We start from the raw sequence: 57,671 nt of genomic DNA, 5'->3' as shown, positions 1-57,671 counted from the left end.
CATAGATAACCCTCAGTTCGGATGGGGAGATCTCCTCGTTTTGCCAATCAAGAAGGCCTTATTTAAAGCGTCCACTAATTATTTACTGCAAACCTTTGTGCCTTATGCGAATGTCATTTCAATTGCGCAGTTCGCAGGTGAACAGTTGTTAAAAATTCGCGTAGAGCCTTTGAAATTTCAGGCGAAACAAACCGACCTTTCGGCAGATCAAGAAACTTTTTTAAAACAATTAACAGATCTTATGAAAAACAAAGAAGACAGTGAGCTGAGAGCCTGTGGTGTAGCAAGCTATCAGGATTTAGGCCTAGAAAAGCCACCAGTCACCATAAGTGATGCAGCCCGTCAAACTGCCAATGCGATAGCAATAAAAAGAGCACAGAGCCTAAAAAATTACCTAGTGAACCAAAAGATTGACTCCTCTCGAATTTTTATCTGCGCGCCTGAAGTTGATCTTACCCGTGGTAGCACGCCACGCATCGATTTAAACTTTTAATCCAATTGCCGCCAGCTCATCGCGAACTGGCGGCAAGTTAAACGACAAAAGAATCAGTTACCTCGCCATAATCCTTATTAACCAATATGGGGGTATCTGCTCACACATGCGCCGTCAGCGATTAGTAAAAGCCTCTTCAAAATGCCTAAAAGCCAAGTAATAAATGCGCAATGCCTTGTGATGATGAATTCAATGCGCCATAACTTTACTAATGCGTTTTTTAAAAAACGTGATCGGTATCAAGACATCAAACTCGCAAATAACCTAGCCTAATGATTAGAGAGTGAAAAAAGGAAAATAATATGCCTATCGAAAATCATAATTTAGCCCTTGAGTTACCAGAATTTAAAGACGACATTCATAGTCTTAAAATGACGGATGACCACTTTAAAAAGCTATCGGATGAATACCACTACCTGACGAACGAAATCAAAAAAATGGAGCAGGAAATTCTTCTCGTTTCAACGGAAGAAGAAGAGACCTTTAAAAAGCGTCGCTTGCAACTTAAAGACACCTTGGTTGATTATCTAAAACAGTCTCAGACTGCTAACCAGACAAGCCAAGTGCAACTTTAATTCCATGAAGGCGTAATGAGGCAGAGGACTGAGCGGATCTGATCATTGCGCCTTTACTATTCCGACTTGCTCTTCTAGCAACCTTCCAAAAATATTCTTGATGAACAATGCTTTACGAGCTTTGTCTCTTTAATCCTCGCTTTTTCATCCAATAACAACCAATCCACAAAACCTTTTGGTATATTAAAACAACTCAATATTGCAAATGATTATCATAATCACTATCATATTCCTTCCATTTTTTTGACCCTTGGTTTTGTTATGAAGCTCAACCCCTTTCTGATCGCAATGCAAGCTTGTGGTGCGCTTGCTTTTTCTACCAATACCCTTGCCGACACAACAGACACAAACGTAAAACTAGACACAATGGATGTGAAAGGACGCGCTTTGTCCTACTATAAAGACGACGAAACAACCTTCGCCACACGTACTGAAACCCCTATAGACAAAACACCACAGTCCGTGCAAGTGGTGACTCACACCATGATAGAGGATCAAGCTGCACGGCAAATAACCGATTTGTATCGCTCAATATCAGGATTATCACAAAACAACGTTTCTACTGTTACCCTACGCGGCTTCAGCCAAGACGAGATCCTCTACGATGGATTGAAAGGCGATCCTTATGGGGATTTTTCAATTCCTCAACTTTTCACCATTGATCAGATTCAGGTCTTAAAAGGGCCATCTGGTGCCCTGTATGGCGCGGGAGAACCTGGCGGTGTGATTAACTATGTCACCAAGAAACCAACCTATGATCCGCGCAACACGATCCAAGCCACGGTGGGCAACAAAGACTTTCTAAGCGGTAGTGTAGAATCCTCTGGTCCACTTAACAAAGAGGCTTCAAAACGCTACCGAGTGGGAATTTATTCGGATGGACAACATTCATACCGCAATAATGTGAAAGAACAAAACCGTATTATCGATCTTGGCTATGCGTGGGATATTAACGATAACGACACACTGACCACTCAATATACAAATATTCACCAGAACATAAACGGCGCTCGCTTACGCGGGATTCCAACGGATAATAATGGCAACTTCCTAGCGCCAATTTCTTGGAACGATAACGAAAAAACAGACTATCAAGAGCTTAACGCACAAGTCTTTCAAACTAAGCTCGACCACACCATTAATTCATGGTTGGATAGTAATCTCGCCGTTCGCTACTTCGAAAATACCGAGACTCAGAAATATCACGAAATAAACAAACTGCTTGATACGAATGGTGATGGCATTCCCGATACCAGTAAACGTCAATACCGAGACCAAGTTCGTAAACGCAAAGGCATCACCTTAGCAGGTAATTTAATCGCGGAGCTTGGCAAGCATACTGTGCTAGTAGGAAGTGAGTATTACCACGAAAAGAACCGTTTTACCTACTCAAGGGCAACCGGTCCAGCCGATGGCGTCTCTAATTTAAGTCTTATCCACCCTGTTTATGGAAAAGACAATACCAACAATTACATCATGCACGAGCATACCAACGAAGACACCACGTCTGACCAACTTGGTCTGTATGCACAAGACCAATGGGCAATCACCAACAAACTGGAGCTCACATCGGGTGTGCGTATTGACCGGATTAAGCAAGCCTATCATGACCATCTAAAGGACTCTTCGACCGACTATTACGACACAGGCTACTCGACACGCATTGGCGCCACCTACAAGATCAATAAACATCTCAAACCCTATACGTCCTTCTCAACAGGCTTTGTTCCACAGGATGCAGAGAACCAACAAACCAGTGTAGGCGGACCTTTCGACCCAGAAGAAAGTCGACAAATAGAAGTGGGAATGCGCAGCTATTGGTTGAATAATCGACTGAATGTAAATCTGGCGACTTACCATATTATTCGCAAGAACATTCTCCAAGAAGACCCAAACGACACCGATAAAAAAGTTGCTTTTGGCAAAGTAAGAAGCCAAGGGGTGGAACTAGATATTATGGCCGATATCACCTCGCGCTGGGTCGCGAATATCAACTACGCCTATAACGACACCATTGTCGAAAAAGCGTTTAATGGTATCCAATATGCCAATGGCAAACGCTTTGCCAATACACCACATAACCAGCTTGGCGTTTGGACACGATATGACTTTCCACACATTCGTTCATCCATTGGATTGGGAGCTGATTATGTCAGCCAGCAAATCAATCGCCAAGGGCAAAAAGTCAAACCCTACACGGTATACGACGCCTCATGGCAGACCCATTGGGAAAAGTGGAAATTTCAGCTGAACATCAAAAATCTGTTCGATAAAAAATACGCCGTGAGTGGTTTTACCAAAACCATCGGCTCGTTCGTGGGTGAACGCCGTCGCGTTTATCTAAGCGCCACTTACGATTTCTGATTTGTCTTAACAAAATAATCAAGACCACAAAAAAAGGGTGATATCCAATAATAGATAATCACCCTTTTTATAAAGTCGACCTGTTGGTTAAATAAACGTCAAATAGCAGATAAAGGATGAATACTCCTTGAGCCATCGGAGCCGATAAAGACTTCACAATGCACACCGTAACTGTTCGCAATTTGTTCTGCCGTCAGCACTTCATGGGTATCACCAAATGCCGAAACTTTACCTGACTCAAGAATCATCGTTTGATCAGCAAAACGATGGGCCAAATTCAAATCATGCAACACCATAAGAGTGGTGATATTTTGCTCTTGAGTATAATCACGAACCGTTTGTAAAAGCTGTAACTGGTTCGCTAAATCCAACGCCGATGTAGGCTCATCCAGCAACAGCAATCTTGGTTTACGAATCAGCGCTAAGGCTAAGGCGACCATTTGTCTTTGACCACCTGACATCTCATTCAGCATACGCTCGCTTAAATGTGCTAGTCCAAGCATGTTGAGCATTTCTTGTGCTAAAACAAGACTTTCAGGTGACGCACGTAACTGCATGTTTTGACTATTCTGAGCCAATAACAATAACTCAAACACACTCAAACGCACATTGCTACTAGAGAAGTCTTGGGCCACATAACCAATAATCCGACTGCGCTCCTTTTGCGTCATATCATTAAGGCTCACACCTTCTAATTGAATGTCTCCTTTGGCTTTTACTAGCCCCGCTAACCCTTTTACCAACGTCGATTTTCCAGCCCCATTGCGCCCTAACAAGGCCAAAGATTGCCCTGTGGTTAATTCAAAACTCACTGGTTTTAGAATATCAACTCTACCAATCCGTACAGACAATTCATTAACATTAAGCATTATCGTCTCCCCATACTACGGCCGAATACCAACCAAACAAAAAATGGTACGCCCAACAAGGAAGTCACCATACCAATTGGTAAAATAACGCCTGGTATCAACATCTTACTGACGATGGAAGATAAGGTCATAATTAAAGCGCCAACAATCATTGTCATCAATTGCGCAAAACGTTGATCCTCACCAACCAGCATACGGGCCACATGTGGCGCCACCAGTCCAATAAAGCCAACGACCCCAATCGTCGCCGTAATAGCACTTGCTAACAACGCGGAAAAAGTCAATAACAACATACGAAGGCGTGCCACTGAAATCCCTAACACTTGGGCTTGCTCACCAAAGCCTCGTAGTGCCGAAATTTGCCAAGACAATAAAAGTAAGATGGGAACAACCAGCACAATAATCACTGCATTGATCCCCACTTGTGTCCAGGTACTTTTCTGCAAAGACCCCATCATCCAAAAGACCAAAGACTGGAGTTGATCCACATTCGCAACATATTGCGCCAAGCCCAGTAGCGCCGAAAAGATGAAATGCACGGCAATCCCCAGCATCACGATCATCTCAACTGACAATCCCTTGCGAGCCGCAAAAATGCCAATAAACAACACAGTCACTAGAGAGAAAATAAAGGCATTCGCCGTCAGTAAATAATCAACAGGAAGAAAGCTCACTAAAGACGTTTGGAAGACAATAACCAATGCTGCACCAAAACCTGCAGCAGAAGAAATGCCTAAAGTAAAGGGCTCTGCCAATGGATTATCCAGCACAGTTTGCATTAACGAACCCGCAATCGCTAAACCAATACCGGATAATACCGCCGTGATGGTTACAGGCATACGCAAATCCCACATCACCACATGCACCATGGGAGAGGCCTGATCTGGATGAAACACACCATTAAGCGCCACATGCCAAGGTAACGTCCCTGAACCACATAATAAATCGGTTATAACGGCAAGAACCGTTAAGATAAAGAAAACAACAATCAACAGTAATTTACGACGCACATCATTTTTGTAAACGTGCGCGCTGGGCGCTTGGCCCAGCGTTTGTGAAACAGTATTCATTAGGAAAAATTATTCCTTGGCATGAGCAAATAACGTTAAATTTTTATCACTCTTAATATCAGTAAAGCGTGTCAAAATCGTTTGATAGGTCTGTGTTGGATTGAGATTTTTAAACTCTTTTGGATAAAAGTCTTTTGCTAACCCTTCGACTCCAACAATATTATAAGGATGGTTGTAAAATTGGTGATAGGCACCATAAATTCGATGGCTCTTATAAGCCGATAGTTGTTTGAAACCTGGGCGAGATAATAAACGATCAAAGGCTTCCTGAACTTGCTTTGACGTCACATCATACCCCAAAGGAAGAGCAATGGATTTACTACGTCCTGGCCACTGAGATCCTGTCATCACATACACATCGGGCTTCATTTCTAGCACTTTTTCCATCGCCACTACGCCCGTTGGCCCTTTTAACACTTCAGAGCCTAAGTTATTACCCCCAGCGGCTTCCACTAAATCTGCCCAACCAAAGTTGTTATGCGTAAAACAACAATCATTTGGCCCTTTGACGCCCGCATGGGCTTCTATAAACACATTAGGACGTTTGCCTCCTTGCTTTGCTACAGCGGCTTTCACCCCATCGTCTACGATTTTAAGCTGCTGCTGGTAAAAGTTGAAGTACGCATCACCATTCTGTTCTTTATTCAACACTTTACCCAATAGTTTGACGCTGGCAGGAGCATCCTTAATCGGGTTCTCAGCGGTATCAACAAACAAAACTGGGATGTTTAATTTAGCCAAGGTTTTAATCACCCCGCCTTGCTCTAAAGCCGGTTTAGAACGCAACTCTGCGACTAACAAATCAGGTTGATGGGTTAAGACTTCTTCTAAGTTTAACTGGCCACTATCGCCAAAGTTCATATCCAAGATTTTTTTAGCGCTTGGCCACTGTGTGGCTAGTCGATGCCAAAGCCCCGAATCACTTTTCTTGATAATATTATTCCAAGCAACAACGCGTTTAAATGGATTCTTTTTATCCAATACCGCCAGCATCAACACATCTCTACCATCTTGTAACACAATATGTTTTGGCTCTGATTTAATCGTCACATGGCGCCCCGCCATATCAGTGACAGTCATCGGATACGTCGCCGCATAAACGCCCAACGAAAAGAACCCCATGAAAAGAAAAACAAAGCGCGACGCCAAATAACGCATAAACAACCCCTGTTAAAAAACCTAAGAACGGAATACAAGTAAATGAATATTGTATTGTTTAGTAAAGAGCAATGTAAACAAAAAACATTCTCATTCAACATCTGTTCTCAAATTATCCTCAGACAAAGGATGTATTCACTTCTTTCAAACAAAATATTGACGATTACCGTACATATATAGAGTCATTATGCTGCCACCGTCATTCTGATAGAGTTCTGAGGTAAAAATCTGTCGTATCATGTTTTGGATTTGGAGAGTCGTAGTGCCAGCCAAACTTTGCATAATGAAGCAACGCTCGTTGATTCGTGCGGCTAACAGACAACAAACAATACTGGCATCCTTTCTCCATCAAGCGACGAGCAATAAAACGCTCTAATTCGCCAGCCAAACCCAGTCCACGATACTCTTCAACCAAATAGATCAGATGAAGATAGCCGGTTTCTTTACGGGACGAGAAACAACGAAACTCAAGCTGACCAATGATTCTACCGCCATACCAAAGATGAAAATAAAACCAGTCAGGGTGATGGATTCGTTCTAGCAAGCGCTCTTTATAGCCGTCTATCAACGTCTCGAAGCCTTGATAAGTGGCAAAACTACAGAAATAAGCATCTTTACGAAACTCGCAACACGTCTCATAGTCTGTTTCCACATCGATAAAACGATATTCAATGTTCATTAGCGCCCTCCGTTAGAGTCTTTAGCCAATCATAGAAAGCCTGCGCTTGTTGTGTTAACTGTTGCGGTGCTAAGGCAAGATAACAATGTCCTGATGGGACAAAGCCAAATGGCGCAACCAGGTGGCCTCTTTTTAAATCATCCATAACCAATGGGTAAGAGCCAATCGCCGCCCCCAAACCATCTGCCGCAGCTTGCAAGCAAAAATAAAAATGCTCATAAGTGTGTTGCGGACTGCTTGAAAAATTAGCAAACATCGCCTTATCTGATGCTTGGCAGGCCAACCAATCCTGCCAAGCATCAGGGCGGGTTTTACTGTGTAAGTAAACAACTTGGCTCATCGTCTCTTGTACACTCGACCAATAGGCAGAAGAAAAAACGGGGCCAACACATTCCTCCAACAAAGGTAACTTGAGACTGGGAACCGACATCACAAAATCTTCTCGGCGAATGGCCAGATCAATTCCTTGAGTGACAAAATCAACAGGACCACCCGCCGTGGATAAACGCACCTCAATGTCTGGGTGTGACTCATGGAACTGGGCAAGACGAGGCATCAACCAACGCATCGTCAAAGTTGGCTCACACGATACCGTTAGCACATTGTCTATTTTGGGCATTAAGGCTGCCGTTCCCTGTTCCAACGCTTGAAACGCTTGTTGGGTAAAGCCTTTTAACACCCGCCCTTGCTCGGTCAAGCGAACATGACGCCCCTGCTTATAAAACAAAGCCTGCCCTAAATAGGTTTCAAGAACCTTAATCTGTTTGCTCACTGCTCCATGTGTAATACAAAGCTTGTTTGCCGCCTCAGTGTAACTCGACGACGAGGCAGCAACGTGAAAAATATGGAACGCTTTTAAGTGTCGCATTAGTGATTTTTTCTCACAAATTGAAGGAGGAAATATCGATTATAAAGAGTGACAGCATGACATACCATGTCAAGTATCACAGCAATTCATTAGGAGAAAATCATGTTTGAGGAAAACATCACTTGGTTGAGTTTAGGGCTGTTAGGCATAATCATTGTTATTAGTCCAGGGGCAGACTTTGTATTAGTTGTTAAAAATAGCCTATCCCATGGACGACGTGCCGGTGTTTGGACTGCCATTGGCATCGGCCTCGCCATCAGTATTCACATTACTTATTCATTAATGGGAATACGTTACTTGATCTCACACAATGCATGGCTATATCCTATTATCCAATACGCTGGTGCAGCCTACTTAATCTATCTTGGCATAAAAGAGATGTTCTTCTCCAAGAAAAGGCCTTCTGAGGTACAAGGGACCATTAGACCAGTTTCCATGTCTTTTTTTCATCATGCTCTTCAAGGCTTTCTTTGCAATGCTCTCAACCCAAAAACCATGCTATTTTTCCTGAGCATTTTTAGTCAGGTCGTGGCCCCAGAAGGTGACCCCAATTTAGCGGCTTACCTTTACGGTGCCTATATGATTCTATTGCATGCCCTTTGGTTTGCCTTAGTCGCTTGCATTATCACCTCACCTCGCCTGCAAAACTACCTAGCCTCAATGAAAACTCGCCTTAATCAAATCTGTGGTGTCAGCTTATTCCTCTTTGGTTTGGCGCTTATTTTTCGCAGCTGATCCAGACGAAGCCACAAAATAGCCTTTATTTGCGCATTCTTTTGTGATGAATACAGGTAGGCTTGGTATTGAATAAACAGGATGAAAACTTTCATCTTATAAAAATGCCAACGATTCGAGAGGAATAATATGAGTCACATATTAGATTTAACGGTTAAAAACATTCAAGGTGAAGATACGGATTTATCGGCTTACCGTGGTAAAACGCTATTGATCGTTAACACGGCATCGAAATGCGGTTTAACACCACAATACGAAGGTCTAGAAGCCCTCTACAAAAAATACCAAGACCAAGGCTTTGAAATACTTGGCTTTCCTGCAAACGATTTCGCAGGACAAGAACCCGGTACAGACGAAGAAATTCAACAGTTCTGCAGCCTTACTTATGATGTGTCTTTTCCGATGTTTAGCAAAATCGTTGTCACTGGTGACGAGAAGCACCCACTGTACAAAGGCTTAATCGAAGCAGCCCCTGAGACACCGAATCGTGACGCGATGGTGACTATGCTAGCAGGCCATAACATTGAAGCGACCAAAGCGCCTGAGGTGGTATGGAACTTTGAAAAATTCCTCATCACTAAAGAAGGCAAGGTGATACGTTTCTCTCCAGATGTCACACCAGACAACGAAGCCCTTGTGAAAGCTATCGAAGCCGATCTATAAACGTCACTACACCAATAGAAAGCTCAAAAAAACGGATCCATATGATCCGTTTTTTTATGTCACTCACCCATTAATATTCCTTTCTCGTGCTCTTATTCAGTGACATTACAGCACCACGCCTCTGCGATGCCTCATCAAAAAGATAAAACCGAGACCGCCCACTAACCCCGTTAAAATACCAATAGGCATGTCTTCAGGCGGCATGATAACCCGGGCAACAATGTCCGCACTTACCAGAAACACCGCCCCCAGTAACGCAGACAAAGGCAGTACTTTTCGATAATCTCCGCCAACCAGTAAACGCACAATGTGTGGAACCATCAAGCCAACAAAGCCAATGACTCCTGAGAACGCCACCGCTGCGCCAGTCAATAAGGCGCACACCACAATGACCGACAAACGAAAACGATGCACAGGTACCCCCAAAGTACTGGCGGTTTCGTCACCTAGCATCATGGCGTTTAGAAAGCGTGCTTTATAAATTAAATAAGCCGAACAAAAGATCAGGGTCAAAAAAGGAAACCACAGTTGCCCCCATTGAGCTAAGCCCAAGCCACCTAACATCCAGAAAATCACCGTATGGGAAGCCCGGTGGTCCCCCATAAAAATGAACAAATTACCAAACGCCGTCAATACAAACGCAACGGCAACCCCCGCAAGTATTAAACGCCCTGCACTATCGGCTGCCGAAAAATTCGCGACTAACAAAACTAGCCCCATTGCAAATAAAGCGCCTAAAAAAGCAAACACAGGTACCGTCACAGATCCGAGAATCATACCCGTATGCAATAAGGCAATGATAGCGCCTAACGCTGCCCCCGATGACACACCAAGCAAATGCGGATCCGCTAAGGGATTACGTGTTACCGACTGCAATGAAGCGCCCACCATCGCCAACGACGCCCCCACAATGGCGGCTAAAATGGTTCTGGGAAAACGTACCGCCCAGACAATATTTTCTCGCCCCATGGACCAGTGTGGTGTTAGCCAAGAGACCTCCCCCACAGCGACTGATATTTTATGAAAAATAATGCCCCACACAGTCGTTTGGCTAATTGGCACGGATCCTACGCCGATGGCTACCCCCATCATAAGTAAAAGCAGCAGGCATAATAGGAGCAACAATACGGGTAAAGGCATAGCAACTAACGCCGCCCTATCCATTTGTCTTTTTCTCGTTTTCATACAACTGGAACTCAAGTGTCGTTCTCGCTTATACACTATTCAACGAAAACGATCGATAATAAAGTACGCACTTTAATGTCATACAACGCTGGTCAACGCCCAATATTCAAGTTTTTTATGTCTAAGGCGAGCCATAAAGCCAACTTAAGATTCATCATCTCTAAAGGCTCTCGCTAGCTTCTTAATCGCTTCGATATTACGAGGTCCAGGCGTGGCTTCCACATATTGCAGCACCACAAAATGATTTTTTTTCACCGCTGTGATATCGCTAAAAGCCGGATTACTCTTTAAAAATTGGATTTTCTGCTGAGCGGTAACGTCCCCATAATTCACAATAACAATCACATCGGGATTTCTGGCAATCACCGGCTCCCAGCCAATCTGAGTCCAGCTCTTTTGCACATCATCAACAATGTTTTTACCGCCAGCCGCCTCGATTAAGGCCGTTGGCATGGCATAACGCCCTGCGGTAAAGGGTTGCTCCTCACCAGAGTCATAGACAAACACTTTCGGCGTTTTTTTCAAGGGCGTTAGTGTCGCCTGAAACGTCGCTAATTCTTTCTTATAACCATTCACCAATTTTTGAGCACGATCTTCGACATTAAAAATACGCCCAAGATTAAGAAGATCCACATACATATCATTCATCGATACCTTAGACTTGTGCATGATATGAATACAGCTTTCCGTTAGCTCATAAACCTTAATACCCAACGGCGCTAACGTCTCTGGCGTCACACCGCCACCCACGCGCATACCATAGTTCCACCCGGCAAAATAAAAATCCGCATTTGCCCCTAATAGCACTTCTTTCGTAGGGTATTTAGGCGAAAGTTCAGGCAACTGTCGAATCCCATTGCGCAAGCTTGGGTCCAAGGTTTTCCAACCTGATACGCCAGTAAAGCCAACCATATGATCCTGCAACCCAAGTGCTAGCATCATTTCTGTCAAATTCACATCATTTGAAACAGCCGCTTTGGGGGCATGATCAAACGTCACTTGACGATTACAACTTTGTACCGTAACGGGGTAGCCCGCAGCATGGACAAAGGTTGCTAGCAATGTATTTAGCACGGCTCCTGAAATGAATGCTGCTGTCCGAACACTTTTTGTTGAAAAAGTCATTTTCCTGTCCCTAAACTCAATCGTTGATGTAAAAAGAAAAACGCGTTTTTTGAGTAATAGGATGCGCATCGATAACGGTATCCACATCAAAAACTTGCTTGATTCGAGCAGGGGTAAACACCTCACTAGGTGATGCATAAGCGGCTAATTGGCCAGTGTGCATTACCATCACCCTATCCGCGTAGGCAGAGGCCAACGCCAGATCGTGTAAAGAAACAATCACAGTGCAAGGCAGTGTTGACAACAAAGCCAACACATCCAACTGATGGCGAATATCCAAATGATTGGTCGGTTCATCAAGAATCAAAATATCAGGCTGTTGGACTAGCGCCCTTGCAATCATCACACGTTGGCGTTCACCACCGGATAAAGAGCTAAAATCCCGATCCGCCAAATGCTCTACATCCAACATAGATAGCGCCCATTCAATAAGATCGGCGTCCTCATCTGACCGCCCCCATTTGTTGGCATTGGGGGTGAGACCCACTTCAACCATTTCAAACACGGTTAATCCAAAATTTGCGGGGGAATCCTGTAGGACAGTTGCAATACGCTTGGCACACTGCAATGGATTAAGCTGCCAGAGATTTTCCCCATCCAGTAAAACTTCACCACTCGTTGGCTTATTCACTCGGTACAAGCATCGCAATAAACTGGTTTTACCTGAACCATTGGGACCAACAATCGCGACAAATTCGCCAGCCTTGATTTTCACTGAAATCGACTCAAGCACCCGATTATGAGCGGAAGGAGACCATGAGACCGTCCTCAACTCCAAACCAGCAGGTTGTTTATCCCATACACGAGACGCTATCGCCCTTGAGCCAGACTGATCACTTTCAATCATTCTCTCATGCCTTTTAACTCGCCACCTTAAAACGTTATAATATAACAAAATATTTTGTGTGTAAGCCATTATTTAACAACTAGGCCCTTGTTCTGGGTTACAAACAAAAGACGTCGAAGGATGGGACTATACTGGCGTAAGAATCAACGGACAAGCGCTTCTTAGGGGGAAATATTCATCTTCACATGCAGCAACTAGGTAAAGAATAATAGCGATGAAAGTTAGGATTTTACCTATGGGTCATTTTTATGTTACCAAAAATGGCGGCTGATAAACGTATAGATGCATCAGTTCTTCACATGTCATTAAACCAAGCTGCTGCATTTCACTGCTTTGATAGGCAAAACCCACCTTCTTCAAGACATTACCCGAGGCAGGATTTCGATCAAGATGGCGGGCCGTTAAGCGCTTTAGGCCAAAATCGCTACAAGCGCCACAAACCAAGCGTTTAGCTGCTTCCGTTGCAAAACCTTGCCGCCAAAAATCCACACCATACCAATACCCCAATTCAGCCTGATCATCGTGAATATTCATTAATGAGATCGAACCAATCAATTGCCTCGTTTGTTTTAACTCAACGGCGAAACAAATAAAGCGACGTGCTTGCCACCCCTCTAAATGGCTTTCTATCCAGCGTGCCGACAAGCCCTCAGGATATGGATGAGGAATACTGGCTGTCATATCGGCCACCAAAGAAGTATTAACCAAATAAGTCACCACATCCGCATCACTTAATAAAAAAGGCCGTAATATTAATCGCTCAGAATACATAACAGGCTGCGAGACTTGCCGCACAGATCGGCGGGCGATCCTAGGAAGATGTCGAGAAAAGAAATGACTAAATAAACTCGCCATTAATGATCACCCTTCTACAAGGAAACAACTTTTTAAAAGCTTCTTTTTACACTGTAGACCTGAACTTGAAAAATGGGCAAATCAATACATACATTTTAGCCCTTAGCAAAAAACACTTCTTGCATGGTATGAGGGGCAAAGACATTATTGGCCTCATAAGGTTGTAGCCCAGCACAATCTTTTAACTCAGCCACCATTTGCCTGTTAAATGAATGTATATTGGCATCATTCAAGTACTCATCCATTGGCATCCAACGCGCTTCAGCCACTTCGTCAGTATCCGTAATGACAATCTGCTCACTCAAGGGCGTTAAGCGGCAAACAATATACATATTGGATTTGCCAAACTGTACAGGGTGACGAGTGCGAATACCCAGCACACCTTCAAATTGTGTCTCAATACCCGTTTCTTCGAGCACCTCACGAGTCACCGCCGTCTCAATTCTTTCCCCCTGCTCAAGATAGCCACCAGGCAATTTAAACCCTCGATAGTTCGACCAAGTATCACGCATCACCAACAATTCGTTTTTCTTATTGATCACAATCGCCCCCGTTCCAATGGTATGCGTGGGAGCAAAAGGAGCAAAGCTCTGATCTGACAAACGACAGATTAAAGTGACCTCTTGAGCATGACAATTGTGGAACTCAAAACCAAGTTTCAGCGCCACAGGAATCCATTCCCCCTGTTCACTCGACAAGGTTAGCCAGATTAAATTTTTCTCAGCGTCGCGAGCGACCATCAATAGATCTTGTAGACCTTTCTCAAAATCCAAAGCCGAATTGGATAAGGCAGAACTCTCTACGATGACACCACCAAATTGATCCAACTGGTGAGGAAGACTAACGGGCATAACAACCTCGCAGCATGATGTGGAAAGGCACTATCATACCGCCATATGGACAATAAAGTGAGGTCTAATAGCACCCTGAATAACGTTAAAATGGGGAAATATAACCAGAAGATAAGAGACTCAAAAGAAAAAACAGGCTGGCGTGACAACACTCGGTACACGCCAACTTCAGCCTAAAATACTGCCTATTTATCGTGGAGGGAGCTTTTATAGTATAGATGCTAACCCATGATTTTCCAGACAAAATAGTATATAGACAAACACAGTCAGGTGAGACTATTAATACGTTTTTCTAAACAATAAGTTACGCCGACTGAAGAATTTCAGCCAAAGACACTTGCATTATCAGCTCACAGGTCTCTCAGCATATTGTGGCTTGTCGTCGTTGATCTCATCCCATTCGGCTTTGGAATCCACAAAGATATGCATAGACGGTTTGGTGTTGATTGGCGTATCAAGCGTGCCAATACGTAAACGCAATACTTCTGGTTGACTAGGGCGGCGGCTATAAAGTGGTGACGCACATTGTTTACAGAATACACGAAAGACACCGGGAGTGGATTCAAACTCAGCGGTTAACTCTTCACCCTTAAGGAAACGAAAACTCTCACTGGCAATGGGCGTATTAGTGGCAAATGCCGATCCATTAGCTTTACGACATTTTTGGCAATGACATTGGACGATTTCGCCTAAATCCCCCTGAATTTCATATTGAATTCCATTACAAAGACAACTTCCTTTCAACATAACGACTGCTCCTCTTTAGTGACGCGGTTTCTCTCAAATCGAATGAGTACATCTGACATCATGCCTGATAAATCACATCAGATCCATAACGAACCTCTAAGCCCTCACGCACCGATTTTTTCATGCCTTTCACCACCAAAGCATAGGAGTGATCAATCTGTCGTTGCACTTCACCGATTGGTAAATTGCCATCCAAAATAATGGAGTTCCAATGCCGTTTGTTCATATGATACGCAGGGATGACTTCCTCAAAAATATCCCGTAATTCTCTGGCGTCAAGAGGATCGCATTTGAGGTTCAGCAGAGGTTGCCCTTGCCTTGTGATCAACAAGGCAAACATTTTATTCTGCACTTTAAAAACCGCTGTTTTATCATCAAAAGGGTACGTCTCTTGTGCTTCTGGTTTAGACAACAAATACTCTTTGATGGCATCAAAATTCACAACGTCCTCCACAACTCGCTCTAGCACACAGTCATCTGCTAAAAGCCTGAGTGAAGAAACAACCAGACGCAAGCCTTTCATCAGACATTTTTCAACTACCACCTAGCAGATAAAAACAATCAGCCCATTATCACATCGATTGGTTCGCTAGATACTCGTCATAAGTACCTTGGAAATCTACGACTTTTTTCCCTTTGATTTCGATAACACGGTTCGCCAAGGAAGAAACAAACGCCCTATCGTGGCTGACAAAAATCAGCGTGCCGTCAAAGTCTAACAAGGCATTGTTGAGCGCTTCGATGGCTTCCATGTCCATATGGTTGGTTGGCTCGTCCATTACCAAGACATTTAAGTCCATCATCATTAACTTACCAAACATAAGGCGGTTTTTCTCACCACCAGAACACACTCGCACTTTCTTATTGAAATCATCCGCCGTAAACAGCAAACGACCCAGCATCGCGCGAACTTTTAGATCATCATGCTTAACCGTACGCCATTTAGACATCCAGTCGAACAAGGTCAGGTCACAATCAAAATCGTCGGTACTGTCTTGTGGACAGTAGCCAACAACAGCGTTTTCCGCCCATTTAATTTTACCTTGCTGCGCCTCTAACTCTTTCATCAAGCAGCGTAGAAAAGTGGTTTTCCCCACACCATTTTCCCCAATAACCGCCAGCCTTGAGCCAGCCTCTAAAATGATATTGCCCCCCGTAAACAGCAACTCATCGTAGCCGTGACCAAGATCTTCTAGAATCAAAGCATGTCGATGCAGTTTCTTATCTTGTTTGAAAGACAACGACGGTGTCATTCGGCTGGACTGTTTCACTTCCGCCAGTTCAATTTTTTCCAGCTTTTTCGCTCGAGAACTCGCTTGCTTTGCTTTTGAAGCGTTAGCAGAGAAGCGATTTACAAACGCTTGTAAGTCGTCCATTTCAGCGCTTTTTTTCGCATTTTCAGTCAATAGTTGCTCACGAATAAGAGATGATGCTTTCATAAAGTCTTCGTAGTTACCCGGATAAATCCGCAGTTCACCAAAGTCGATATCAGCCATGTGAGTACAAACAGAATTCAGAAAGTGACGGTCATGGGAGATAATAATCATGGTGCACTTACGTTGATTTAGTACCCCAGCCAACCAATTAATGGTATGAATGTCCAAATTGTTGGTAGGCTCATCCAATAACAAAATATCGGGATTCGAAAACAAGGCTTGCGCGAGTAAAACACGTAACTTCCAGCCGGGAGCCACTTGGCTCATAAGGCCAAAATGGTAGGATTCATCAATGCCCGCTTCTAATAAAATATCACCAGCACGACTTTCCGCACTGTAGCCATCCATTTCAGCAAATTCGGCTTCTAGCTCACCAGCACGCATGCCATCTTCTTCACTCATTTCCGGCTTAGCATAAATAGCATCGCGTTCTTGCTTCACTTTCCATAGTGCCACATCGCCCATGATCACCGCATCAACCACCGAGTATTCTTCAAAAGCGAACTGATCTTGGCTTAGGGTGCCGACTTTTTCCCCTGGTGTGATGGACACATTACCAGAGGTTGGCGTTAACGCACCACTGAGAATTTTCATAAAGGTGGATTTGCCACATCCGTTGGCACCGATTAAACCATAACGATTGCCATTACCGAATTTTGCAGAGATATTTTCAAACAATGGCGTTGCGCCGAATTGCATGGTGATATTAGCCGTGGAGATCAAAGGAAAAAGCCCTAAACAAAGAGAAAAGAAAAACGTTTATACCGACCACAAGAGGATCAAAAGACAAACAGAAAGAGGGGCGAATATAGAGATTTAAGCCATTAAAGTCGAGGCTTAAGTATCATTTTTTGCACAAATATCGCTAACGACAAAGTCAGCGTTTGATTCTATATTCCTTGATCAAGACAGTTAGACCGTCGTAGAAGCGCTTCTTGAAGGGCTTGCTGGGGAATCTTGAGAAAACGGCTCCGTTTGTGGCGACGTTTCCTCTTCTGCTGGGGGTGTTTTTTGTGGATCAGCCGACATATACGCCATGACTTGACTCGATAAAAAGCTCAACACCTCTTTCGTTGCCCCATTGAGAAGATTTTGTCTGGCTTTTTTACTAATGTCACATTGCGTTGTCGCGCCAAGCACAAAGCTCGCGATCAACCCTGCTGGGCTCACAGCCATGGCTAAGATACTGTCTTTGGCTTTGTTGCGAGAGGTCGTCGCCTTCTTTTCCAACTGCTGAGTTTTTGCGAAGAGACGATCACGCTCACGTTGCATTTTCTTAAGACCAAACATAATTTACTCCTCTTGGGATGGAATAATGGCATCTAAAGTACGCGTAAAACTCATGTTTTTTAACGTACGTCTTACCAAATACAACAGAACCATGGCACTGACAAAAGTTACCAATGTAGCGGTTGCCAAAATACCGACCAAAGAAAAACCATAACTCCAAGCAATCACGGCGCTCGTCGCGATGATTAATAACCAGGTTGTCAATAATAAAAAAATCACACCACACATCAGAGCAAGGAGCTGGGCACTGGAAGCGACCCATAACTTCGCTTCCAGTGCCCCCAGTCCTAACACACTCTTGAACCAATGCTTGTGATCATTAATCACGACGGATAAGTCCGCAGTCTCTTTGTCTGAATCTGAGTGCGATGATGTCTCCATTTATAGTCGTCGCCCTTGTAATAGACCTTGGTACTATTTACGCTTACATAAAAAGCTTGCGGCTAAAGCCCCCGCTAAAAAAGCAATGCCTATGGTCTTAACAGGATGCTCTTTGGCGTATTCACCAATGGCAGAGGTGACTTTTTCGGATTGATTTTTCGCGGTATCCGCAATTTTATGGGCTTGCTCACTAATTTGCTGGGCAACCTCTTCGATACGCTCTTGGCTCTGTTCTTTCGCTTGTGCCGCACTGTCTACCCCTTTATGCGCAGCCTCTGCTGCTTCATCCACTTTCTCATGTGCTTTGGATTGGGTCGTGCTTTTGGTTGCTGTAGCCATTCTATACTCTCCTTTGAATTCAGAAATGTTACTAACGCTCAACGCCACTAACGATTCAATACCATGTCATAGCGATAAAAGTAAATCGTGCTTACAGACTAGCGCATATTTTAAGAAGATGCGAATATACTTTGTTCTCTAATCATTTTTTCTTTTTGTTGACAATCTTATTGCCATTTTCTGAGCTTTCCCCCTAAATTGCGCGCATAAAAAACGGCCCTACCACCATAGAGCCGTTTTCTCTTCTGAAAAATGCTTTAACAAAATCGTTACTTATTAGGCTTAATAGCGCTTAGAAGTAATGGGCATAGCGCAATATATAGCGATTTCCCTCCGCACGGTTATGGGCATCTTGTTCAAAGTAAACGTTGGCTGTAATGGAGTCATCTTTACCTATCGAGAACAAAGCCCCAGGGCCAATCGCCCAGACTTTTTCTTTACGGCCCGACACACTTCGACCATCTATTTTGGTATTTGTTACTTGCTTCAACATATAGCCATTAATCCCGATGCTCACCGTTTTACTAACGGCATAAGCCGTCGCAAAGTTCATGTGAAACGCCTGACCTGCCTGAATGCTACTACTCGCACCAGTAGAAAAGTTTGGATCATTATTTTTGCTATTCCACAAATACATAAAACGGGCAGAAGTGGTCCATTTTGGGGTGACCCAATAAGTAAAAGCGTAATAAGGTTCAACACTCCAAGCATGGCTACCTGGATTGACAATTTTATCTTTATCATATTGACCGGTCGGACCGGTAATATCAACTTCAACACGTTGCGAGAACTTAGGCCCATTTTCTCCCATAATAGGATCAAATTGTAAGAAACCGCCCAATGTCAGATCCCCAACACCGGTTTGTGATGGGGATGATCCATTGTCAGCTTTAGCAATCCATGGCAGTAAAGCAGTCCAACCTGGAGTAATATTCCCCCACTTTTTATGAGATACATAAATAATCTGAGAAAGGGGAACAAACATATCAGTTTTTGGATTCGCCACAGGTAAATCTTTCCCATTATTACCTTTTAAAGTATCTGCACGAATCGATTGTAAGTATTCTAAAAAATACCAACCTGGGCCATTTGGCGCGGGTGCACCATCGTAAAAACTAGAGTCTCCCATATTAACCCCAGGCAGATCGTAAGCCATTGCAGAAAAAGAAGCTAACGCGATACCACAGGCAAGTACTGTTTTTTTAAGTGCCATTTTATTACCACCTTTTATTGTTATTTTTGATACAAGATTATTAAAAATAAGACCATCCCAAACTAACTCTTACTAAGTCTGTGACCTGGCCTCACCGTCTTTATAAATAAGTTGATTCCAACCCCCCATCGACAGGAATATTGGCGCCACACACCCATCGTGCAGCGTCTGAACATAAGAAAGCGATGACTTCTGCCACCTCATCGGAATAGGCTGGGCGCTTCATACGAACGGCGTCTTCTTGTACTCGTTCTTCACCCAACATGCTGATAAAGTCCCCTAGAATCGGGGTAAAGACTGGACCTGGCGCCACACAATTTAAGCGCACTCCATGATCTCGAAACCAAGGAAAGGCCTTTTCTGCACTCCAGACAATTAACGCCTCTTTAAAGTACTGATAACAGGTTTCCTGTGGCACCGGATGCGCCTCTAACCAGTTGACGCCATCTTGAAAAGTCGTTTTAGAGGCGAGAGCTTTATGTGCCTCTAGTCGCTCGGGCCAATCACGTCCTAAAATCGATGAGACATTAACAATGGCAGCACCATCATTCATTTTGGGCAATATTGCCTGACTCAAATGACGAAGCCCCAAATAATTCACACGACTAACCAACTCTACAGAAGCGGTACCAGGGACTCCTGCAATGTTACACAAGCCATCAATACCAACAGGCAACGACATGACCGCTTTATCAATTGCGTGCATATCACTTAAATCTACTTGAATAAAACCATCTAAGGTGAGGCTTGGCTCATGTCGGTCAATACCAATCACTTTCGCACCATGGAAACTCGCAAGACGGGCAACATCCGCCCCAATTCCTGATGAAACACCTGTAACCACTAGGGTTTTATCTAACAGTCTCATTTTTCTCACTTTCTATTATTGTTGTTATATGAAAAAACAAAATACGTCCAAAATGGTCTTTTAGACCTTGTTCTCAGGGAGGGAAAGGCCCGGAAAAAAACAACTAAAAAACGATAATGGACGTAAACCTGAAAAACGCTTTAGATGCGGATTAACAAACCCGACAAGAAGAGACATGAAATAACATAAGAAAAGCATTAGCCCTTTTCGTTCAGCCTCCCTCTCCTCCAGCGTCTCTTTAGCACGCTCTGAAATAGAAAGGTTGTGTTCAAACGGCAGGCAAAGAAAGCCAAGAGAAAGAGAGTTTCTTATCATTATTAGTCTCCTATCATCAACTACCCATAAAATTGCATGGAACGTACCACTTTTCTTTCACAATCCTTTAAAATATAAAATCTTCTTATAATCAATTGATTTATATTAATTTTTTATCTTTAGACATTTTTTAAAAATGGGTTAGGAGAGAAAAAACCAACCATCTAGATTGCTCAAATGATCAATTTCATAAAAAAACATAGAAGATCAGTTGATCAAATAAATAGTTTGGATGTATAACAATATGACAGTTAACTAAACGACCAATGAGGAACATAATAATGACAATGCCTCACCGTATTTCCCTAGCAGATATGTCTCGTATCAATGCTAACGTATTACTCAAAGGCGATTCGTCTAAACTCAATACGCAAGAGTCTCCTACATTGGAAGAACTAACCGAGTGTCTTTGTTTTTCCCCTGGAGATGGCCGAATCTGGCTAAACGATGAACGCATGCTACTTATCCATAACGCTTCCCTGTCCACATTACGTAGAGAGCTTATCGATACGCTTGGTCTGGAGGGCGCAAGAGGTGTGTTAACACGAACTGGCTTTGAGTCGGGAAAACGCGATGCCAATTTAGTGAAATCACGCTGGCCAGATGCCGAAATCACCTCTATTTTTGGAGCAGGCATTCAACTCCATGCCCTAGAAGGCATCGTAAAAGTCGAAACCATTTATTTTGAATTTGACATAGAAACAGGTCGTTATGAAGGCGAGTTTCTTTGGCACCACAGCTGTGAAGATGATGCCCATATTCATGCCTATGGCGTAGGCGCCGATCCTGCCTGTTGGTTAGAATTGGGCTATGCCATGGGCTATGTCAGCACTTTAGTTGGCAATATGGTTATTTTTCGTGAGGTAGAATGTCGATCCATGGGCCATGCAGCGTGCAAAGTGATCGCTAAAACAGCGGACCTCTGGCCTGACGCCTCTGAAGATCTGTATTATCTTGCGAAACAAGTCTGCCCTTTGCCCCCCCCTCATCAAAAACATCAGGTTACCTCACCGAAGAAACAAACCGATCAAGCTGATCGCCCTGTTACCATTGGTGCTTCTTCTGCATTTAAAGCAGCGACTCAAGCCATTACCAGAGTCGCTAAAACGTCTGCTACGGTTTTATTAACGGGAGAATCTGGTGTGGGCAAAGAGCTGTTCGCCTCACTTCTTCATCAGTTAAGCCCACGAGAAAATGGCCCCTTTATCGCCTTTAACTGCGCCGCTATTCCTGAAAACTTATTGGAGTCAGAGCTATTTGGTGTCGAACGTGGAGCCTATACAGGGGCATCTCACAGTCGTCCAGGTCGATTTGAACGCGCCCAAGGTGGCACTATTTTCCTAGATGAAATCGGTACCCTCAGTCTTGTCGGACAAAGCAAACTGCTACGGGTACTGCAGGAAAAAGAAATCGAACGAGTAGGTGGCACAAGAGCCATCAAGGTTGATGTGAGAATCGTGGCCGCAACCAACGATAATTTAAAAGACAAAGTTGCCAAAGGTGAGTTTCGTGAAGACCTCTATTATCGCCTAAATGTCTACCCCATCCCTCTGCCACCACTACGCGAACGTCGCGACGATATTCCATTATTGGTCAACCACTATTACGAACACTATTGCCAATTACATGGGCGAGAACTGCAAGGCATCAGTATAAAAGCATTGCAAGCACTCTATAATTACGATTTTCCAGGTAATATTCGAGAATTACAAAACTTGGTTGAGCGCGGCGTTATTGCCGCAAATGATCACGAAAAGATCGAAACACACCACTTTTTTAGAACCGAAAACCTCTCCAAGCAATCAACGTTTTGGATTAATCAACAAGGAGAACTGACCTCTAAGCGAAAAAAACAGACCTCAGATGACTCTGAATCACTACTAGAACGATTAAAACAAACCAATGAAGATGAGCAGTTTTCTATTAATAAACTGGAAGAACGGTTACTACATGAAGCAATGGATACAGCTCAAGGCAATATGGCCGCTGCAGCAAGATCCCTGGGCTTAACAAGGGCGCAGTTGGCTTATCGGCTCAAAAAAGTTGTATCGTAAAACGCTGGCGATCTTGATTGCAAAAGGTGATGAGAACCGAGTGTGACGAAAAAAGTGACAAGAAAAAGCAAGAAACAAAAAAGGCGAAAACACGGATTTCTCTGTGTTCGCCTTTTTAACATAACGCCATATTCACTCCTACTGCACGCTTACTCCTGAAAGAACAGACACTCCTGAGAGGATAACCATATGTGATGCATAGCAAAGTCAATATAATGCACACATAACTAATGCCATACTCCAAAGATGCGGTATTTCCAGCCATTGAATGTTATTCTTTGACTTCAACCCAAGCATCCCAACCTTTCCATTCATATTCATCCATATCAAAAACCACGACAGATTCTGCTGGGTTTTCATTAGAATGACGGTTAAAAAAGTGTGCATTTACTAGTTTTCTAATTAAACGAGCCATCACAATTTTCCTTGCTGCTATAATGAATTAAGAGATTTCATGCTAGCACTGAAAACCGCAAGGATATGTCAGCCAAATATAAAGAAAGTCTCTTTCCCCATTAGCCATAAGATAGTCTGAGATCTTGACAACTTATCCTCATAAAGAGGGAAAAAGCCAAGACAGATGCAAGTATCAACTAAATATGCATCGCTGCACTAAAACCGCGACTTATCTTGACAGTAATGCGCCTGACAATAACGAGCTAAACGATAGCAAAGTAATGCCCAAAATAGCCCTACCACCATTCCAGCCAATACATCAGTTGGCCAATGAACACCAAGATAGACTCGACTAAACGACACCATAAGAGTCATCAACAAAGCCACTCCCACTAAAAATCGCTTGACCTTAACGTTATCTGTATACCAAGTCGACACTAATGCTAAGGTTAACCAGACAAAGGACGATGACATGCCATGACCCGAAGGAAAGCTACTCGTATAAACCTGAACACCATGGGGAACTAAGGCAGGACGAGGTCGATCGAACCCTAGTTTCAGCAAAAAACTCAATAACATTCCCATGATCACCGTCAGTAGCAAATACTTTGCTAAATACGGTCTTTGAATCAACCATAAGAAGATGGCATAAACAAAGCAGAAAAATAACAAAATCCAATTGCTCCCCAAGGCGGTAATATCTCTCATCAACTCGGCTAACCAAGTCGGTCCCCATTCTTTTGTACTGTCGATTGGATCACGAAGTGCTAACAATATACGCCGATCAAAATCAGGAATGTGACCCGTATTGGCGATGACAGCCAAGGCAATAAAACACAGAAGCAATCCAACTAATAGCCCCCATTGGTAACGAGGAGTTTTTGTCTCGGTCATAGAAAAAACGTCTCTAAAATAATCATTTAATACAATAAGTTAATAATAGCATAGATAATGATCCGCGATGAGACTCATTTTTTTGCAAACAAACATGCTAAATCCTTACAATCACCAGAAAAAAAGGGAAACTTATCCATAAAGCAGACATAACGGTAAGAGTCGGGTGCAATCTTATTATTTTATTATAGAATGAGGAGTAATTTTGCCCTGCCTGATGCCAAACAACTCACCCTTGGAGCGTTAATGAGAGTTGACTTAAAAACAGATGACGAAGAATTAGCCGCTATCCCTCGCTTCCAGCTCGCCACTATCCACGCCCGTCAACTCTTTAGTACTTGTATGGCCTTTGCAGGTTTGGCCTTTGCCATTTTATTGATGTGGCTTATCGTCGATATGTTTGCTCCAACCTCTATCTGGATTCCAATACAACTCAACGCCGCCGCGACCTTGCTAATATTGCTTGCCTCCTTTCAGTCTGCATGGCGCATTGCGATTTGGCGAGCCCATACTATTGCTCCAGAAGAACTTTCACCAGAACAAGAGACAGGGGCAACCACCCCTCTGTCCGATACCGAACAAACTGGCAAAACCGTTTTAAAAACAATCAACCCCATCAAACAACTATTAGACAGAATCAAAGAAAGCCGCATTAAACCGATACTATCCGCTGTTGGCATCGACGTGACCTGGGTCGTCTTACTAATACTTTTTGCCTTTCTATTAATAGACAGTGGCTGGAACCTATCCTCCACACCAAAAGCACTAGGAGCAAATGCCTATCTATGTGGCGGTTTAGCGTTATTGGTCGCCTTTGCGATACTGGTTGTTGAGCGCTACCTTGCTGCCCACAAACAAGAATGGCCAGAGGCATTGCCCTTGGCAGTGCAGCTTCGAGTGGCCATTGTTGTGTTTGTACTGTCTGCTATCTGCCTTTTCTATGCTAATGCTGAGCGCATTTGGCCAATTCGCTTGGCGGTATTGGTAGGCTTATTACCGAGCCTTCTCGGGTTGGAACTGATGATTCGAGCGATTCTGGTCGTTTTTACACCACGCCGCGATTCATTGGAACCCGCACTTTTTACCACCAGCTTCTTTGCAGAAATGCTGCGTTGGCCCCCTAAGCCAATGCAGCTTTTTCAAGCAAGTCTCCACCAACGCTTTGGCATTGATTTACGTCAGGTTTGGGCCTTTGGCTTTATTCGTCGCGCTTTTCTCCCAATCCTCCTGTTCATCTTATTAACGGGTTGGCTCTTGTCTGGATTACATGAAATTCCTATGAATGGTCGTGGCATTTATGAGCGTTTTGGTAAGCCTGTTGCCGTACTCAAGCCAGGTCTTCACGTTAGCTTGCCATGGCCTTTTGGGCGCATTATTAATGTCGAATATGGTGTTGTACACGAATTAGCCGCCAGCACCGATGACAACTCCACGGCACCAGCCATGCCCAACCAAGCGGATCCAACTGAGGGCCCAGCACCTTATACAGCGAACCGCTTATGGGATGTGACGCATCGCAGTGAAAAGTCGCAAATCATCGCCAGCAGTAGCGACGGCAAGCAAAGCTTTCAGATTGTTGATATGGACGTGCGCTTTATTTACCGCATAGGCTTAACCGATGAGGATGCACTCAAAGCCACTTACAATACGGATAATCTGCCCATGCTGATTCGTCGTACGGCAAGCCGCGTACTAGTACACGATTTTGCCGGACGCACCTTAGATGACCTTCTCAGCGAGCAGCGCAATCAACTTGCTGCGGATGTAAACAATGCGGTACAAAGTGAATTAGACCGTTTGAATTCAGGCGTCACCTTGCTTGCAACGGCAATTGAAGCCATTCATCCACCAGCAAAAGCAGCCAACGCCTATCACAAAGTACAATCCGCACAAATCGAAGTTCAAGCTTTAATAGCCAGAGAAAAAGGCAAAGCGGCAGTGGATCTAAACCAAGCCGAGCAGGAAGCAAGCCTGCTCGAAGACGATGCCAGTGCGAAAGCTCATCAAAATATCAGCCAAGCAAACACTGCCAAAACACTATTTAACGCGGATAAACATGCCTATGACTCCGCTGGTCAAACCTTTATTCGGGAACAATATTACCAGCAGCTCGCTAAGGGCATGAAGAATGCCAATAGTCTTATCATAGACAGCCGTATCCAAGGAACAGACGCGCCGACGATTGATTTTCGGAGTTTCGTTCCCCCTGTTGACCCTAAGACCAACACTAGCACTCAATCAGGAGAGACACATTGAGCCAGCCACATCACCATCATCATGACCATAACCATGAGCATGACCAACTGGACAATGGGACTTCTCATGATAAAAAGAGCGCCACTTGGCGACGCATGACCTTTGCTCTTTTGCTGGTTTTGTTCGCGCTTGCAGCGGCCTGCTTAGTGCAAGTGCGCTCTGGGGAAGCAGAAGTAATCACCCGCTTTGGTGACCCAGTTCGAGTGATATTAACCCCAGGCTTGGCCTGGCATTTACCCACTCCTATCGAACTCTCCACTCCTGTTGATTTACGACTTCGTACCACATCAAGTGGCTTACAAGATGTGGGTACCAAAGACGGCTTGCGTATCATCGTGCAAGCTTATGTAGTTTGGCAGGTAAAAGCCGATAAAGAAGACGTCAAACGCTTTATGCGCGCCGTCCAAAACAAGCCCTCTGAAGCGGCCCGTCAACTGCGTACTTTTGTCGGTTCAGCACTCGAAGCAACGGCGAGCAGCTATAACTTATCCAGTTTGGTTAATACGGATAGCAGCAAAGTGCAAATTGACGATTTTGAAAACAAACTCCGCGCTCAAATCGAAGGATCTTTACTCAACACCTATGGTGTACGGGTTGTGCAAGTCGGTATAGAGCGCTTAACACTCCCTGTTGTCACCCTCACTGCCACAGTGGATCGTATGCGTGCAGAACGAGAAACCATCGCTACACAACGCACGGCAGAAGGTAAACGACAAGCGGCACAAATCGTCTCCACTGCACAAAAAGAGGCCCGCATCATTACTGCAGATGCCAAGGTAAAAGCGGCGGATATCGAGGCGAAGTCGATCGTACAGGCGGCGGATATTTATGGACAAGCCCATAAAGAAGCACCTCAACTGTATGATTTGCTCCGTTCTTTGGACACATTAAGCAGCATTATCAACGGCAATACTCATTTGGTTCTTCGTACTGACGCCGCCCCCTTTAAAGCTCTCATAGATGGCCCAGCTAATATTCAAGATGGTCCTATCATGCTGAAAAATAGCCCTGTTAAGAAACAAGGAAAAGATCAGCCATGAGTCTCTTGCCCACCAGCAAAAACAATGGCCAACCTGACACCTCATCAGATAAGCCTCAAGGACATTGGTTGCAAGCTGGGCGTTTAGCCTTTATCGCTCTGTACATATTAACCAGTGTCACCGCCATCAGTTGGTTAGTCAGCAACATTCGAGAGATTGGTCCAGAAAGCCGTGCGGTTGTCTTACGCTTTGGAGCCATTGATCGCGAACAGAACTCAGGATTACTGCTCGCATGGCCACAACCTTTTGAAAAAGTGATCATTATTCCCTCGGCCGATCGTGTTGTTGATCGTACGGTAAAGGCGCTTATTCGGCCAAAATCGGCCGACTACAGTGGCTTGGATTCCGGTATATTAACCGATGCAACCGCTGGTGAGGGCTACCTACTCACTGGTGACTCTGGCATTGTGCAACTCGGTGTCCACCTTTATTATAAAGTGACCGACCCATATGCCTATGTGTTGCAAGGCAAACATGTCAATTTCGCGTTAGACCGATTGGTCGAGCGCAGTGCTGTGGTGATTTCAGCATCACGAGATTTAGACACCATATTGGTAGCACGCCCTGAACTGGTCGGTTCCAGTACCAAAGCCGCAGAAGAAAGAGAAAAATTACGCGAAGATTTGGTTAAGCAAATCAATCTACGTCTTGCTCAACTGACACAAGAACATGCCAGTCTGGGCATAAAAGTAGCGCGTGTGGACATTCAGCCCAGCCTTCCTGTAGACACCGTCGATGCCTTCAATGCGGTATTAACCGCCAGCCAGCTTGCTAAACAAGCCATTGCAGAGGCTAATAATAAGGCGGCATCCATCATACAAGCAGCCAATCAAGAAGCCGATCGTATTTTACAAGAGGCCAATGCGAACGCCAGTGAACGCGTCGCTAATGCACAGGCCAATACAGCAAGCATAGTGAAACTTGCTAAAGCACAGCAGATAAACGCGGATCCCGGCTTATTGTGGCGCCTTTATCGCCAACGCATTACCACTTTATTGTCCCAAGCCGGCTCCGTTTCGACAGTCGATCCTAAAGACGATGCCAAACTGATTTTACAAGGCAAGCAACCATGACCCAGCCTTCCCATTCTCACACCAGCCATCACCATGGACACAACCATCATGGACACGACCACCATGGACATGATCACGGCCATATTCATTTTAGTTCAGGCTCACTAAGCAGGAGCGAGCAAAAAGCCGCCGCGAAGCAACTGACATTGGCCATGGTGTCATTAGGCTTATTAGCCCTTGGGTTAGCTTGGCATTGGCTTTTCCCCTTACAACAAAGTGTGAGTCAAATGTTGCTAGGAATCGCTTCGATCTTAGTCGCCTTTCCTGTTATCAAATCCTCTTGGCATAGCCTAAAACACCCCAGTTTGCATGGTATAACCGATCAGCTTATCGCATTGGCAATGCTAGGGGCTTGGGCCACAGGCGACTTAATGACCGCTGCGCTACTCCCCATTATTATGATTTTCGGTCATATTCTAGAAGAGCGCAGCATGATTGGCTCGCAAGAGGCCATCGAAGCATTAAGTCATCTCACTCAAAGTAAAGCCCGAAAAATCGATCATGATGGCAACATCAGCGAAATAGACAACCAACAACTTACCAAAGACGATCAGGTTGAGGTACGCGCGGGTGATAGAATTCCTGCCGATGGTATTGTTATCAGTGGTATGGCAAGCCTTGATACAGCGCCTATTACGGGGGAGTCCGTTCCACAAGATGCCAAAATAGGCGATGAGGTATTTGGTGGTGCCATTAACCTCGATGGTCTCTTACGCATCCAAGTGACTCGCACCGGTGATGATTCCACATTAGGCAAAGTGATTGCTCTAATGCAGCAAGCTGAACAAGCGAAACCACCTATCACTCGTTTATTGGAACGCTATGCAGGACAATACATGCTATTAGTCCTGATGGTGGCCGCCATCACTTGGTTTGTCACCTATGATGCTCAAGCAATGCTGGCAGTATTGGTAGCCGCTTGTCCATGCGCTTTGGTCCTGTCAGCGCCAGCTGCCGCCATTGCAGGTATTGCCGTGGCAGCACGGCACGGCATATTGATTCGTAGCTCGGCGTTTTTAGAAGAATTCACGGAACTCAGCTCTTTAATAGTCGATAAAACAGGCACATTAACCTTTGGTTCGTTAAGCCTGCAAGGCATGCAAACAGTCGAAGGTGTCAACATCAACGAGCAAGCGATACGTATTTTAGCGGCCAGTCTAGGTGCCTCTAGCAGCCATCCGGTCAGTCGCGCCATGTCTAGCCTCGCTCCTACCGACGCTTACTATCCACTGCAAGATATTCGTGAACGACAAGGATTAGGTGTCGTAGCGCAAACAGAAAAAGGAGAAGCGGCACTGGGTCGCCCCGAGCTGTTCACTCAACTAAATATCAAGATTCCAGACATTCCACAACACGACGGCCCTATTGCGGGTCTGTCGCTCAATGGTCAATTCTTAAGCTGGATGTTATTAGCGGATCAAGTTCGCCCGGAAGCAGCTCAAGCGTTGGCCGATTTACGAGAGCTTGGTCTCGGTCGGCAAGTATTGCTCACCGGCGACCGTCAATCCGTAGCGGACAAACTCGCCAAAGAAGTCGGAATTCATGATGTTGTCGCTCAGGCCTTACCTGAAGACAAACTACATCGCGTCAGTCATGAGATTCAAACGGGCTTTAAACCCCTTGTGGTGGGCGATGGCATCAACGACTCGCTGGCCCTAAAAGCGGGTGTGGTGGGCGTCGCTATGGGTGCAGGGGGAGCAGATATTGCCCTAGCCTCTGCCGACATCGTCTTAATTGGCAGCGACCTACGCCGTCTAGCCACATGCGTACGCTTGAGTCGACGCTGCCGCCGCACTTTACATATGAACGTCATTATCGGATTAAGCTGGACCATTGCCATCATGGCTGCGGCAGCATTTGGCATGCTAGGTGTGGCTGGTGCCCTTATCGCCGCCGTTCTCCATAATTTAAGTACCTTATTAGTATTGGTGAATACTGGTCGCTTACTGCGCTTTGAGGACATCCTACGCAAACCTGAAAAACGCGGGTAAAAATTCACTAGTTGGACAGAAGTCATGAGCTAAACAGAGTGGTAGCCCTAATACATGTCTTTCTTTCAGTGTATTAGGGCAGGTGAAAAAATGAGATATTCTCTATTCTACTGATATTAAGATTTACCACATATTTTCTGACGAAACAGAACAAAGCGGAGTGCGATGAGCGTCATTTAAAATCCTCGACTAGTCGAAAGCCCATTATGTATATGTCTTTTTTATACCAACCATGTCGTCTCTTTGTTCTAGCTAGGTCCCGAAATCGAGTAAAGCTCCCTCCTCGAGCAATTCGATAACTTCCTTCTGATGTGAGTAAATCATCAACAATGGTTTCACCGTCAGCATACGCCCTATAGTCACTAGACGTATACTCTTCTACATTGCCTGCCATATCCATCACACCAAATGGAGAAAGGCCAAGAGGGTACATACCGATTGGGGTAGTACTCAGAATCCCTTCTTCTATCGTATTGGCATGATCGGGTTTATATGCCTCTCCCCAAGGGAATTCAAAGCCCTTGTCCCCACCAGCGGCATATTCCCACTCTTGCTCGGTAGGCAAGCGAAAAGAACGGCCTGTTTTTTGGCTCAACCATTTGCAATATAATTCAGCATCCTCCGGCGATACAGTATGCACGGGATGATTTGCATGATAAGTGGGGAAAGAGCCAAAAATCCATGAAGTCGGTAGACTTGAGTGGGCAATATCGCGTAGAAAATCCCGATATTCTTGATTTGTCACGCAATATTTACCTATTTTAAAAGGCGAAATATCCACTTCATATTGTGGACACTCCTTTAATATCCACTCACGAAGCACACCATAGGATTGGTATTGCTCAACAATATCGTCCACTTTATCAGGGTTAAGGCCCAATAGGACCTTACCTCCTGAAACTGTCACCATAGTGGGAAAAAGCGTATTGATACGGGGATCTCCTCTTAAAGAGAGGAGAATACCCGCGGCATAACGGCGCTTTTTGTCATGATGAGTACTTTCTACCAAGCGACATAAATCATTCTCAGACAGAGCAGAAAGAGACCCTATGTGATCTTGAATATCCTCAATGGACGAGTCAGTAAACAAATTAGGCAGCCCCATTGCTTCACGATTGCTCAATGAGTTTATATCTTCTCCCCTGATCATTTTACTCATTGCTCTACCCCATTTAGCACAGGAGCTGATAATTTATGCACACGGCCATCGTAAGAAGAGGCTAAAAAGACACCTTCACCTTGATCATAGGCAAGGGCCGAGATGCCCGTTTTACTCGCTTTCTTTTTTTGCCAAGTTTGGCTTGGAACATGGTAAAAAGAGACAGTACCTCGGTAATCTCCACTCACAATCCAACTATCATTATCTGTTGCAACACACTTGATCGAGTTTTTATGCGGCGTTGTTAACACTTTCTCTTCATCTCCCCAAATTCGCAGTGTCAAATCTCGGCTGACTGAAATGAAACTCCCTTTGAAAGCAGCACAGCCATTGACTATCTTATCGTGGCTTCCTCTAAGAACAGGGGTTACGCTCATTAAATCGTTTAACTCTGTCACTGCGACACTATTATCTGCACAAACAGTAAAGACCCTATTATTAATAATAGAGACATCTTTAATCGCATTGTTATGAACAGAAATACTGGAAACAAAGGTAATCTCTTGATATGAAGAGAATTTCAATAAAATCAACTCACCAGTATAAGCTCCAATGGCAATGTATTTATTACCTTGATGATCAAATGCTTGGCAACAGTTCAGAGGAGAGTGATGCTGGTATATAATCTTTGATGTTGTTGCATCATAGACTGCACCGTCTTGACCACCGCACAATATTCTGCCATTTTCAGCAATAATAAAGTTACATAATGATGGCACCTGATTTATTTTTTCACCATTAAAACGAACAATACCAGCATCGCCAACATCGTAATATCCATTGCTAACAGGGTAAATAGCATTCACACCATGAGTATCCTGAATAGAGTCAATATCCCATGTATTAGTCTCTATACTGTAGGTTGCATAACGATCCCCAAAGGTAACAAATGCGACAAAGGCATCATTAATAAATGCACAAGATCTTGGCCAAACAATATTAGGAATCTCGCTCTCTACTTGGCAAATAAGACTATTATCTTGAATAGACCAAATTTTAAAAGAACGATCATAACTCAAACTAATGACTTTATTCTGGTTTAAAACCAAACGTTTGATACCAGCCTTATGACCATGTGTACGGCAGATTTCTTCGCCTTTATTATTAAAGTAGATTAACTCTCCATCATCATTTCCAGAAACAATTTCTCCATTAGGTGTTACACAAAGTGTATCTGTCTCCATACCTCCTAGATCAATAACTTTTTGGCTTAATCCGGTATTGATATCCCAATAGCGCAATGTACTATCATCACCACAAGAAACCAGCATCGTTTCTGTCAGCCACTCAACGGTTAATACATCATTTTCATGCCCTATAAACTCACGTATTAAATGGCCATCCACACTAAAAACACGGACTTTATTATCGCGTGATGCGGTTGCAATTAAACGATTGTCTGGACTAAAACTAATGCCTTCTACATCATCCTCATGGGTCATCACAGACAATAAAGACATATCTGGAACAGACCAAACCCTTACAGAATAATCACTGCTTGAAGAGGCTAATAATTTAGCATCATGTGAAAACACAACCTGATTCGCTAAATGATCATGAGTACCAATCGCAATTGGCGTATGGGTTTGTGCATTCCATAAAATTACTTGATTGTCATAACCAGCACTTGCAATATAGCCATGTTCAGTTGCACAAATACCGCTAATTGGAGAAGTATGATACATATAAGATTTCCTTATCTTCAATAAATAAAATAATAACCAACAAAATGATTGTTCAAGAAGTCACTATACAGAAACCGTCTCATCATCGACCTTAGGACCAAAAATATGATTTTCAAGATCTATTTTAGCTTGTAAATAGTTCTTATTATCTGGACTAAGAAAGCAAGATGTAGACAAACGTTGAATAACATTAATACCATTTTTAACTAATGCTTGTTCTTTTTTGGGATTATTAGAAAGGAGTTTAATCGTCGTAACATTAACAGCTTTTAGCATCTTCGCGACCATATCAAAAGTGCGAGCATCATTATTAAAGCCTAAATGTCGATTTGCTGCATAAGTATCCATACCGCTATCCTGCAATTTATAGGCATCAAGCTTATTATATAAACCAATACCTCTACCCTCTTGCCTTAAATAAGCGATATAGCCACCATTCTTAGCCGTAATCCTTAAGGCTTCTTGCAGTTGCGGCCCACAATCACAACGACTTGATTGAAACACATCCCCTGTTAGACATTCAGAATGAATACGCAGAGTAGGAACAGTTGGCATAGAGCCAGACGGACTATGAATCTTGATCAGTAGATGTTCATGGCCTGTTCCAAATTCATCAAATGAATAAAAAGTTGCTGGAATGCGTTTTTCAGTGACAGGAATGATAACACTTTGTCTAATTTCCATATTTTATATCCTTATTTCTCTATTCCTTAGAGTGTTGGAGCTTCAGATGAACACAACATTCTTCCATATAACATCGCACTTATATCAACAAGCAATTTTCAGTTAAACTAGAAAAACCTTAAAACGAAAAGTTTTACAATTTCTTTTCAATAAATATACATAAAACAATCTTTTTGTTCTCACTCTCCACAGAAAACAGTAAAATCCCTTCCCTTTCATATAAAAATACTCTATAAAGAAGATAATCTCAATATAATCAATAGTATAGAAAATCACACCTTATAATCTATTGATTCTTCGAACTTGCCTATTGCTACCTTTAGCTCATTAGCTATGCGACGGGGGAGTGATTAGATAAAACGCTCCTCCCCTCTCCAACTATTATTGACATTATTTTAATTTAGTGATTCTATGCGTTAATAATGCGCATACCACTAAAGGATTAGCTAGGTATAGAGCAAGGCGACTATTTTTGTGAGATAGGCTTAATACTATAAAAGTGTACTAATCCTTCATACAAATCTCATATGATGCAGCAACACCAAAAATAAAATAGTCACCAATAATCAAAAATGTAAAGCGCCAAAACATTTCAGGAGGAAATAGGCATGGAAAGTGTGGAAAAGCCATGGACGAATTTATTTTCATCGTTCGAAATCTACAAAGACTCTATAGCTCAAAACAACCTAATACAAATCCCTCAAATTTCTTCTGGTGTTAATTGGCTTCCATTATCTAACAGTATCATAGAGATGATACATGCTGAAATAAACCTAGGTCTTTTATACAGAAACTATACAGCGCCATATGGTATTCTACCGACCTGTCAAGTCATTAAATTATATGAATGCTGCCTAGCTAATACCCATTACAATACGACATCTATAAAAGTAGCACAGTGCAATGGCAGCGCACAGGGCATAGCCACTTATATGAAAGTAGCGACCTCCTACTACAAAAAAAACCGCATCCTTATTGTGGGTAGTAGCTATCCAATCTTTTATAATCAAGCCGATATATATCAATGTGAGATGATACAGTGCCAATCTGACGATTCCAGTGTTCCTTCTGCTGAAAGAGTTATTCATATAATCAATAAAGAAAAACCGACTATTATTATCTTATCATTACCAAATAACCCCTCAGGAACATGCTACTCTTCTGCTGATTTAGACGCCATTCTAACAGTAGCAGATCACATCGGTGCTCATGTTTTGATCGACCGAGTGGGCATGCTAGTGTCTAACCAACACTATATGAAAGACATTTCTAGCGTGGTCAAACACTATATTGAAAATGGTCGTGTTGCTGTAATTGACTCTCTCTCAAAGTCAGAAAGCCTAGCTGGTTATCGTCTTGGCCACATCTTTGGCAGCACAGCCTTGATAAATGACTTTATAACAGAACAACAAAATATGATAATGAACCCTCCTACGGTACTTGGACTCACTATCCCCCTTATTTTTCTAAGTAGAATCATCATGCTTCAAGAGACACCAGAAAAAAAGCTGTCTTATAAGAAAAGCGCCTCTTTGTTTTTCAAAAAATCATTAAAAATGATTGATGACGATTCTAGAGACATTATTCTAGAGAAAATAAATTCAGATTTTATCAGTCAGTTTTCTGATCAATATATAATAAACCATCAACAAAATGAAGCTACGATGCTGGCCAATAAGCATTATGCATTAGCTATTTTAAAGGATGAAATATCTTTCGTTTCTGAGCATCATGCTGGCATGAATTTTTTTATCAAAATAGAAAAATTTAAATTTATGAATGAGAGAGATGTTCAACGAATTTTAGCTTATACCTATAATGTATTCATTCTAACGGAACGATGTTTTTCAATCTCAACATCCGAGCGTTCTAACTTCCTCATTCGTCTTTCTATTGCTATGAGCACTGCCGAATTTTCTAAAGGAGTCGATAGACTCTATCAGTTTATAAAAACTCTATAAGAAGGATCTTATGCTATGTTTTTTAAGAAAAATATTATTATTATTGTCGATGCATATGGTACAGGACAATATATTGCTCCAGGTTTTATATCTCGAGGCTTTGACTGCATTCATATAAGAAGTTCAGATAAGATCCCACCTCGATATGGCAATAACTATCGAAAAGAAGACTTTATTTTTGAAATAACATTCAAAGAGTTTAAAGAAAGCCCTGATATATTATCTCAATACTCCCCTCTATTAGTCATCCCAGGGGCAGAGTCTGGTGTTGAAATGGCTGAAGTCGTTGCCAAAATACTTGATACTCCCCACCAGAATAAACCCGGTACAGCAGAACGTTGCCGAAATAAATTTGTGATGCAAGAGTCGTTATCAGCCGCTGGCATAGCACACTTAAAGCAAACGTTAACGTACTCAGCAGAGGAAGCAATACAGTGGAAGCACGACTCTCAACTGACCACATTGGTTCTTAAGCCAGTCGATAGCTCCGGTTCAGAAGATGTCTATATTTGTCATAGTGATGAGGAAATTAGAATTGCTCATCAAAAAATTATGGGTAGCCAGACAAAGATGGAGACATTAAACACCAGTGTTCTTACTCAAGAATATCTGCTTGATAGCCACAATGAAGGAAATGATACCATTGCCTATAATGCAAACTCCGTTTCATTGAATGGGCAGCATTATGTAACTGAAATCATCAGAGTGTATAAAAGAATCGTTAATGGTGTATTCATTCATAACCGGATGGAATTATTATGTCCTATTGAAGACCAATCCATTTTTGAAAAAATTGAGAGCTATTCTATCTCTGTACTCAAAGCAATCGGCTTTCAAGCGGGTTTTTCGCATAGCGAAATCATCATAGATAAAGGCATACCCAAATTAATAGAAATAGCGGGGAGATGTCCTGGTGGATCAGACCCATCTGCCTACACCAGATGCCTAGAGAGCACGCAAATAGCCACCCTCATTTCAGCGCTTTTTTACTATGATAACTATAATAAACTGATTTTCTCAGAGAGAAAGAAAAATCTAAGACATTGTTTATGTGTATTTTTAATTTCCAACACCACTGGAAAAATCAAAAGTGATAAACACATTGCATTTTGGGAAAAACATCTAACGTCGTTACATAGCATAATGATCCGAGATTCCGATCAACTATCCATTACACATTGTTTAACCAGCAGCCCTGGTCATATTTACTTAGTATCAGACAATAAAAAATTCCTTTTTAAAGACTTGGAAACCATTAGAAAAATTGAAAGCCAATATTATGAGCTTATTTCTGAAAAGGATTAAATTTTTATGAAGTCGAAATCATTACTAAAATATATGACATTTTCTGGCTATTTAACGGGCTCTTTTTTTGTTACAGCAGCGCGGGGGCTAGGACTAACCTATATTGTATTAATACTGCATAAGTCTATGGATATTAATCTAAGTGAAATAGGCTTTGTTGTTACCAGCGCAGTCTTTGCTGGTGGTTTTATGTGCGTTTTTTTTGGAAACTTAATTGATCGACTGAATACTAAGATCATTTTAAATAGTATGTGCATTTTCTCTATCATTGCTTATCTACTTATTTATAATACTCAAAATATATGGCTTATTTTTATGCTCATGACGGTCTTGGTCCTTGGCTATTCGACCATATCGGTGACAATTAATTCAGCAGTGGCAAAAGCAACTTCTTCCAAAATAAGCACGAAAGTCTTCGGTTTGAGATATGTACTAACAAACCTAGCATTTGGTATTTTCCCATTGCTTGGGGCGATGCTGCTAAAACGAAACGATGGTATGATCTTTTGGTTTGCCGCCACAGCAATGTTAATGGCATTAGTCGCTTTCTCATTGCAGAAGAGCCATATGCAGACTAGCAATGATCAGCAAGTAAAGAAGCACTCTCACTCACTTAAATTATTGTTGATAGATAAAAAGCTCTTTTACTATGTACTAGCTGGTTTTCTAACCTCTATTGCTTTACGCCAATTTCCAAGCTATCTCTCTCTCTTTCTTATTTCTAATGGCATGGAGGACATCTCCAAGATCATTAGTACCCTAATCATAATCAATACAGGTATGGTGGTCGCTTTCCAAGTCCACGTCACCAACTTATTGGAAAGACTACCGCTGATAACAAGATCAATATGTGGATTGCTATTACTAACACTGGGATTGGTAGGATTTATGTATGCGACTTCTTTACCATTTTGGTGTTTATCAATGGCCGTCTTCAGCTTGGCAGAGATGATTATTGCGCCTGCGCAATATTCTCTAATCAAGGATATTGCATTGCCTAGCCGAGAAGGGGCCTATTTTGCAATTCATAATCTCTCAAGTTTAGGAGGTTCGTTTAGCCCACTGGTTTGTGGATTAATGCTATCGTATTTCCCCATGATTAATATGTTCTTTGCCTTAATAGCCTGCGTCATTGTGGCTATTTTAGGCTACCTTATGGGGAATAACGCCACAGGGGCAAGAGTACAAACCGTAACGCAACAAATACACTCTTCTCAGTAGGGAACAAAGTATGTTTGGCAGCAAGCCACGGTATCGTTGGCATTTAGAAGGAGCTCACAGTTTGCCATGCAGCATATTTTAGTAAGCAGCATGGCAAACTTTTGATGTCTCGCATTCAATAGGCTTTGAGCCTAATCGTAGAAAGTTTCCTTATCAATCCGCCCGGCTTTCATGGTAACAGCATGATCACACATGTAATCCACCACTTCAGGATCATGACTGACCATTATCATCGTCAAATCACGCTTGGCTTTTAACTCGTTTAGCAAGTTAAGTATTTCCGCCTGAACTGACATATCCAATGCTGACGTTGGTTCGTCCAGTAGAAGAAGCTTGGGCTCCAGCAGCAAGGCTCGGATAATCGCGACACGTTGACGTTGCCCGCCAGACAATTGATGTGGGTATCGATCTATCATGTTTTCCGTTAAACCTACAAGCTTAAAGCCTTCGCTGAGTCGATCGTCGATGTCTTGATAGCCAAGCAACTTTAGTGGTTCAGACAAGGCTCGACGTAAACGATGTTTAGGATGCAACGAGGCATACGGGTCTTGAAACACCATTTGTACACGACGGCGTAATTCACCGCTAAAGACTTTGCCTGGTTTTAATGGCTGATCAAGTAGCTGTATACCGCCACTCCAATGTGGGTTCAACCCCGCCAATACCCAAAGCAAGGTGGATTTGCCACAACCCGAAGGGCCCACCAAACCAAAACATTCACCCGCTTTTACCGATACATTCACATCATGAACGACCGTATTTTTTTCCAAGCCCTGCACATGACTGATGCTCACGTCTTTTAATTCAAGCACACTCATTTGGCTGCTCCTTCGGTTAAGGTCGCTAATGCTCCACGATCCAGCACCGGAAGCGCCTGCCCTCGCTTATCAATATTGGGTCGACAAGACCACAAGGTTTGCGTATAGGGATGTGTCGCATTAGACAGCTGGGAAGCAGGTAACTGATCGATCAGTTGACCTTGATACATCACCAATACACGTTCAGAGTAATCGGCTACCTGTTGTAAATCGTGACTGATCAGCAGCAGCCCCATATTCCGTTCCTCAACTAAAGACGCAATCAGCTCTAGCACTTGGTCGCGTACGGCATGATCCAGAGCGGAAGTGGGTTCATCAGCAATCAAAAATTGCGGATCATTAATCAACGCGATGGCAAGCATGACACGCTGCCCCATACCGCCGGATAATTGGTGAGGATAAAGCTTGCGAAGTTTAGCAGGGTTAGGCAAGCCGACCGCATCCAACATATGTTCGACTTTTTCAACTCGTGTTTTTTTGGCCAGAGATTGATGAAGCACCAAAGGTTCTTCTACTTGCCGGCCAATGTTTTGCGATGGGTTCAAGGCGTATTTTGGGTCTTGTAATACCATAGACACCTGTTTACCACGCAATTGAAGCCACTGACGCTGGCTGTATGCCAACACCGCCTCACCAAGCAACTCAAAACGGTTAGCCTGAACATGCAATGATGCTGGCAACAAGCCCATTAAAGAGCGCGCAGTCAGCGATTTACCTGAGCCGGATTCCCCCACCAAAGCAACACGCTCACGCCCCATGGAAAAGTCGATACCTTTAACCAATTCGGTGCCGTCTTCTAGACCAATATGTAGGTTCTCGACCTGTATCAAACTGCTGTTATTTGTCATGACGAGGGTCCATTTTATCTCTTAATCCATCACCAAGCAGATTAAATGCAAGGCTAGCAAACAAAATAGCAAAGCCAGGTACAGCGGCCACCCACCATTGATCAAAGATCACTCGGCTACCACTAGACACCATTGACCCCCACTCTGCCGTTGGCGGCTGAATTCCCATACCTAAGAAGCCCAAACCTGCTGCCGCAAGAATAATCCCTCCTAGGTTTAAAGCGGCCCGAACAATCGCGCTAGGCAACACCAAAGGCAAAATATGACCAATAATCAAACGCCAGCCAGTTATCCCCTGCATTTTTGCAGCAGATAAATAGTCACTACGACGAATGGATAAGGTTTCCGTGCGCGCTTGGCGAGCAAAAGACGGCCAACTGGTAAAGGCGAGCGCCAAAGCGCCATTCATCAAACCCGGGCCTAAAATCGACACCAACGCCAGCGCAATGACCAAGCTTGGCAATGACATAACAATGTCCGTCATACGCATTAATACACGCTCAGTCCAGCCACCAAAATAGCCAGCACAAATTCCCACGATTAAACCAATAGGCACGGTTAGAATAACCACTAAACTTACCAGAATGAGTGTTGGACGTGCTCCGTACAACACACGTGAGAATAAATCTCGACCAAAACGGTCTGTACCAAACCAATGCTGTGCATCGGGCGCTAACAAACGATCTTGAATGTTCTGAAGGTTCGGGTCAAAGGGGGAAAGAAGCGGCGCCAATAACGCCAATCCAAGCAGGATCACCACCATCACCAAACCCACATTAAAGGTATTTAGCCAATATGGTAAACGAAAACCACTGGCGATTCTTTTCGTACTCTTTTCTAAAGGGTCTTTTGATTGAAGACTAGAATCTATCATCTTGTTCTCGGGTCCACCCATTTTGTCAGTGCGTCTGCAAACGCGTTCAGCAGAATAAAACACGTACCTATTAACAAGGTTGCCCCTAATACAGCAGAAATATCCGATGCAAACAACGCACTGGTCAAATACCGCCCCAGACCCGGCCAAGCAAATACCGTTTCGGTCAATACAGCCCCTTCCAGTAAGCTAGCGTAGGAAAGCGCGAGGATGGTAATTAGGGTCCCCAAAACGTTCGGAAATATATGCACAAGGATAATACGCAGCCGACTCGCTCCTTTGGCTTGCGCCAAGATCACATATTCTTTATTACTTTCTTCCAGCATCACGGCGCGTAATAAGCGAGTGATCGACGCCATAGAAAGTAATGCCAGAACGGCAACAGGCAACCATAAATGGGCAATAGCATTTTTCAATATCGAGGAATCACCACTGCGAAGGGCGTCTAACAAGACAAAACCACTATGTTGCGTCATAGTATAGGTATAAATGTCGTCTAATCGCCCTGGCCCTGCTGACCAATGCAAGGTGGCATAAAACAATAAAAGACCTAACAAGCCTAACCAAAACACAGGCACCGAATAGCCTAATAAGGAGATGAAACGCGCTAGGTGATCCATCCAACTACCCGGCTTAAATACCGCCATGGCCGCGAGTAAGATGCCGAATAAAGCTCCAAAAATCATTGCGCAAGTTGCCAGCTCAATGGTTGCAGGAAAAGTGCGCATCAAATCATTAATAACCGGCTGCTGTGTCAATTGAGAGACGCCTAAATCCCCATGGCTCAAACGCCCCAGATAATGCAAAAACTGCATCGGCAAGGGTTGGTCTAGACCTAGTTCGTGACGCGCTTGGTCGTACGTCGCTTGGCTGGCATGGTCCCCTACTAGCTGCAACACAGGATCAACTGGTGCCGCTCGTGACAAAATAAAAGTAAAGATCAACAAACCAAACAAGGTCAGTGCCAATGAAATAAGGCCGCTCGCCAAACGCTGGCTGCGGCCTATCCAAAGTCGGCGTTTAACGCCGACTGAGTGAGTTGAAGTGCTCATTATTTAGAAACGTTCTTGTAATAAACCATATCAGGCATGATGCCTTGCACATAACCTTTTAGGTCACTACGAATGGCAACCAATTTTTTGTTTTGCAAACCCACCACAATCGGTGAGTTTTCTCGCACTTTACGTTGTAGCGTTTCGTACATTTGAGTACGTTTCGCTTCATTCGTCTCAGCACGAGCCGCAAGCGTCATTTTGCTCAATTCTGGTATTTGCCAGTTTGCACGCCATGCAAGGGTTTTTGAGCCATTTTCTGGGTTATAAGCAAACGCTGACGCGTTGGTATTCGGATCAAAATAATCTGGTCCCCAAGCTGATACCGTCGCTTCAAAATGATGAGTATTCACTTCGCTTGATACTTGGCTACTCACACCAGGGATGAGCTCGACTTTAATCCCTGCACGGGCAAAACTGGCTTGCAGCGCTTGTGCGACATCCAAGTATGGAGGCTGATTACTCACGATCAACTTGAAGTGTGGATTCTTAATACCCGCCTTTTTCAAGATGGCTTTGGCTTTTTCTGGATCATAATGGTATGGCTGATCCTTTAATGCCCCTTTAAAACCTTGTGGTAAAAAAGACTGTTGAACTTGGAACTGACCGCGCATCAAGTCCACAGCAATGCCTTTATAGTCAAATGCCCAATGTGCCGCTTCCCAAAACGCAGGGGTTGCTAAATCAGGATTGTTTTGCGCTTTGGTATTAAACAAAATGTAATACAAAGATGCATAAGGCAACGCCAGCGTTTTCACACCAGGTTTATCTTTTAAAGATTGGAACTGATCCGCCCCTAAATTACGGGCAATATCCGCATCACCCTGTTCGATCAATAACTGACGGGTTGCCGCATCAGGCACGTTTTTCATCAAAATCATGCTTAATTTGGGCGCGCCACCTGGAGAGGTTTTATTCGCCGTTAACACCAAGGCTTCATGAGGTGTATATTGTCTGATTTGAAATGGTCCACTGCCTGCCGAATGATCATTCAGCCAAGCATGACCAAAGTCACCATTGGTCGCATGAGCCATTACCGTTTTTTCGTCGACAATCGAAGACACTGGCGCAGACAAAAGACTCAAAACAAACGATGGACCAACATTAACATCCCAAGTAATTTTCACCTTATTATCGGCCACTTTTTGAATATGACTGTCCACATTGTCTTTATTCCAACCCAACTGCGTCAAAATAAAAGACGGTGCCAAATTCAACTTCACCACACGAGCAAGGGAAAAAACCACATCTTCAGGGCGAACCGGGTTACCACTGGCAAACTCAGCCCCTTTACGTAAGGTAATGGTCAAACTTTTTGGCGTAGACACCCAACTTGCCGCCAAGGTTGGCTCTAGCTCAGTTGGTTTCTTTGGATTTGCCTGAACCAAGCGTTGATATACATTGGTAAAGGTTTGCACTGAGGTTAATTCAAAGCCTTGAGCAGGATCTAAACTGGTCACATCATCTAAGGACTGAGCAACCACTAGCGCATTAGGTGGGGTGGCTGCCAACACAGAGAAACTACTCAGACATAGCAACAGACTGGTTGCTAGTAATTTTTTCATGATTTCATATTCCTAGTGAATTAATTACGCTTATTTTATGCGAGAGTGAAAATGAGGAAAAGGAAACGGGTTTGATTGGCACAATAGTTACACAGTTATAGTTTATTTTTTTTGAAAAAAAACTTTTAATAGCTTTTTAGAATTTTGTTATAACGTAATAGTCAGAAAAGACTCACATCGGCACAGTTAGGGTTTCACCCTCGTCACAAGCAGCTGCTCGACACGCACCCCATCCAAATCCAATACTTCAAACTTATATCCCTGGTGGACAAAGAAATCTGTTCTTTTAGGTACCCGTTTTAAGGTGTAGATCATAAATCCGGCAATGGTTTCGTATTGATTTCGATCAGGGAAATCTTCGATGCCTAAACTGCGCATCACATCAATAATGGGTGTTAACCCCTCAATTAACCAAGAATCCGCATCACGCTGCACGATCTGCTCTTCATCTTGGGGGGTAATCAATTCTCCCATAAAGCTGCTCAACAAGTCCTTCATAGTCACAATACCAACAATTGTGCCATATTCATTAACCACCACGGCAAAAGGCTGAGGCGCTACTTTGAAGGCGTTTAATGATTCAGACAAGGTCAGGGTTTCCGGCAAATAGAAGATATCTTTATCAATACGTTCTGGGTGAATTTTGGCAGGCTCTCCTTTTAGCACCATCCGCAGAATCTCCTTCGATTCAATAATGCCAACGAGCTTATCCAAGCTGCCTTCACACACAAGAAAATCGTTGTGCGGATGCTCGATGATTTTATTACTAATATCTTCACTGCTCTCTTGAACATCGAAATAGATAATTTGATCTCGAGTCGTCATGGCACTGCCAATCGTTAACGAATCCAACTCGAATACATTGCCAATTAATTGATACTCTTGTTTTTGCAAACTACCTGATTCCGCCCCTGCTTCCATCATGGCAACAATGTCTTCTGTAGTAACCATATCTTCACGTTGGGTCGGTATGTTAAAAAGTCGCAAAACGATGTTCGTCAACCCATTAAATAAAAACACGGCGGGCATGAGTAAAAAAGTAATCCATCGCATCGGTGTGACCATGCGTATTGCAATAGCCTCCGGCATGATAATGGCTAAACGCTTAGGCAAAAGGTCAGCAAATAAAATAAACAGTGAGGTGACACACAAAAAAGAGAGCATAAAGCTGACTTGGTCAAGCAGCGCACCATTGTACACCAATCCCACAGCCTCTTTGATATAAGGTGTCAAGGCCTGCTCACCAATAATTCCACCTAGGATAGAAATCGCATTCAAGGCAATCTGGATCATGGCAAAAAAGGCACCAGGATTCTCTTGTAATGCAATCACCGCATCCGCCTTGCTGTTACCCTCTTCCGACATGACCCGCAATTTTATTTTTCGTGCCGCTGCCATTCCAATTTCAGACATAGCAAAAAATGCACTGGCCATTATTAAGATACCAATACTAACCAGATCACTCATAACTTTTCCTCACTTCATAAAAGAAGCGCTAACGGTTAAAACACGCAGGGGAAAAACTGATAAAGTCAACCATCAATTACTCTACAAACGGTTTTAGAGATAAAAATAAGCGAATTATAGAAGCAATCACATCGAGAGCAATGATTATTTAAGATAAATAGAGGGTATTGACTAATGGAAAAAAGCTTTATTCAAAAAGAAGATGTCTATCATAATACTGCTGTTTAGCTTTGTTTTATAACACTTAGTCAAAGCTTATGAGTCTGCTAAGCGCTCATAGGTAATGACAAAAAGTGTTTCAATTCCTGGATAAATATCTCGAATAATATCTTTTAGTTCTGGCAGAGTCATGTTTTCTTGTTTTGCATGCTCCTCATCAAGCGACGAAAAAGCAATAGGCTCTACCGATAAGATACGTAACTGACAAAAATAACGACCAGTTTCAAAAGTCGACACATTCACCACTGAGCCAACTTGGTAGTGACTCTCGGATGCATCGCGAATCGTGATGACTTTTTTATCACGCAGAATATCGGCTTCAAAACTCTCAAAGAAAGTCATGTCTTTTAGTGTTTTCATAGTAATTTTCTCAATAAAAATATGGCACTATATTTATAACCTGCCCCTACTCATATTCATGCGCTAATGTAAACCATAGGGAACTAGAATACGATCATGATATCGTTCGAAACCGGGCTTACACAGCGTTTATCTCGCTAAAAATGATCGTTATCCGGCAAATCCAAATTATTGATCTTTGTTTTTCCTAGTATTTTTAGCAACAGATTACGGCAAGAGCGCAATATAGGATAAAGCACTAAAGCCAACTTTTTCGAACGAAATAACCAAAAGTTAAAACGGTTAAACAGTCCCGACCGACTACTCAGCAAGGATAAGGCATGAATGGCATCTGCACCATAATAAAACTGCCCATGCATTTTCAACACCATGCCTTGGTCGATATCCAAACCACGGTCAGTAATCTCTTTCATTACAGTACTGTTTTCGCGAGCATCGATCAGGACTAGGTTTCCCACACTGTCACGAATACGCACAATTTGACAGTAGTAATGGCAAGCGGGACAGTCCTTATCATAAATCAACAAAATCTCCTGTGAACTCATTGTTGCTTACTCTTTTTATGTCATAACACATATGGATTTAAATGCACTCAAATTCTCTCTATTCTGTTGCAGTACATCCCTTAGCGCGAATTATTAGAATCGTTAACAGTATAATGGCAGGGACAATCATCATGCCTGCCGATATCATGGTTCCCTTAAGCCCCGTAACATCTAAAACATTTCCACCAATAATCACACCTAAACCAATTGCGCTATTCAATACTGCAGTATGCACCGCTGTTGCTGGTACAGTGTCATCACCCGAAATACGTAACACCCAAGTCTGTAGTCCGGTAAATAAGCACGAAATAGAAGTACCCCAGACCATCAGAAAGGCGACGACTAGCATTATACCTATCTGTGGCCCGTAGATCCCTAAAGCAGTTAATGCCAGCGCCATTGATATCAATGCTAATAAAATGAACCTTTTTAAGTAACGATCAATAAAAAACGCGCTTAGTAAGTTGCCCAAGAAACCGGCTGCACCGAAGGTAAATAATAAAACAGCAATCAGGTAAGACGTAATGCCAGGGACTTTCTCAATAAAGGGTTCAACAAATGTGTAAGCACTAAAGTGGGCGGCTGCTGTCAGTCCAGTAATCACATAAGTAATCAAAAGGTCTTTGCGCTTTAATACAGCGATAAAACCTACGCCTTTATTGAATGACCGAATGTGTATTGAGGGCATTACTAGGGCGATCGCTCCAGCGCTGGCGATACACATAAAAGAAAGACAGACAAATGCAGTGCGCCAGCTATAGTGTTGCCCCACCAAATTTATTAGTGGAACGCCCATGACTGTGGCAATAGTGATGCCTCCCAACACTATAGACGTAGCGACTCCTACTCGCTGTGCTGGGACAATATGTGCAGCTGTAGCCGCAACGATAGCCCAGAATATACCATGTGCTAATGCACCTAAGGCTCGAGCACTGAGTAGAGCTAAAAATTCATGTGCGACTGCGGCTAAACCGTTTGAAACAGCCAATATTAACATGAGTGTAATTAACAGCGACTTACGAGGTATCCAATGATTTAACCAGTTGGACATCAAGCCACTTGCAGCGCCTATCCATGCGTACAACGTAACTGTCAGGCCGATTATCGACGGGGCTTGTCCTAGATCAGATGATATCTGTGACATTAAGCCAATTGGTGCGAACTCGGAGGTTACCATCGTGAACGAAGCCGCACACAATACAATGACTACACACCATATACGTAATATTGAGGTCAACATTGGTTGTATTTATTCCTGCTAACAGCAAAGAATGTATGACCCTACCCACACCACTCTTTGCGTGGGTAGAATCTGTATGATAGAAGTTAGATATCTATGGACATATCATATTCTGAGAGCCAACTATTCATCCCAACAACTCGTTCCATACCATGTGCTCGTGTAACCACACAGTCATGGGTACGAAAAATACTCAAAAAAAAGCCTTGGCAGGTACACCCTACCAAGGCTCTTTATATCACATCTAAAAACAGAAGGTTAAAGCACTTGTCCAAGAAAGCGCTGTAAACGCTGGTTATCGGATTCAAAGAAACGATCTGGCGTTTCTTCAAACACCAATTCACCATTTTCCATGAACACCACTCGATCAGCCACTTCTCTAGCAAAGCCCATTTCATGCGTGACGACCACCATGGTCATACCACCACCAGCAAGACTCTTCATGACATCCAATACTTCCCCCACCATTTCTGGGTCAAGTGCACTGGTTGGCTCATCAAACAGCATAATTTTAGGACTCATCGCCAACGCTCTGGCGATGGCGACACGTTGTTGTTGCCCTCCAGAAAGATGCGACGGATAGTTATTCATCCTATCCGCCAAACCGACTTTAGCCAGTAAGTCTTTTGCCTCGGCTTCCGCCTCTTTTGCAGACTTTTTGAGTACTTTCATGGGTGACAACATCACATTACCCAATGCCGTTTTGTGGGGGAACAAGTTAAAGGACTGGAAAACCATCCCCACTTCCTCTCGCACTTTGTTGATATTGGTCTCTTTGTGAGTCAAATTGATGTCATCAATATGAATCGTCCCGTCTGATATGGTCTCCAGCTGATTTAAGGTTCGCAAAAAAGTCGATTTGCCCGAGCCACTTGGCCCAATAATCACCACAACCTCACCTTTTTGGATATTAAGCGATACTTTTTTAAGGGCGTGACATCCATTGGGATAAATTTTTTCCACGCTGTCAGCGACAATAATACTGTCTTTCAAAATGGGATTAGTCACTGGCTGATAACCTCTTCTCTAACTTTTGAATAACCCAAGACAGGCTTCCTGTAAGCACTAGGTACAAGAGCGCAACAGTAAACCATACCTCAAATGGTGCAAACGTCGAGCTCACAACCTCACGGCCTGCTTTTGTTAAATCGGTAATCGAAATGACTGACACCAAGGAAGAATCTTTAATCAAGTTAATAAACTGACCAGCTAAAGGAGGCAAGGTACGTTTAAAAGCCTGTGGCAAAATCACATATACCATGGCCTTAATATAATTCATTCCCAAACTGCGAGCGGCTTCCATTTGGCCTGGGTGAATAGACTGAATCCCTGCTCGAATAATTTCGGCAATGTACGCCCCCGTAAAAACAGCAAGCGCGGCCACACCAGCCGTAAACCGATCTAGATTCAACACGGTGCCAATAAAGAAATAGAAGATAAAGATCTGCACCAAAAGCGGCGTCCCACGAACCACCTCAATGTAAGTTACAGACAAATATCGCAATACTGGATTATGAGAAATACGTGCCAGACCTGTAAATAACCCGATGATCATCGCAAAAACCAATGCCACCGCAGAAATTTTCAGAGTCATGACTAAGCCCCAAGAAATAGAGCCCAAATGCCAGCCTTTTATCGTCGCGACCGTATCGCCTTCAAAAACCAAATCACCCGTATGCGCGATGGCTTTATCGTACTTTGTGACAACAAAGGTTTGGCCTGAATCAGATTTTAATACTATTTTGTGCTCTTTGGGATTTACCGACTCGACAGAGCCATCAAAAGGAGCATTAATATCAGTAGGTTGGAAGCTAATAAGGTACTGGGGAATACGCTCCCAACGCCAGTTATAACTAAGGCTTTTACTTGATGCATATACTCCATATCCAATTCCTATCATGATAAGGACATATAGCATTTTCCATAAAAGCAGATTTTTTTGCTTTTTCATCGGTTAAGCATTCCCCGTATGTTGCATTTCATTTCGTCGTAACCACTATAAAACGTTAATAACAATGGCTAAATGCCAACAAAATAAAGAATAGAAGGCGCTATCTTGCGAATAAGAGGCGAGGCAACCTTGCCTCGCCCATAGGACGTGATTGACGTTGTTATTGAACCGTACTTAACCACTCTTTGGTTTTGAACCACTTGTGGTAAATTTTATCGTAAGTACCGTCGCCTTTAACTTGCGCCAAGTAATTATTTAGGAAGTTTAGGAAATCTGGATCACCTTTGCGGATCGCCCAAGCCAATGGCTCATAGGTAAATGGTTTATCAAGAAGAACCACTTTCCCTTCGTTTTGCGCTGCATAGATGGCGTTATAAGGTAAATCGTAAACAAACGCATCCGCTTTACCATTAACAACTTGTAGCGCCGCCTCAGACTCAGTTCCAAACAGTTGCAGCTTAGCTTTGCCCATCAACTTTTTGCTCGCAATTTCACCGGTTACGCCCAATTTTGTTGCGATGGTGTATTTAGGATTGTTCAAATCTTGATAGCTTTTCACGATGCCTTTTAGCTTAGGATTAATCAGGATCGTCTGACCAATAACGATATAAGGGTGGGCAAAATTCACTTTCAAGTTACGTTGAGCCGTAATAGTCATACCAGACATGATGATGTCACATTTAGACGTTAATAGCGCCGGAATAATACCATCCCAATCGGTGTTTCGAAGAACCAATTTAACATCCATGGCATGTGCCATTGTTTTCGCCATGTCGACGTCAAAACCGACAATACGGCCAGCTTTATCGCGCATTTCGAACGGCATATAGCCAGCTTCCAAACACACTTCCAATGAGCCACGCTTAACGATTTGATTAAGAGTGGACTTTTCCCATAGATCATTATCAGATGCGGATGCAATACCCACATAAAACAACATCATAATCGCTGCAACTAGTTTCTTCATGTCTGTCTCTCTCTACTTGAGTGCTGTTATGCCAATTTACTGTAAACACAAAGTGGCTTATAAAAGAAATTTCGACTGATATCTTGGATTGCTAAAAAATCAAAAATCGCACCAAAAAAGAACAACTTAACCCTCAGGTAAAGCGCCATTTTGAGGCATCGCTCAATTCAAGTAACAATCTCATGTCGATAAGATAATCGATTTGTAAACAAATTCGCAACAATTTGTGAATTCGTCAACAAAACAGGCAATCTTGGTGCCAATACCTTCTTATAGTGCAAAGTCAAACAGATAACCACTAGATACTGATAAGATTTTACCAAAAACTGACAAAAAATAGCGGGTTGCGCCATGCCTTCTCTTTGCCAAATAAACACACCTATTGCTATCTTGGTTACAAAATAACCCAGTCATGTCACAGACAAACACTGTAATTTGCATTACACTGTAGAGAATTTAGTACTAAATTAGCGCCGAAAAACCAAGGTCAACACCATGAATATACAAGGTTCTTCATTCTTATACGGTCAAAATGGTCTGCAAGGCAGTCAAAATAGACTGGATCAAGCAAGCCAAAAAGTCGCTCAAGCGTCGACTCAAACCGTCAATCAGAGAAATGTGAATCAAAACGAAGCAACGACGAACAATGCTCGATATGGTTCGCCGATTCAGGATGGATTAATTGAAGCCAAACAAAGCGCACTAGAATCCAAAGCCAATGCTAAAGTCATCGATGCGTCGAACAAGACGATTGGTTCATTGATCGATATTAAAGTATAACTCCTGATTTTATTGTGCCCCCTCTCTTGTAGTGGATACAGTATCTTAGCTAAACATGTAGTATGTAAACCCCAATCCATATTTCTGCTTATTAGCAGATTTCAGGGGACCAATAATACTTTCGATGTTTCTGCAGCAACCATCCAACGCTTTTCTATTTATGCGCTGAAATCAAATTGGCCATCTCATTTGGCTGCGTTGCAATAATGCGTTTTAGTGCGGCAAAGCAACGACTGTCGATGGCAGTCCCAACACTGTCCTGCATAATCTCCAGCGTTTTCTCTACTGGGATAGCCTGACGGTATGGTCTTTCGGCCGTAATCGCATCAAAAATATCAGCGGTGGTAATAATGCGGGTGACCAGTGAGATATCGTCATCTCGCACCCCATGGGGATAACCTGTACCGTCCAGCTTTTCGTGATGCGAAGCCGCCACATAGGCAAAACGCTCTAACGGCGTGATCAGCTTAAGAATGTCGTAGGTATAAGAAGCATGTTGTTTCATTGCTTCCCACTCATCTTCATCAAGCTTGCCAGGCTTATCTAAAATCGTATTACTGACCCCAAGCTTACCAAGATCATGTAAGCGCGCGCCGCGACGAATCCATAGACGATCCGTTTCTGATAGCCCAAGTTCTGCTGCAATCATATCGCTGAAAATCGCAACTCGCTCACTATGTCCTGAGGTAAATGGGCTTTTGGCATCAATAATCGACCCAAACGCCCTCACAATACGATCAAAGTAGTCATCAGTCGTGGCCTCGCTCGCCCTCACTGGCGCAATGGCCAAGACTTGCTCACTGATACTATCGGCGCTTAAGGGAGTGACAATATCCTCTTGTTTCAGTAAGTTAATAGCAATGGTCACCAGTTCTGGATCCAGCCACGTACCGGACCGCTTACGCAGCTCCTTGATGGCCGCTGACATGCCTTGCGAATAATGAAACACATCTATAATTTGTGATGTCAGTGCAATACGAGCGTACAACGGGATCGCAGAGCCTATCACCCCGTGAGGCGAACCACCGCCATCCCAGTGCTCATCGAGGTTGTAAATGCTCTGCGCTACGTCTTCATTAAATAATAGTTCACGAGCAATATCCGCTCCGCGTGTACAGCGGGTATGAATCACCTCATTGGCGTATTGAGGACCATTTTTTAAAATATCCAAAGTGGTTCGTAAACGCTGGTACCAATTTTGGTTGGAACCAGCATTTTTCATCACAAAGCGTATGGCACCACTTAGGCTAGTATCCATGGTTTTAAAACCATTTTTCAGTTGCCGTTCATCCGTACCATACAACTGACAGATACGCGCTGCGTTGCTACTGCACCCAGTATCTTTTAAAAGAATGGTAAAAAATAGATCGTACAATTGTTGCTCATTGAGCTGCAGAGCTTTTCCGATGTGCATGCCTATCCAGCAACACCGCATACAATGTTCAACAGGCTGACCCTCTGTCATATCTAACGCCGTGGTTAATGACAAAATCAACTCAGATTGGCTAATTACTGTGGTTTGGGGAATATGGTTTGTCATTATGTATCTACTGCTCGTACCCGTTTAGAATGTGATTATAGGAATGCACAAAACAACGCAGATGGCACAGTAGCCAAGTAAAATCTGCATCATTGTCAATAAACTACCTGAGTAACATTCTTAAGAGTATAGGAATAGACGCATCAATTCTGTAGATATTTGTGATTGAACAGGACTCGTGAAGATTATGTCATTTTATATGCAGTCTGAAGATAAGGCGATATATCATCCTATGACTGATTTGTGGATGATCTTTGTCTAGCAAGATCCTGATGCCAACTATCTTATAAATTCAATCAGTGAAAGCTTTTTCAGAAACAACTAAAAAAGCCCTAGCAGGAACATACTAAGGCTTTTTAAAATGAACTAATGCAGATCAATCAGAGGCTAAGCACCGTACCACATAATGGCAAAAAAGTGACTTACCGTTCCAGAGAGAACAAACAAATGCCAGATCAAATGGCTGTATTTAATTCGTGAATCAAACACAAAAAACAGCACGCCAATGGTGTAAAGTACGCCACCTAACACCAGTAAATACAAGCCTTCGGTCTGCATTCGCTCAATCAATGGGTTGATAGCAACCAAAATCAACCAACCCAATAAGACATACAAGCCAGTTGAAATAGCTGGGTGAGACACTCGACCAAAGGCCTTTAAGGCCACTCCTGTCAATGCTAGCCCCCAAACCGCACCGAGTAGAGACCACCCCCACGCCCCTTTTAATACACCCAGCATAAAGGGCGTATAGGTTCCTGCGATCAACAAATAGACCGCCGCATGGTCAATGACCCGAAAAACTTCTTTGACTCGTTGCCAGCCAGCAGGCATGGCATGATATAAGGTCGATGCTAAATACAAAATAATCATGGTGGCAGAGAAAATACTCACACCAACCACAAAACTCACATCAGCGTATTTTACCGCGCTAATAATTAAAAACGGCGTACCGACAATCGCCGCGACCAGCCCTAGACCATGACTGATACTGTTGGCAATCTCTTCACCTAAAGATTGCCCTCGATTAGAATTCGACACTGCTATCGACATAACTTGCTCTCTCCATAATCTTTTTCTCATTGTGTAAGTGCACTCACTTACTTGAGCAACTGATCACATGGCTACCTTAATGTATAAGCTCCCTATATTTACGCTGTAACCCCAAAATACGTGACCAATAACTGATAAATAAAAATCAATCGTATTAAAAGGATGGGGGAAAGAGCACGATTTAGCAACCATAACAACTGTATAAACTAAGAAAGTTACATGATCATGACATCCTCAACCGTCAGTTTGATTGAGCATTAAGGCCTCCATAAGCTGTTATCGATGGATACTTTTCGAGTTAAAAAAGCGCCCTAGAATGGACGCTCATTTATCTTGCTATGCTGACAGAAAGCGAACAGCCTGAAGTAGCTGTGCTTATCGTCAATCAAGATACTCACACTAAACAAAGGTTGCCCCTCGAGTGTTCACATAGAGCGAATAGATAGAGTGGGAAGCCGCCATAAAGAGTCGATTCCCCTTGGTGCCTCCAAAACAAATATTGGCACAGTATTCGGGTAATGATATGTGACCTATTGCTTTTCCATGTTTGTTAAAGACCATCACTCCATTTAACGCCTTAGAATCTTGCCCCTTAGAACCGTCACTGCCCCAACCACACCAAAGGTTGCCATCTTGGTCACATTTAATCCCATCAAAAGCTGCATGCTTAATGTTGGAAATAAACGCTTTACGAGCCCCTAGCGTACCGTCGGACGCCACATCGTAGGCCCACACTTTGCGATTCGGCCCTGTCAAACAATCAACAACATACAAAATGGATTCATCTGGCGAAAAGCACAAACCATTAGGGCCAGCAATCTCTGTGATCACTTGCGTTAACTTACCGGTTTGTCTATCAATACGATAGACAGCATCCGGCAATTCAGTTTTCACAATATTGCCTTCATACATGCTGCCAGCTTGGAACGGCGGATCCGTAAACCAAATTGAGCCATCACGTTTTACAATAACGTCATTAGGAGAGTTAAAGCGTTTACCTTCAAAATTATCGGCCAATACCGTAATCGTACCATTGTGCTCGGTTCTTGTTACGCGACGTCCTTCCACATCCGTCGTTGAGCCCTCACAGGCAATAAGACGTCCTTCAAGATCGCGACAAAGACCATTAGAATGGTTCGATTTATAACGGTAAACACTCAATTCATCCGTAAGTTCGTCCCAGCGCATAATACGATTATTCGCAATGTCGCTAACCAATAAATAACGTCCATCACCACTCCAAACAGGACCCTCTACCCAGCGCATTCCGGTCGCGAGGCGTTCAACGCTGGCATTAAACAAACGATACTTGGCAAAGCTCTCATCCAATATTTTGACATGCTCATCAGGGTAGTTGAGGCTTAAAGGCTGCGCTAATAGCTTACCTGATAAAACAGCACCGCCTAGCGCCACACCAGACCAAGCTAAAGTCTTTTTTAATACATCACGACGAGAATAAGACATCTCAGATACAGCCGAACAGGCCTGTTTGTCCCTTTTCATATACAACAACTCCTTTTTAATGATAAGCCAACCTTTCTGAATCTTGGCGTGGCTCCTAATGCTTAAAGAAATCCAATGTGTTCTTTTGCTTCAACGCTAACTGTGCCAACTCTTTTGCCGCCTGCTGAGTCTGTTCAACCGCTGACACATTTTGATTCACTAAATCCACCGTTGTCGCGGTATTTTTATTAATGTCTGCCGTGACATTAAACTGCTCTTGAGACGCTGCAGCGACGAGAGTATTTATGTCAGAAAGCGTGCGAACGTACGTCGTTAATTCATCAAAAGACACTTTCACATTTTCAGCCAGCTCTACGGACTCCTCAATTGACCTCACATTCTCGATCATATTGTCATTGGCTTTTTTGGACTGATCTTGCAATGTATTAATAATTGCTTGAATGGTTGATGTTGATTCTTGGGTCTTCGCAGCAAGACTTCGAACTTCATCGGCGACCACTGCAAAGCCTCTACCTTGCTCGCCTGCACGCGCGGCCTCAATGGCGGCATTGAGTGCCAATAAATTTGTCTGCTCAGAAATGGAGCTGATGACATTAGTGACTTCACCAATATTGAGCGTTTCTTCACGTAACTTAGCAATCATCTCTGCGGTTTGATTAAACGTCGTATTAATAGAGCGGGTTAAGTTAATCGATTTTTCTAGCCCTTGGTGTCCCTTCGTTACACTCTCTATGGCTTTATTCGCTTGCTCCTCTGCCTGAACAGCGTTCGCGCTGACTTCTTCTGACGCGTTAGACAACTCATTCACCGCATTGGCAATCGACTCAACTTCTTTAAGTTCTTCTTGTGCGTTCTCTGCCGTACTCTTCATCACCAAGGTTAATTCTTCGGAAGCCGATGACACACTGTCAGAAATCGACAAACTACCTTTGATAATCTCTGATAATTTATTATTCAAAGCAATAATCGAGGCATAAATTCCTGTTTCATCACCGTTCTGTTTTAAGGGTTGGGATAAATCTCCTTTGGCAATTCGAGAAATGATCTGCGAGATTTCTTTTGGTTCCCCGCCAATTGGTTTGTAAACCAAATTCACTACACCTATATAAACAATACATAGGGATAGAACAATCAAAACAGCAAAAATAATGATGGAACCAATCAACATGTCTTGACTTGGCCTGGAAACTACATCGTCCCAAGTAAAAGAAACCACTGTCCAATTATATTTCTTTAACTTTCCTGCAAAGGCCTTCACACCACGACCATCAATCGAATAGTCAAGAACGGGATGACTTGAAGAAAACTTCTTGTAGTCTGGTCGAATATCGTAAATATTTTTACCCAACAATTCTTTATTAGGGGCTGAGACGACATACCCAGAGTCATCATATACAAACACATTATTTTTAGGTACTAAGGTTTTAATATAGTCTGTGAGTTCAGCCACTTTTAATGTGATACAAACTACAGCGACCACATTACCATCATGATAAATAGGTGAGGCCAATGCGAACACATCGGCTTGCTCTCCCTCGCCAAAATACGCTTTGGTAATGATATTTTTCTCACCTGAAAAGGCACGAACATACCATTCTTTATTTAGCTCTTTTGCGTTAAAACCAGGGAAAAAGCGGTCTCCTTCAAACGACTTTCCATTTTTCAGCCCCACAAACGCCGCCAGAATATGAGGATCTGTTTTTTTCAATTTATCTAGAGCATTAATCACCTGCTGTTGATCGGAAAAGTTTAAATCGTCGTTAAAACTCACCGAAAAACTATTTAAAGCCTTGAAGTAGCCATTTATTTTTTCATCAAGGGCCTCTGCAACAAGACTGGTTTCAACCTTTTGATTGTCTAGAGCAGACTTCGTATTAAATGAACTGAACCGGTAATAACCGTTCCAAGTTAAAATACATGAAATAATCAAAATGAGAAAAAGAGTAAAAAATAGAATTCTATTTTTTAAGGAGATCTGCATAGTTATGTCCCTTATCAATGAGGCCGTTATTAGTCACACCATTAAGATGACCAATACCCAAAAAAACATAGAAGACATACTTTCTATTCGAACCACTCAAAAAATAATAAAATCAGTTAACTACATACAAAATAGAAATAAAAGACAGTACACTGATAAAATATTTTTATAAGAGAATTCAACCTTATAATTTATAAATTTTTTCACAAGGAGTGAGTGATAAAACACTCAGAATAAAAATCCGTTTAGAAGACGCTTCCATAGCTAATTTGCTAGAAGAGTACCTTAATGATGACATTCTTCCT

The 57,671-nt window shown here is 43.0% G+C and carries 54 protein-coding genes (1 of these 54 cut by a window edge); 14 read left to right on the top strand and 40 right to left on the bottom strand.

The genetic code is table 11. The features are described from left to right. From JHD45_RS04450 to JHD45_RS04440, 3 genes are all read left to right on the top strand, one after another. Nucleotides 1–493 carry the 3' portion of a DUF748 domain-containing protein gene (locus JHD45_RS04450; protein WP_199475233.1) on the top strand. 2,516 nt of this gene lie to the left of the window's left edge, so the window shows 493 of its 3,009 coding nt (coding positions 2,517–3,009); the start codon falls outside the window, past its left edge; the stop codon is at nt 491–493. Nucleotides 494–795: 302 nt separating this feature from the next. Further along, nucleotides 796–1,068: a YdcH family protein gene (locus JHD45_RS04445; RefSeq protein ID WP_199475231.1), complete on the top strand. Its 273-nt coding sequence runs from the start codon at nt 796–798 to the stop codon at nt 1,066–1,068. A gap of 261 nt (nt 1,069–1,329) precedes the next feature. Continuing rightward, entirely contained in the window at nt 1,330–3,432 is a 2,103-nt protein-coding gene (locus tag JHD45_RS04440; protein WP_199475229.1) for a TonB-dependent siderophore receptor, read from the top strand. 98 nt (nt 3,433–3,530) lie between these two features. Here JHD45_RS04440 and JHD45_RS04435 read toward each other — a convergent pair whose 3' ends face one another. The 5 genes from JHD45_RS04435 to JHD45_RS04415 all read right to left on the bottom strand — a co-directional run bounded on the left by JHD45_RS04435 (nt 3,531) and on the right by JHD45_RS04415 (nt 8,076). Beyond that, nucleotides 3,531–4,301 carry an ABC transporter ATP-binding protein gene (locus JHD45_RS04435; RefSeq protein ID WP_199475227.1) on the bottom strand — a complete coding sequence of 257 codons (771 nt, stop codon included), beginning with the start codon at nt 4,299–4,301 and terminating at the stop codon, nt 3,531–3,533. Then, nucleotides 4,301–5,371: a FecCD family ABC transporter permease gene (locus JHD45_RS04430; RefSeq protein WP_199475226.1), complete on the bottom strand. Its 1,071-nt coding sequence runs from the start codon at nt 5,369–5,371 to the stop codon at nt 4,301–4,303. The genes JHD45_RS04435 and JHD45_RS04430 overlap by 1 nt, the downstream gene beginning before the upstream one ends. A 9-nt stretch (nt 5,372–5,380) precedes the next feature. Next, a complete protein-coding gene (locus JHD45_RS04425) occupies nt 5,381–6,529 on the bottom strand; it encodes an ABC transporter substrate-binding protein (protein WP_199475224.1) in 1,149 nt (382 codons plus the stop codon). A gap of 199 nt (nt 6,530–6,728) precedes the next feature. Then, nucleotides 6,729–7,208, bottom strand: a complete 480-nt coding sequence (locus tag JHD45_RS04420) for a GNAT family N-acetyltransferase (protein WP_199475222.1) — start codon at nt 7,206–7,208, stop codon at nt 6,729–6,731. Next, nucleotides 7,198–8,076, bottom strand: coding sequence for a LysR substrate-binding domain-containing protein (locus JHD45_RS04415; protein WP_199475220.1), 879 nt, complete (start codon nt 8,074–8,076; stop codon nt 7,198–7,200). Before JHD45_RS04415 ends, JHD45_RS04420 begins: the two co-directional genes overlap by 11 nt. Before the next feature lie 102 nt (nt 8,077–8,178). On the opposite strand from JHD45_RS04415, the gene JHD45_RS04410 reads away from it, so the two are divergent. After that, entirely contained in the window at nt 8,179–8,811 is a 633-nt protein-coding gene (locus JHD45_RS04410) for a LysE family translocator (RefSeq protein WP_199475218.1), read from the top strand. Nucleotides 8,812–8,940: 129 nt separating this feature from the next. After that, entirely contained in the window at nt 8,941–9,474 is a 534-nt protein-coding gene (locus JHD45_RS04405) for a glutathione peroxidase (protein WP_199475216.1), read from the top strand. 105 nt (nt 9,475–9,579) lie between these two features. Here JHD45_RS04405 and JHD45_RS04400 read toward each other — a convergent pair whose 3' ends face one another. The 14 genes from JHD45_RS04400 to JHD45_RS04335 form a co-directional block, all read right to left on the bottom strand. Continuing rightward, the gene (locus JHD45_RS04400) at nt 9,580–10,659 is read right to left on the bottom strand and encodes a FecCD family ABC transporter permease (RefSeq protein ID WP_199475214.1); all 1,080 of its coding nucleotides are present in this window, start codon (nt 10,657–10,659) and stop codon (nt 9,580–9,582) included. Between the two features lie 144 nt (nt 10,660–10,803). Further along, nucleotides 10,804–11,784, bottom strand: coding sequence for an ABC transporter substrate-binding protein (locus JHD45_RS04395; RefSeq protein ID WP_199475212.1), 981 nt, complete (start codon nt 11,782–11,784; stop codon nt 10,804–10,806). A gap of 16 nt (nt 11,785–11,800) precedes the next feature. Then, complete coding sequence (locus JHD45_RS04390; protein WP_199475211.1) at nt 11,801–12,631, bottom strand: ABC transporter ATP-binding protein; 831 nt, start codon at nt 12,629–12,631, stop codon at nt 11,801–11,803. A 246-nt stretch (nt 12,632–12,877) separates the two neighbouring features. Further along, entirely contained in the window at nt 12,878–13,486 is a 609-nt protein-coding gene (locus JHD45_RS04385; RefSeq protein ID WP_199475209.1) for a GNAT family N-acetyltransferase, read from the bottom strand. Between the two features lie 95 nt (nt 13,487–13,581). Then, nucleotides 13,582–14,337: an NUDIX hydrolase gene (locus JHD45_RS04380; RefSeq protein WP_199475207.1), complete on the bottom strand. Its 756-nt coding sequence runs from the start codon at nt 14,335–14,337 to the stop codon at nt 13,582–13,584. A gap of 345 nt (nt 14,338–14,682) precedes the next feature. After that, on the bottom strand, nt 14,683–15,084 hold the full coding sequence (locus JHD45_RS04375) for a GFA family protein (RefSeq protein WP_199475205.1): 402 nt from the start codon (nt 15,082–15,084) through the stop codon (nt 14,683–14,685). Between the two features lie 58 nt (nt 15,085–15,142). Continuing rightward, nucleotides 15,143–15,526, bottom strand: a complete 384-nt coding sequence (locus tag JHD45_RS04370) for an MmcQ/YjbR family DNA-binding protein (RefSeq protein ID WP_199475203.1) — start codon at nt 15,524–15,526, stop codon at nt 15,143–15,145. A gap of 130 nt (nt 15,527–15,656) precedes the next feature. Continuing rightward, the gene (locus tag JHD45_RS04365) at nt 15,657–17,243 is read right to left on the bottom strand and encodes an ABC-F family ATPase (RefSeq protein WP_199475201.1); all 1,587 of its coding nucleotides are present in this window, start codon (nt 17,241–17,243) and stop codon (nt 15,657–15,659) included. Between the two features lie 189 nt (nt 17,244–17,432). Continuing rightward, on the bottom strand, nt 17,433–17,810 hold the full coding sequence (locus JHD45_RS04360) for a hypothetical protein (protein WP_199475199.1): 378 nt from the start codon (nt 17,808–17,810) through the stop codon (nt 17,433–17,435). Nucleotides 17,811–17,813: 3 nt separating this feature from the next. Further along, entirely contained in the window at nt 17,814–18,191 is a 378-nt protein-coding gene (locus JHD45_RS04355) for a hypothetical protein (protein WP_199475197.1), read from the bottom strand. A 33-nt stretch (nt 18,192–18,224) separates the two neighbouring features. Then, nucleotides 18,225–18,530 carry a DUF883 C-terminal domain-containing protein gene (locus tag JHD45_RS04350; protein ID WP_199475195.1) on the bottom strand — a complete coding sequence of 102 codons (306 nt, stop codon included), beginning with the start codon at nt 18,528–18,530 and terminating at the stop codon, nt 18,225–18,227. Between the two features lie 292 nt (nt 18,531–18,822). Next, the gene (locus JHD45_RS04345) at nt 18,823–19,743 is read right to left on the bottom strand and encodes a SphA family protein (protein ID WP_199475193.1); all 921 of its coding nucleotides are present in this window, start codon (nt 19,741–19,743) and stop codon (nt 18,823–18,825) included. A gap of 100 nt (nt 19,744–19,843) precedes the next feature. Beyond that, nucleotides 19,844–20,611 (bottom strand): coniferyl-alcohol dehydrogenase, encoded by a 768-nt coding sequence (locus tag JHD45_RS04340; RefSeq protein WP_199475191.1) that lies wholly within the window; start codon nt 20,609–20,611, stop codon nt 19,844–19,846. A gap of 60 nt (nt 20,612–20,671) precedes the next feature. Continuing rightward, complete coding sequence (locus JHD45_RS04335; protein WP_199475189.1) at nt 20,672–20,926, bottom strand: hypothetical protein; 255 nt, start codon at nt 20,924–20,926, stop codon at nt 20,672–20,674. Between the two features lie 281 nt (nt 20,927–21,207). Between JHD45_RS04335 and JHD45_RS04330 the strand changes: the two genes are divergently transcribed. Next, nucleotides 21,208–22,980 (top strand): sigma-54-dependent Fis family transcriptional regulator, encoded by a 1,773-nt coding sequence (locus tag JHD45_RS04330; protein ID WP_199475187.1) that lies wholly within the window; start codon nt 21,208–21,210, stop codon nt 22,978–22,980. 271 nt (nt 22,981–23,251) lie between these two features. On the opposite strand, the gene JHD45_RS04325 is transcribed toward JHD45_RS04330, so the two are convergent. Next, nucleotides 23,252–23,395, bottom strand: coding sequence for a hypothetical protein (locus JHD45_RS04325; protein ID WP_199475181.1), 144 nt, complete (start codon nt 23,393–23,395; stop codon nt 23,252–23,254). A gap of 197 nt (nt 23,396–23,592) precedes the next feature. Then, the gene (locus JHD45_RS04320; RefSeq protein WP_199475179.1) at nt 23,593–24,270 is read right to left on the bottom strand and encodes a phosphatase PAP2 family protein; all 678 of its coding nucleotides are present in this window, start codon (nt 24,268–24,270) and stop codon (nt 23,593–23,595) included. A gap of 246 nt (nt 24,271–24,516) precedes the next feature. Between JHD45_RS04320 and hflK (JHD45_RS04315) the strand changes: the two genes are divergently transcribed. The 4 genes from hflK (JHD45_RS04315) to JHD45_RS04300 are packed head-to-tail and all read left to right on the top strand — an operon-like array spanning nt 24,517 to nt 30,630. Beyond that, nucleotides 24,517–26,526 (top strand): protease modulator HflK, encoded by a 2,010-nt coding sequence (gene hflK, locus JHD45_RS04315; protein WP_199475177.1) that lies wholly within the window; start codon nt 24,517–24,519, stop codon nt 26,524–26,526. Continuing rightward, complete coding sequence (gene hflC / locus JHD45_RS04310) at nt 26,523–27,566, top strand: protease modulator HflC (protein WP_199475175.1); 1,044 nt, start codon at nt 26,523–26,525, stop codon at nt 27,564–27,566. Before hflK (JHD45_RS04315) ends, hflC begins: the two co-directional genes overlap by 4 nt. Beyond that, complete coding sequence (hflK, locus tag JHD45_RS04305; RefSeq protein WP_199475173.1) at nt 27,563–28,639, top strand: protease modulator HflK; 1,077 nt, start codon at nt 27,563–27,565, stop codon at nt 28,637–28,639. The genes hflC and hflK (JHD45_RS04305) overlap by 4 nt, the downstream gene beginning before the upstream one ends. Beyond that, nucleotides 28,636–30,630 carry a heavy metal translocating P-type ATPase gene (locus JHD45_RS04300; protein ID WP_199475171.1) on the top strand — a complete coding sequence of 665 codons (1,995 nt, stop codon included), beginning with the start codon at nt 28,636–28,638 and terminating at the stop codon, nt 30,628–30,630. Before hflK (JHD45_RS04305) ends, JHD45_RS04300 begins: the two co-directional genes overlap by 4 nt. Nucleotides 30,631–30,802: 172 nt before the next feature. Here JHD45_RS04300 and JHD45_RS04295 read toward each other — a convergent pair whose 3' ends face one another. The 3 genes from JHD45_RS04295 to ribA form a co-directional block, all read right to left on the bottom strand. Beyond that, a complete protein-coding gene (locus tag JHD45_RS04295) occupies nt 30,803–31,789 on the bottom strand; it encodes a formylglycine-generating enzyme family protein (RefSeq protein WP_199475169.1) in 987 nt (328 codons plus the stop codon). Continuing rightward, nucleotides 31,786–33,474, bottom strand: coding sequence for a WD40 repeat domain-containing protein (locus tag JHD45_RS04290; RefSeq protein WP_199475162.1), 1,689 nt, complete (start codon nt 33,472–33,474; stop codon nt 31,786–31,788). Before JHD45_RS04290 ends, JHD45_RS04295 begins: the two co-directional genes overlap by 4 nt. A gap of 63 nt (nt 33,475–33,537) precedes the next feature. Continuing rightward, nucleotides 33,538–34,158 carry a GTP cyclohydrolase II RibA gene (gene ribA, locus JHD45_RS04285; RefSeq protein ID WP_199475160.1) on the bottom strand — a complete coding sequence of 207 codons (621 nt, stop codon included), beginning with the start codon at nt 34,156–34,158 and terminating at the stop codon, nt 33,538–33,540. 608 nt (nt 34,159–34,766) lie between these two features. Here ribA and JHD45_RS04280 point away from each other — a divergent pair. From JHD45_RS04280 to JHD45_RS04270, 3 genes are read left to right on the top strand one after another with little or no spacing between them, the layout of a single operon-like run. Then, nucleotides 34,767–36,119, top strand: coding sequence for an aminotransferase class I/II-fold pyridoxal phosphate-dependent enzyme (locus JHD45_RS04280; protein ID WP_199475158.1), 1,353 nt, complete (start codon nt 34,767–34,769; stop codon nt 36,117–36,119). 15 nt (nt 36,120–36,134) lie between these two features. Beyond that, a complete protein-coding gene (locus tag JHD45_RS04275) occupies nt 36,135–37,424 on the top strand; it encodes an ATP-grasp domain-containing protein (protein ID WP_199475150.1) in 1,290 nt (429 codons plus the stop codon). 6 nt (nt 37,425–37,430) lie between these two features. After that, nucleotides 37,431–38,645 (top strand): MFS transporter, encoded by a 1,215-nt coding sequence (locus JHD45_RS04270; RefSeq protein WP_199475148.1) that lies wholly within the window; start codon nt 37,431–37,433, stop codon nt 38,643–38,645. A gap of 131 nt (nt 38,646–38,776) precedes the next feature. Here JHD45_RS04270 and JHD45_RS04265 read toward each other — a convergent pair whose 3' ends face one another. The 12 genes from JHD45_RS04265 to JHD45_RS04210 all read right to left on the bottom strand — a co-directional run bounded on the left by JHD45_RS04265 (nt 38,777) and on the right by JHD45_RS04210 (nt 50,551). Further along, on the bottom strand, nt 38,777–39,463 hold the full coding sequence (locus JHD45_RS04265) for an ABC transporter ATP-binding protein (protein WP_199475146.1): 687 nt from the start codon (nt 39,461–39,463) through the stop codon (nt 38,777–38,779). Next, nucleotides 39,460–40,311, bottom strand: coding sequence for an ABC transporter ATP-binding protein (locus JHD45_RS04260; RefSeq protein ID WP_199475144.1), 852 nt, complete (start codon nt 40,309–40,311; stop codon nt 39,460–39,462). The genes JHD45_RS04265 and JHD45_RS04260 overlap by 4 nt, the downstream gene beginning before the upstream one ends. Then, entirely contained in the window at nt 40,301–41,185 is an 885-nt protein-coding gene (locus JHD45_RS04255) for an ABC transporter permease (RefSeq protein ID WP_233407569.1), read from the bottom strand. The genes JHD45_RS04260 and JHD45_RS04255 overlap by 11 nt, the downstream gene beginning before the upstream one ends. Next, nucleotides 41,182–42,237: an ABC transporter permease gene (locus JHD45_RS04250; protein ID WP_199475142.1), complete on the bottom strand. Its 1,056-nt coding sequence runs from the start codon at nt 42,235–42,237 to the stop codon at nt 41,182–41,184. Before JHD45_RS04250 ends, JHD45_RS04255 begins: the two co-directional genes overlap by 4 nt. Beyond that, nucleotides 42,237–43,802, bottom strand: coding sequence for an ABC transporter substrate-binding protein (locus JHD45_RS04245; protein ID WP_199475140.1), 1,566 nt, complete (start codon nt 43,800–43,802; stop codon nt 42,237–42,239). Before JHD45_RS04245 ends, JHD45_RS04250 begins: the two co-directional genes overlap by 1 nt. 186 nt (nt 43,803–43,988) lie before the next feature. After that, entirely contained in the window at nt 43,989–45,269 is a 1,281-nt protein-coding gene (locus JHD45_RS04240) for a hemolysin family protein (RefSeq protein ID WP_199475138.1), read from the bottom strand. 255 nt (nt 45,270–45,524) lie between these two features. Further along, the gene (yqfB, locus tag JHD45_RS04235; RefSeq protein WP_199475136.1) at nt 45,525–45,848 is read right to left on the bottom strand and encodes a N(4)-acetylcytidine aminohydrolase; all 324 of its coding nucleotides are present in this window, start codon (nt 45,846–45,848) and stop codon (nt 45,525–45,527) included. 137 nt (nt 45,849–45,985) lie between these two features. Continuing rightward, nucleotides 45,986–46,393 (bottom strand): DCC1-like thiol-disulfide oxidoreductase family protein, encoded by a 408-nt coding sequence (locus tag JHD45_RS04230; protein ID WP_199475134.1) that lies wholly within the window; start codon nt 46,391–46,393, stop codon nt 45,986–45,988. Between the two features lie 58 nt (nt 46,394–46,451). Then, entirely contained in the window at nt 46,452–47,633 is a 1,182-nt protein-coding gene (locus JHD45_RS04225; RefSeq protein ID WP_199475132.1) for an MFS transporter, read from the bottom strand. A 258-nt stretch (nt 47,634–47,891) separates the two neighbouring features. Beyond that, the gene (locus JHD45_RS04220; RefSeq protein WP_418903771.1) at nt 47,892–48,614 is read right to left on the bottom strand and encodes an amino acid ABC transporter ATP-binding protein; all 723 of its coding nucleotides are present in this window, start codon (nt 48,612–48,614) and stop codon (nt 47,892–47,894) included. Between the two features lie 19 nt (nt 48,615–48,633). Then, nucleotides 48,634–49,584: an amino acid ABC transporter permease gene (locus JHD45_RS04215; protein ID WP_199475131.1), complete on the bottom strand. Its 951-nt coding sequence runs from the start codon at nt 49,582–49,584 to the stop codon at nt 48,634–48,636. Between the two features lie 160 nt (nt 49,585–49,744). Next, entirely contained in the window at nt 49,745–50,551 is an 807-nt protein-coding gene (locus JHD45_RS04210; RefSeq protein WP_199475129.1) for a transporter substrate-binding domain-containing protein, read from the bottom strand. A gap of 495 nt (nt 50,552–51,046) precedes the next feature. Between JHD45_RS04210 and JHD45_RS04205 the strand changes: the two genes are divergently transcribed. After that, nucleotides 51,047–51,331, top strand: coding sequence for a hypothetical protein (locus tag JHD45_RS04205; RefSeq protein WP_199475127.1), 285 nt, complete (start codon nt 51,047–51,049; stop codon nt 51,329–51,331). Nucleotides 51,332–51,485: 154 nt separating this feature from the next. Here the strand turns inward: JHD45_RS04205 and JHD45_RS04200 are convergent, their stop codons facing one another. From JHD45_RS04200 to JHD45_RS04185, 4 genes are all read right to left on the bottom strand, one after another. Then, the gene (locus JHD45_RS04200) at nt 51,486–52,871 is read right to left on the bottom strand and encodes an HD-GYP domain-containing protein (RefSeq protein ID WP_199475125.1); all 1,386 of its coding nucleotides are present in this window, start codon (nt 52,869–52,871) and stop codon (nt 51,486–51,488) included. Between the two features lie 387 nt (nt 52,872–53,258). Next, on the bottom strand, nt 53,259–53,921 hold the full coding sequence (trhA, locus tag JHD45_RS04195) for a PAQR family membrane homeostasis protein TrhA (protein WP_199475123.1): 663 nt from the start codon (nt 53,919–53,921) through the stop codon (nt 53,259–53,261). A gap of 399 nt (nt 53,922–54,320) precedes the next feature. Next, nucleotides 54,321–55,424 carry an SMP-30/gluconolactonase/LRE family protein gene (locus JHD45_RS04190; RefSeq protein ID WP_233407567.1) on the bottom strand — a complete coding sequence of 368 codons (1,104 nt, stop codon included), beginning with the start codon at nt 55,422–55,424 and terminating at the stop codon, nt 54,321–54,323. Between the two features lie 55 nt (nt 55,425–55,479). Then, nucleotides 55,480–57,366, bottom strand: a complete 1,887-nt coding sequence (locus tag JHD45_RS04185; RefSeq protein ID WP_199475116.1) for a methyl-accepting chemotaxis protein — start codon at nt 57,364–57,366, stop codon at nt 55,480–55,482. Nucleotides 57,367–57,671: the final 305 nt, after the last annotated feature.

The sequence above is a fragment of the Marinomonas spartinae genome, assembly GCF_016461715.1.
Classification (GTDB): domain Bacteria; phylum Pseudomonadota; class Gammaproteobacteria; order Pseudomonadales; family Marinomonadaceae; genus Marinomonas; species Marinomonas spartinae_A.
This window is presented reverse-complemented; position numbering and strand designations above follow the sequence as displayed.

Coding starts and splice junctions, on each gene's coding strand:
- JHD45_RS04290 (WP_199475162.1), bottom strand. CDS start 33,474: ATGTATCATACTTCTCCAATTAGCGGTATTTGTGCAACTGAACATGGC.
- JHD45_RS04380 (WP_199475207.1), bottom strand. CDS start 14,337: ATGCCCGTTAGTCTTCCTCACCAGTTGGATCAATTTGGTGGTGTCATC.
- JHD45_RS04280 (WP_199475158.1), top strand. CDS start 34,767: ATGGAAAGTGTGGAAAAGCCATGGACGAATTTATTTTCATCGTTCGAA.
- JHD45_RS04415 (WP_199475220.1), bottom strand. CDS start 8,076: ATGCGACACTTAAAAGCGTTCCATATTTTTCACGTTGCTGCCTCGTCG.
- JHD45_RS04265 (WP_199475146.1), bottom strand. CDS start 39,463: ATGAGTGTGCTTGAATTAAAAGACGTGAGCATCAGTCATGTGCAGGGC.
- JHD45_RS04335 (WP_199475189.1), bottom strand. CDS start 20,926: ATGATAAGAAACTCTCTTTCTCTTGGCTTTCTTTGCCTGCCGTTTGAA.
- JHD45_RS04395 (WP_199475212.1), bottom strand. CDS start 11,784: ATGACTTTTTCAACAAAAAGTGTTCGGACAGCAGCATTCATTTCAGGA.
- JHD45_RS04210 (WP_199475129.1), bottom strand. CDS start 50,551: ATGAAGAAACTAGTTGCAGCGATTATGATGTTGTTTTATGTGGGTATT.
- JHD45_RS04400 (WP_199475214.1), bottom strand. CDS start 10,659: ATGAAAACGAGAAAAAGACAAATGGATAGGGCGGCGTTAGTTGCTATG.
- JHD45_RS04205 (WP_199475127.1), top strand. CDS start 51,047: ATGAATATACAAGGTTCTTCATTCTTATACGGTCAAAATGGTCTGCAA.
- JHD45_RS04385 (WP_199475209.1), bottom strand. CDS start 13,486: ATGGCGAGTTTATTTAGTCATTTCTTTTCTCGACATCTTCCTAGGATC.
- JHD45_RS04340 (WP_199475191.1), bottom strand. CDS start 20,611: ATGAGACTGTTAGATAAAACCCTAGTGGTTACAGGTGTTTCATCAGGA.
- JHD45_RS04240 (WP_199475138.1), bottom strand. CDS start 45,269: ATGAGTGATCTGGTTAGTATTGGTATCTTAATAATGGCCAGTGCATTT.
- JHD45_RS04250 (WP_199475142.1), bottom strand. CDS start 42,237: ATGAGCACTTCAACTCACTCAGTCGGCGTTAAACGCCGACTTTGGATA.
- JHD45_RS04295 (WP_199475169.1), bottom strand. CDS start 31,789: ATGAGTAAAATGATCAGGGGAGAAGATATAAACTCATTGAGCAATCGT.
- JHD45_RS04325 (WP_199475181.1), bottom strand. CDS start 23,395: ATGGCTCGTTTAATTAGAAAACTAGTAAATGCACACTTTTTTAACCGT.
- JHD45_RS04300 (WP_199475171.1), top strand. CDS start 28,636: ATGACCCAGCCTTCCCATTCTCACACCAGCCATCACCATGGACACAAC.
- JHD45_RS04230 (WP_199475134.1), bottom strand. CDS start 46,393: ATGAGTTCACAGGAGATTTTGTTGATTTATGATAAGGACTGTCCCGCT.
- JHD45_RS04445 (WP_199475231.1), top strand. CDS start 796: ATGCCTATCGAAAATCATAATTTAGCCCTTGAGTTACCAGAATTTAAA.
- JHD45_RS04190 (WP_233407567.1), bottom strand. CDS start 55,424: ATGAAAAGGGACAAACAGGCCTGTTCGGCTGTATCTGAGATGTCTTAT.
- JHD45_RS04215 (WP_199475131.1), bottom strand. CDS start 49,584: ATGAAAAAGCAAAAAAATCTGCTTTTATGGAAAATGCTATATGTCCTT.
- JHD45_RS04420 (WP_199475222.1), bottom strand. CDS start 7,208: ATGAACATTGAATATCGTTTTATCGATGTGGAAACAGACTATGAGACG.
- JHD45_RS04405 (WP_199475216.1), top strand. CDS start 8,941: ATGAGTCACATATTAGATTTAACGGTTAAAAACATTCAAGGTGAAGAT.
- JHD45_RS04435 (WP_199475227.1), bottom strand. CDS start 4,301: ATGCTTAATGTTAATGAATTGTCTGTACGGATTGGTAGAGTTGATATT.
- JHD45_RS04375 (WP_199475205.1), bottom strand. CDS start 15,084: ATGTTGAAAGGAAGTTGTCTTTGTAATGGAATTCAATATGAAATTCAG.
- JHD45_RS04425 (WP_199475224.1), bottom strand. CDS start 6,529: ATGCGTTATTTGGCGTCGCGCTTTGTTTTTCTTTTCATGGGGTTCTTT.
- ribA (WP_199475160.1), bottom strand. CDS start 34,158: ATGGAAATTAGACAAAGTGTTATCATTCCTGTCACTGAAAAACGCATT.
- JHD45_RS04270 (WP_199475148.1), top strand. CDS start 37,431: ATGAAGTCGAAATCATTACTAAAATATATGACATTTTCTGGCTATTTA.
- JHD45_RS04185 (WP_199475116.1), bottom strand. CDS start 57,366: ATGCAGATCTCCTTAAAAAATAGAATTCTATTTTTTACTCTTTTTCTC.
- hflK (WP_199475177.1), top strand. CDS start 24,517: ATGAGAGTTGACTTAAAAACAGATGACGAAGAATTAGCCGCTATCCCT.
- hflK (WP_199475173.1), top strand. CDS start 27,563: ATGAGTCTCTTGCCCACCAGCAAAAACAATGGCCAACCTGACACCTCA.
- JHD45_RS04440 (WP_199475229.1), top strand. CDS start 1,330: ATGAAGCTCAACCCCTTTCTGATCGCAATGCAAGCTTGTGGTGCGCTT.
- JHD45_RS04345 (WP_199475193.1), bottom strand. CDS start 19,743: ATGGCACTTAAAAAAACAGTACTTGCCTGTGGTATCGCGTTAGCTTCT.
- JHD45_RS04390 (WP_199475211.1), bottom strand. CDS start 12,631: ATGATTGAAAGTGATCAGTCTGGCTCAAGGGCGATAGCGTCTCGTGTA.
- JHD45_RS04275 (WP_199475150.1), top strand. CDS start 36,135: ATGTTTTTTAAGAAAAATATTATTATTATTGTCGATGCATATGGTACA.
- JHD45_RS04255 (WP_233407569.1), bottom strand. CDS start 41,185: ATGATAGATTCTAGTCTTCAATCAAAAGACCCTTTAGAAAAGAGTACG.
- JHD45_RS04430 (WP_199475226.1), bottom strand. CDS start 5,371: ATGAATACTGTTTCACAAACGCTGGGCCAAGCGCCCAGCGCGCACGTT.
- JHD45_RS04330 (WP_199475187.1), top strand. CDS start 21,208: ATGACAATGCCTCACCGTATTTCCCTAGCAGATATGTCTCGTATCAAT.
- JHD45_RS04350 (WP_199475195.1), bottom strand. CDS start 18,530: ATGGCTACAGCAACCAAAAGCACGACCCAATCCAAAGCACATGAGAAA.
- JHD45_RS04360 (WP_199475199.1), bottom strand. CDS start 17,810: ATGTTTGGTCTTAAGAAAATGCAACGTGAGCGTGATCGTCTCTTCGCA.
- JHD45_RS04355 (WP_199475197.1), bottom strand. CDS start 18,191: ATGGAGACATCATCGCACTCAGATTCAGACAAAGAGACTGCGGACTTA.
- JHD45_RS04245 (WP_199475140.1), bottom strand. CDS start 43,802: ATGAAAAAATTACTAGCAACCAGTCTGTTGCTATGTCTGAGTAGTTTC.
- JHD45_RS04200 (WP_199475125.1), bottom strand. CDS start 52,871: ATGACAAACCATATTCCCCAAACCACAGTAATTAGCCAATCTGAGTTG.
- JHD45_RS04320 (WP_199475179.1), bottom strand. CDS start 24,270: ATGACCGAGACAAAAACTCCTCGTTACCAATGGGGGCTATTAGTTGGA.
- JHD45_RS04225 (WP_199475132.1), bottom strand. CDS start 47,633: ATGTTGACCTCAATATTACGTATATGGTGTGTAGTCATTGTATTGTGT.
- yqfB (WP_199475136.1), bottom strand. CDS start 45,848: ATGAAAACACTAAAAGACATGACTTTCTTTGAGAGTTTTGAAGCCGAT.
- JHD45_RS04260 (WP_199475144.1), bottom strand. CDS start 40,311: ATGACAAATAACAGCAGTTTGATACAGGTCGAGAACCTACATATTGGT.
- JHD45_RS04410 (WP_199475218.1), top strand. CDS start 8,179: ATGTTTGAGGAAAACATCACTTGGTTGAGTTTAGGGCTGTTAGGCATA.
- trhA (WP_199475123.1), bottom strand. CDS start 53,921: ATGTCGATAGCAGTGTCGAATTCTAATCGAGGGCAATCTTTAGGTGAA.